At 66.9% G+C, this 49894-nt stretch carries 50 protein-coding genes and 1 pseudogene; 17 read left to right on the top strand and 34 right to left on the bottom strand.

What is annotated here, in order from left to right; genetic code table 11:
• Positions 1–353: NAD-dependent epimerase/dehydratase family protein (locus K1Y73_RS08890; RefSeq protein ID WP_404819077.1), on the bottom strand; the 353-nt coding region annotated here is incomplete at its 3' end.
• A gap of 128 nt (positions 354–481) precedes the next feature.
• On the opposite strand from K1Y73_RS08890, the gene K1Y73_RS08885 reads away from it, so the two are divergent.
• Positions 482–1612 carry a polysaccharide biosynthesis/export family protein gene (locus K1Y73_RS08885; RefSeq protein ID WP_225027933.1) on the top strand — a complete coding sequence of 377 codons (1131 nt, stop codon included), beginning with the start codon at positions 482–484 and terminating at the stop codon, positions 1610–1612.
• 25 nt (positions 1613–1637) lie between these two features.
• Here the strand turns inward: K1Y73_RS08885 and K1Y73_RS08880 are convergent, their stop codons facing one another.
• The 4 genes from K1Y73_RS08880 to K1Y73_RS08865 are packed head-to-tail and all read right to left on the bottom strand — an operon-like array spanning position 1638 to position 3923.
• Complete coding sequence (locus tag K1Y73_RS08880; protein ID WP_225027932.1) at positions 1638–2084, bottom strand: MarR family winged helix-turn-helix transcriptional regulator; 447 nt, start codon at positions 2082–2084, stop codon at positions 1638–1640.
• A complete protein-coding gene (locus K1Y73_RS08875) occupies positions 2081–2911 on the bottom strand; it encodes a carbon-nitrogen hydrolase family protein (protein ID WP_225027931.1) in 831 nt (276 codons plus the stop codon). Before K1Y73_RS08875 ends, K1Y73_RS08880 begins: the two co-directional genes overlap by 4 nt.
• Entirely contained in the window at positions 2911–3171 is a 261-nt protein-coding gene (grxC, locus tag K1Y73_RS08870; protein WP_225027930.1) for a glutaredoxin 3, read from the bottom strand. Before grxC ends, K1Y73_RS08875 begins: the two co-directional genes overlap by 1 nt.
• A 35-nt stretch (positions 3172–3206) precedes the next feature.
• On the bottom strand, positions 3207–3923 hold the full coding sequence (locus tag K1Y73_RS08865; RefSeq protein WP_225027929.1) for a double zinc ribbon domain-containing protein: 717 nt from the start codon (positions 3921–3923) through the stop codon (positions 3207–3209).
• Between the two features lie 30 nt (positions 3924–3953).
• On the opposite strand from K1Y73_RS08865, the gene K1Y73_RS08860 reads away from it, so the two are divergent.
• Together K1Y73_RS08860 and hemH are read left to right on the top strand one after the other, a co-directional pair.
• On the top strand, positions 3954–4796 hold the full coding sequence (locus K1Y73_RS08860) for a methyltransferase domain-containing protein (protein ID WP_225027928.1): 843 nt from the start codon (positions 3954–3956) through the stop codon (positions 4794–4796).
• A 52-nt stretch (positions 4797–4848) separates the two neighbouring features.
• Positions 4849–5919 (top strand): ferrochelatase, encoded by a 1071-nt coding sequence (gene hemH / locus K1Y73_RS08855; RefSeq protein ID WP_225027927.1) that lies wholly within the window; start codon positions 4849–4851, stop codon positions 5917–5919.
• 84 nt (positions 5920–6003) lie between these two features.
• Here the strand turns inward: hemH and K1Y73_RS08850 are convergent, their stop codons facing one another.
• A complete protein-coding gene (locus tag K1Y73_RS08850) occupies positions 6004–6183 on the bottom strand; it encodes a hypothetical protein (protein WP_225027926.1) in 180 nt (59 codons plus the stop codon).
• A gap of 145 nt (positions 6184–6328) precedes the next feature.
• Positions 6329–6898, bottom strand: coding sequence for a L,D-transpeptidase (locus K1Y73_RS08845; protein WP_225027925.1), 570 nt, complete (start codon positions 6896–6898; stop codon positions 6329–6331).
• Between the two features lie 213 nt (positions 6899–7111).
• Between K1Y73_RS08845 and K1Y73_RS08840 the strand changes: the two genes are divergently transcribed.
• A complete protein-coding gene (locus K1Y73_RS08840) occupies positions 7112–7627 on the top strand; it encodes a CAP domain-containing protein (RefSeq protein WP_225027924.1) in 516 nt (171 codons plus the stop codon).
• A 54-nt stretch (positions 7628–7681) separates the two neighbouring features.
• On the opposite strand, the gene K1Y73_RS08835 is transcribed toward K1Y73_RS08840, so the two are convergent.
• The 7 genes from K1Y73_RS08835 to hslO form a co-directional block, all read right to left on the bottom strand.
• Positions 7682–8146, bottom strand: coding sequence for a L,D-transpeptidase family protein (locus K1Y73_RS08835; protein ID WP_225027923.1), 465 nt, complete (start codon positions 8144–8146; stop codon positions 7682–7684).
• Between the two features lie 117 nt (positions 8147–8263).
• Positions 8264–9493, bottom strand: coding sequence for a class I SAM-dependent RNA methyltransferase (locus tag K1Y73_RS08830; RefSeq protein WP_225027922.1), 1230 nt, complete (start codon positions 9491–9493; stop codon positions 8264–8266).
• The gene (locus tag K1Y73_RS08825) at positions 9490–11352 is read right to left on the bottom strand and encodes an ABC transporter ATP-binding protein (protein ID WP_225027921.1); all 1863 of its coding nucleotides are present in this window, start codon (positions 11350–11352) and stop codon (positions 9490–9492) included. Before K1Y73_RS08825 ends, K1Y73_RS08830 begins: the two co-directional genes overlap by 4 nt.
• Entirely contained in the window at positions 11352–13196 is a 1845-nt protein-coding gene (locus K1Y73_RS08820) for an ABC transporter ATP-binding protein (RefSeq protein ID WP_225027920.1), read from the bottom strand. Before K1Y73_RS08820 ends, K1Y73_RS08825 begins: the two co-directional genes overlap by 1 nt.
• A 172-nt stretch (positions 13197–13368) precedes the next feature.
• On the bottom strand, positions 13369–14535 hold the full coding sequence (locus tag K1Y73_RS08815) for a CCA tRNA nucleotidyltransferase (protein WP_225027919.1): 1167 nt from the start codon (positions 14533–14535) through the stop codon (positions 13369–13371).
• Positions 14532–15128 (bottom strand): CoA pyrophosphatase, encoded by a 597-nt coding sequence (locus K1Y73_RS08810; protein WP_225027918.1) that lies wholly within the window; start codon positions 15126–15128, stop codon positions 14532–14534. The genes K1Y73_RS08815 and K1Y73_RS08810 overlap by 4 nt, the downstream gene beginning before the upstream one ends.
• A complete protein-coding gene (gene hslO / locus K1Y73_RS08805; RefSeq protein WP_225027917.1) occupies positions 15121–16146 on the bottom strand; it encodes an Hsp33 family molecular chaperone HslO in 1026 nt (341 codons plus the stop codon). The genes K1Y73_RS08810 and hslO overlap by 8 nt, the downstream gene beginning before the upstream one ends.
• Before the next feature lie 81 nt (positions 16147–16227).
• On the opposite strand from hslO, the gene K1Y73_RS08800 reads away from it, so the two are divergent.
• A complete protein-coding gene (locus K1Y73_RS08800) occupies positions 16228–16665 on the top strand; it encodes an NUDIX hydrolase (RefSeq protein ID WP_225027916.1) in 438 nt (145 codons plus the stop codon).
• Here K1Y73_RS08800 and K1Y73_RS08795 read toward each other — a convergent pair whose 3' ends face one another.
• Positions 16666–17916 (bottom strand): PP2C family protein-serine/threonine phosphatase, encoded by a 1251-nt coding sequence (locus K1Y73_RS08795; RefSeq protein ID WP_225027915.1) that lies wholly within the window; start codon positions 17914–17916, stop codon positions 16666–16668.
• 177 nt (positions 17917–18093) lie between these two features.
• On the opposite strand from K1Y73_RS08795, the gene K1Y73_RS08790 reads away from it, so the two are divergent.
• Positions 18094–18423, top strand: coding sequence for an Hpt domain-containing protein (locus tag K1Y73_RS08790; protein WP_225027914.1), 330 nt, complete (start codon positions 18094–18096; stop codon positions 18421–18423).
• Positions 18424–18430: 7 nt separating this feature from the next.
• Here K1Y73_RS08790 and ilvA read toward each other — a convergent pair whose 3' ends face one another.
• Positions 18431–19678 (bottom strand): threonine ammonia-lyase IlvA, encoded by a 1248-nt coding sequence (ilvA, locus tag K1Y73_RS08785; protein ID WP_225027913.1) that lies wholly within the window; start codon positions 19676–19678, stop codon positions 18431–18433.
• A 37-nt stretch (positions 19679–19715) separates the two neighbouring features.
• Positions 19716–20483: a hypothetical protein gene (locus K1Y73_RS08780; protein WP_225027912.1), complete on the bottom strand. Its 768-nt coding sequence runs from the start codon at positions 20481–20483 to the stop codon at positions 19716–19718.
• Between the two features lie 145 nt (positions 20484–20628).
• Here K1Y73_RS08780 and K1Y73_RS08775 point away from each other — a divergent pair, with 145 nt between their 5' ends.
• On the top strand, positions 20629–21861 hold the full coding sequence (locus K1Y73_RS08775) for an argininosuccinate synthase (protein ID WP_225027911.1): 1233 nt from the start codon (positions 20629–20631) through the stop codon (positions 21859–21861).
• A gap of 45 nt (positions 21862–21906) precedes the next feature.
• Here K1Y73_RS08775 and K1Y73_RS08770 read toward each other — a convergent pair whose 3' ends face one another.
• The 12 genes from K1Y73_RS08770 to K1Y73_RS08715 form a co-directional block, all read right to left on the bottom strand.
• Positions 21907–22773: a BKACE family enzyme gene (locus K1Y73_RS08770; protein WP_225027910.1), complete on the bottom strand. Its 867-nt coding sequence runs from the start codon at positions 22771–22773 to the stop codon at positions 21907–21909.
• A gap of 11 nt (positions 22774–22784) precedes the next feature.
• Entirely contained in the window at positions 22785–23165 is a 381-nt protein-coding gene (locus tag K1Y73_RS08765; RefSeq protein ID WP_225027909.1) for a RidA family protein, read from the bottom strand.
• A 13-nt stretch (positions 23166–23178) separates the two neighbouring features.
• The gene (locus tag K1Y73_RS08760) at positions 23179–24435 is read right to left on the bottom strand and encodes an aspartate aminotransferase family protein (RefSeq protein ID WP_225027908.1); all 1257 of its coding nucleotides are present in this window, start codon (positions 24433–24435) and stop codon (positions 23179–23181) included.
• A gap of 65 nt (positions 24436–24500) precedes the next feature.
• The gene (locus K1Y73_RS08755; protein WP_225027907.1) at positions 24501–26552 is read right to left on the bottom strand and encodes an oxidoreductase; all 2052 of its coding nucleotides are present in this window, start codon (positions 26550–26552) and stop codon (positions 24501–24503) included.
• A gap of 72 nt (positions 26553–26624) precedes the next feature.
• Positions 26625–28118 carry an aldehyde dehydrogenase gene (locus K1Y73_RS08750; RefSeq protein ID WP_404819076.1) on the bottom strand — a complete coding sequence of 498 codons (1494 nt, stop codon included), beginning with the start codon at positions 28116–28118 and terminating at the stop codon, positions 26625–26627.
• A gap of 172 nt (positions 28119–28290) precedes the next feature.
• Entirely contained in the window at positions 28291–29100 is an 810-nt protein-coding gene (locus tag K1Y73_RS08745) for an IclR family transcriptional regulator (protein ID WP_225027906.1), read from the bottom strand.
• A complete protein-coding gene (locus K1Y73_RS08740; RefSeq protein WP_225027905.1) occupies positions 29097–30407 on the bottom strand; it encodes an NAD(P)/FAD-dependent oxidoreductase in 1311 nt (436 codons plus the stop codon). Before K1Y73_RS08740 ends, K1Y73_RS08745 begins: the two co-directional genes overlap by 4 nt.
• A gap of 67 nt (positions 30408–30474) precedes the next feature.
• On the bottom strand, positions 30475–31275 hold the full coding sequence (locus K1Y73_RS08735) for an ABC transporter permease (protein ID WP_225027904.1): 801 nt from the start codon (positions 31273–31275) through the stop codon (positions 30475–30477).
• Entirely contained in the window at positions 31275–32504 is a 1230-nt protein-coding gene (locus K1Y73_RS08730; RefSeq protein WP_225027903.1) for an ABC transporter permease, read from the bottom strand. The genes K1Y73_RS08735 and K1Y73_RS08730 overlap by 1 nt, the downstream gene beginning before the upstream one ends.
• 101 nt (positions 32505–32605) lie before the next feature.
• Entirely contained in the window at positions 32606–33643 is a 1038-nt protein-coding gene (locus K1Y73_RS08725; RefSeq protein ID WP_225027902.1) for an ABC transporter substrate-binding protein, read from the bottom strand.
• A 23-nt stretch (positions 33644–33666) separates the two neighbouring features.
• On the bottom strand, positions 33667–34761 hold the full coding sequence (locus K1Y73_RS08720; protein WP_225027901.1) for an ABC transporter ATP-binding protein: 1095 nt from the start codon (positions 34759–34761) through the stop codon (positions 33667–33669).
• 269 nt (positions 34762–35030) lie between these two features.
• Positions 35031–35384 carry a type 1 periplasmic-binding domain-containing protein gene (locus K1Y73_RS08715; RefSeq protein ID WP_225027900.1) on the bottom strand — a complete coding sequence of 118 codons (354 nt, stop codon included), beginning with the start codon at positions 35382–35384 and terminating at the stop codon, positions 35031–35033.
• A 92-nt stretch (positions 35385–35476) separates the two neighbouring features.
• Here K1Y73_RS08715 and K1Y73_RS08710 point away from each other — a divergent pair, with 92 nt between their 5' ends.
• Complete coding sequence (locus K1Y73_RS08710) at positions 35477–36160, top strand: IS6 family transposase (RefSeq protein ID WP_225027899.1); 684 nt, start codon at positions 35477–35479, stop codon at positions 36158–36160.
• Between the two features lie 59 nt (positions 36161–36219).
• On the opposite strand, the gene K1Y73_RS08705 is transcribed toward K1Y73_RS08710, so the two are convergent.
• Positions 36220–37806, bottom strand: a complete 1587-nt coding sequence (locus K1Y73_RS08705; RefSeq protein WP_225027898.1) for an NAD(P)-binding domain-containing protein — start codon at positions 37804–37806, stop codon at positions 36220–36222.
• A gap of 182 nt (positions 37807–37988) precedes the next feature.
• Here K1Y73_RS08705 and K1Y73_RS08700 point away from each other — a divergent pair, with 182 nt between their 5' ends.
• From K1Y73_RS08700 to K1Y73_RS08660, 9 genes are all read left to right on the top strand, one after another.
• Positions 37989–39158 carry an ABC transporter substrate-binding protein gene (locus tag K1Y73_RS08700; RefSeq protein ID WP_225027897.1) on the top strand — a complete coding sequence of 390 codons (1170 nt, stop codon included), beginning with the start codon at positions 37989–37991 and terminating at the stop codon, positions 39156–39158.
• A gap of 132 nt (positions 39159–39290) precedes the next feature.
• Positions 39291–40166, top strand: coding sequence for a branched-chain amino acid ABC transporter permease (locus tag K1Y73_RS08695; RefSeq protein WP_225027896.1), 876 nt, complete (start codon positions 39291–39293; stop codon positions 40164–40166).
• Positions 40163–41173: a branched-chain amino acid ABC transporter permease gene (locus K1Y73_RS08690; protein ID WP_225027895.1), complete on the top strand. Its 1011-nt coding sequence runs from the start codon at positions 40163–40165 to the stop codon at positions 41171–41173. Before K1Y73_RS08695 ends, K1Y73_RS08690 begins: the two co-directional genes overlap by 4 nt.
• Positions 41170–41937: an ABC transporter ATP-binding protein gene (locus K1Y73_RS08685; protein WP_225027894.1), complete on the top strand. Its 768-nt coding sequence runs from the start codon at positions 41170–41172 to the stop codon at positions 41935–41937. The genes K1Y73_RS08690 and K1Y73_RS08685 overlap by 4 nt, the downstream gene beginning before the upstream one ends.
• Complete coding sequence (locus K1Y73_RS08680) at positions 41934–42641, top strand: ABC transporter ATP-binding protein (protein WP_225027893.1); 708 nt, start codon at positions 41934–41936, stop codon at positions 42639–42641. Before K1Y73_RS08685 ends, K1Y73_RS08680 begins: the two co-directional genes overlap by 4 nt.
• A 106-nt stretch (positions 42642–42747) precedes the next feature.
• Positions 42748–43407: an aspartate/glutamate racemase family protein gene (locus K1Y73_RS08675; RefSeq protein WP_225027892.1), complete on the top strand. Its 660-nt coding sequence runs from the start codon at positions 42748–42750 to the stop codon at positions 43405–43407.
• Positions 43408–43409: 2 nt separating this feature from the next.
• Positions 43410–44771, top strand: coding sequence for a dihydroorotase (locus K1Y73_RS08670; RefSeq protein ID WP_225027891.1), 1362 nt, complete (start codon positions 43410–43412; stop codon positions 44769–44771).
• 1 nt (position 44772) lies between these two features.
• Positions 44773–45699 carry a dihydrodipicolinate synthase family protein gene (locus tag K1Y73_RS08665; RefSeq protein WP_225027890.1) on the top strand — a complete coding sequence of 309 codons (927 nt, stop codon included), beginning with the start codon at positions 44773–44775 and terminating at the stop codon, positions 45697–45699.
• Positions 45699–46460, top strand: a complete 762-nt coding sequence (locus K1Y73_RS08660; RefSeq protein WP_225027889.1) for an SDR family oxidoreductase — start codon at positions 45699–45701, stop codon at positions 46458–46460. Before K1Y73_RS08665 ends, K1Y73_RS08660 begins: the two co-directional genes overlap by 1 nt.
• A gap of 70 nt (positions 46461–46530) precedes the next feature.
• Here the strand turns inward: K1Y73_RS08660 and K1Y73_RS08655 are convergent, their stop codons facing one another.
• The 4 genes and pseudogenes from K1Y73_RS08655 to K1Y73_RS08640 form a co-directional block, all read right to left on the bottom strand.
• Complete coding sequence (locus K1Y73_RS08655) at positions 46531–47415, bottom strand: creatininase family protein (RefSeq protein ID WP_225027888.1); 885 nt, start codon at positions 47413–47415, stop codon at positions 46531–46533.
• A 54-nt stretch (positions 47416–47469) separates the two neighbouring features.
• Positions 47470–47862, bottom strand: a complete 393-nt coding sequence (locus K1Y73_RS08650) for a hypothetical protein (RefSeq protein ID WP_225027887.1) — start codon at positions 47860–47862, stop codon at positions 47470–47472.
• Positions 47863–47884: 22 nt separating this feature from the next.
• Positions 47885–49180: an NAD(P)/FAD-dependent oxidoreductase gene (locus K1Y73_RS08645; protein ID WP_225027886.1), complete on the bottom strand. Its 1296-nt coding sequence runs from the start codon at positions 49178–49180 to the stop codon at positions 47885–47887.
• A 7-nt stretch (positions 49181–49187) separates the two neighbouring features.
• Positions 49188–49894, bottom strand: a pseudogene (locus K1Y73_RS08640) (NAD(P)/FAD-dependent oxidoreductase); the annotation flags it as partial.

The following is a 49894-nucleotide window of genomic DNA, read 5'->3' as shown; positions in this document are numbered from 1 at the left end:
GGGTGCCGGTCCTCGTCCGACGGCGCGATGCCGGGCGCATAGACGGCGGCGGTCGAGGTGAAGATCAGCCCGGCGGCGGCATTCCGCCGACAGGCCGCGGCCAGGGGCGCGATCATCGCCGCATTGGCCGCAAGCGCCGCCTCATCGCCGCCGACCACCCCGGCCAGATGCAGCACGACCGCCCCCCGCGGCCAGTCGGGCGCCGGACCCGACAGGATATCCCACTGAATTTCCGCACTTTCGTCGCGCCCGCTGAACCAGATCCGCAGATCCGGCGCCGGACGCGCCGCGAAAGCCCGGCGCAACAGCCGCCCCAGCCGCCCGCCGGAACCCGTCACCACAAGGTCGATCACGCTGAAAGTTACCCCCAGAAATCTGCATGTCGGTGCACGGCGGCGATTGACCACGACCTGTTGGTGATTATGGTCGCGGGACCTGTCTTGTCCACAGGTGTTGGGGCTGCTGCCGCCCGGAGACTCGAATGACCAAGCGACCTTTGATCGGCCTGGGCCTTGCCCTGTCGCTATGTTTTGTTGCGACCGGCTGTGCCGTGCCGAAGGGCGCCGGTCAGGCCAAGCAGATCCTGAAGGGCGCCGAGGAGGAGACCGCCGATTTCGCGGTTTACCCGATCACCCGCGACTCGGTCGCCCGGGTGTCGAAATGGCCCGGCAGCAAAAGCGGACCCGCCATCGCCGGCTGGATCACCCGCAGCCGCGGCCCCGCCGGCAATCTGATCGAGCCGGGCGACAAGCTGGATCTGACGATCTGGGAAACCGGCGACAGCTCGCTTCTGGCGCCGCCCGGCCAGAAGGTTGTGCCGCTGCCCGGCGTGACGGTGCAGCCCGATGGCACGATCTTCCTGCCCTATGCCGACAAGGTCTATGTCGCGAACATGACCCCCGACGAGGCGCGGATCGCCGTTCAGGGCAAGCTGGAGCCGATCGCCCCCGCCGCGCAGGTTCTGGTTGCCCATACGCCGGGCCGCAAATCGACCGTCGATCTGGTCAGCGGCGTGCCGCAGCCCGGCACCTTCCCGCTGCCCGACCGCGACTTCACCATTCTGGCCCTGCTGGCCCAGGGCGGCGGCATTCCGCAGAACATGGAAAACCCGCAGGTGCGGCTGCAGCGCGGCGGCAAGCTGTATGGGATCTCGGCCGAAAAGCTGCTGAAGGACCCCTCGCTCGACACCACGCTGCGCGGCGGTGACAAGGTCTATGTCGAATCCGACAAGCGGTATTTCCTGGCCCTTGGCGCCTCAAGCCGCGAGGCGCCGGTGCCTTTCCCGCGCGACAAAGTCAGCGCGATCGAGGCCGTGTCGCTGATCGGCGGGCTGAACGACATGCGGGCCGACCCGAAGGGCATCCTGGTGCTGCGCGACTATCCGTCCAAGGCGGTGCGCGCCGATGGCAGCGGCCCCTCGAAACAGCGGATGGTCTTTGTCATCGACCTGACCAGCGCCGACGGGCTGTTCAGCGCGGGCGAGTTCTACATCCAGGACAAGGATCTGGTCATCGTGGCCGAAAGCCCGCTGAACGCGACTGCCTCGATCCTGGGCATGATCGCCCCGGTGGTCAGCATCACCCGCAACGCGCAGGTGATCTCCACCAACTAAGCCCGCGGCGCGACGGCGAGGCCGATCAGGCCTCGCTTTCAAAGCGTGCCCGCATCTCGCGCAGCACCGGCAGCACCGCCCGCACCCGGTCGGCGCCCAGCGATTCCACCACATCGGCGATCAAGGGCGCCACCGCCTGCACCGCGGCATCGCGCGCCGCCCGGCCGGCGGGGCTGATTGCCACGAATTTCTGCCGCGCATCGTCCCAATCGGGGCGGATATGCACATGGCCCGCCCATTCCAGCCGCGCCAGCGTATTGGTCATCGCCCCGCGCGTGACATGGAAGGCGCGCGCCAGCTGCGCCGGGGTGCGTTCCTCGGCCACCCGGGCCAGATGGTTCAGCACCGAGAATTGCGACAGTTCCATCCCCTTGGGCAGAACCTTCGAAATCCGGTTGCGGGCCAGCTGGTCGGCCATGAACAATTCGCCGAACAGGGCGACGGCCAGCTCGTCATGACGATCCTGGCTCATGGCCCCTCGATCGCGCGGTCATGGTCGATCGAGGGCACGCGGCCCCGCGCGCGGTCCACTTGCGACAGGTCCAGATCGACGAAGGTCACCCCCGGCTCGGTGCCGGCGTCGGCCAGAACCTCGCCCCAGGGCGCGACAGCCAGGGCATGGCCATGGGTGCGGCGGCCCTTGCCATGCGCTTCGGCGTGAAAGCCGGTCTGCGCAGGGGCCAGCACGAAACAGCCGGTCTCGATCGCACGGGCGCGCAGCAGCACTTCCCAATGCGCGGCGCCGGTGATGTGGTTGAAGGCCGCCGGCACGGTCAGGATCTGCGCGCCTGCCTTGGCCAGCCGGCGGTAGAGATGCGGAAAACGCAGGTCGTAGCAGACGCTCATCCCGATCTTGGCGAAGGGCGTCTCGGCCAGAACCGCCTGCCCGCCGGGCCGGTAGCCCGCGCTTTCGCGGTAGATCTCGGTATCCGACACATTCACGTCGAACATGTGGATCTTGTCATAGCGCGCCGCGATCGTGCCATCCGGGGCGATCAGGAAGGACCGGTTGGCAAAGCGCCCGTCGGCATCGGCGGTGGTCAGGCCCAGGGACCCGATCAAGAGCCAGATCCCCGCCTTTGCCGCCGCCGCGCGCAGGGCGGCCAGGGTTTCATCCTGATCCTCGGGCCGATACACCGCGCGCTGGTGATCGCGCGAGGAAGACAGGCCATTGGTCATCTCGGGCGTCAGCACGAAACCCGCGCCCCCCGCCACCGCCCGGTCGACCAGCGCCAGCGTCGCGGCCAGGTTGGCGGCCGGATCGTCAGAGACATTCAGCTGCAGAAGGGCCGCGCGCATCAGCCTTCCGCCAGCATCGGGTCAAGCTTGCCCCGCGCCTCAAGCGCATGCAGGTCGTCGCTGCCGCCGACATGCACGCCGCCGATGAAGATCTGCGGCACGGTATGGCGCCCGCCGGCGCGCTGCATCATCGCCTGGCGCAGCCCGGCATCGGCGCTGACATCGGTTTCCTCGAAGGGCACGCCCTTCTTCTGCAGCAGCCGCTTCGCGGCCAGGCAATAGGGGCACCAGGGGGTGGTGTAGATTTCGACCTTGGGCATGTCCGACCTCGCATTCGGCAAGACCCTACAGGGTTTCACGACCCTTTCGCAACGCGGGTCAGCGCCAGCACGAAAACCGCGCGCGCGCCGGCCGCGTGCAGCGCCTCGGTCGCGGCGGCGAAGGTGGCGCCCGAGGTCATCACGTCATCGACCAGCAGAAGGTCGCGCCCAGCAATCCGGGCGCGCCGGCCGGGATGGGCGCGGAAGGCCTGCTGAACATTGGCGAATCGGTCATCGCGCAGCCGGCCTTCCTGACTGCCGGTGTTGCGGGCGCGGATCAGCGCATCGGGGCAATGTTCCAGCCCCGCCAGCCTGGCCAGCGCGCCAGACAGCAGCGCCGCCTGATTGTAGCGCCGCCGCCAAAGCCGCCACCGATGCAAAGGCACCGGCACCACCAGCAGGCCCGGCCGCAGCAAGGGCTGGGCCGCGCGCAACAGCCATTGCCCGCCCGGCCGCGCCAGCTCCATCCGGTCGCCATGCTTCAGCGCCAGCACCATCTTGCGGGCATTGCCGTCATACAGCATCGCGGCCCGCCCCGCCGCCCAGGGCCGCGCGATGCGCAGGCAATCGTCGCACAGCACCCCGGCTTCGGCCGGATCGCCGGGCAGGGGCAGGCCGCATTTGCTGCAGCACAGGCCGGTGATGAACGGCGTCTCGCGCCAGCAGGCGGGGCACAGGCCGAATTCGCTGGCGGTCAGCGCATCGCAACTGACGCATTGCGGCGGATAGATCGCCCGGATCAGCGCTTGCATCCCGCCCCCGCCTGCCTATCGTCCGCCGCCATGAATGACGCCCCGCCCCTGACCGACCGTTCCGCCCTGGCCCGCAACCGCGCCCGCGCCCTGGCCCTGCCCGACCCCGCCCTGTTCCTGCAGCATGAAGCGGTGGACGAGGTGCAGGAGAGACTCGCTTCGGTTAACAGAACCTTTACGGCGCCGGCCGTGGTCAGCGGATTTCCGGCGCTTTGGCAGGCGGCCCTGCCCGGGGCGCGGATCGTGGCCGATACGCCGGTGCTGGACCTGCAGGAAGGCGCGCATGATCTGGTGGTGCATGCGATGGCGCTGCATTGGGCCGACGATCCGGTGGGCCAGCTGGTGCAATGCCGCCGCGCGCTGCGGCCCGACGGGCTGTTCCTGGCGCTGTTCTTCGGCGGCCAGACCCTGCACGAATTGCGCGCCGCCCTGGCCGAGGCCGAGGCCGAGGTGACCGGCGGCCTGTCGCCCCGGGTGCTGCCGATGGCCGAGATCCGCGAGGCCGGGGCGCTTTTGCACCGCGCGGGCTTTGCCCTGCCGGTGGCCGACAGTTTCACTCGGCGCGTTAGCTATGGCGATGCGTTCCGGCTGATGGCCGACCTGCGCGCGATGGGCGAAGGCAATGCCCTGGCCGCCCGGCTGCGCCGGCCCAGCCGCCGTGCCGTCTTTTTGCGCATGGCGCAGATCTATGCCGCCAGCTTCCCTGAGCCGGGCGACCGAATCGCCGCCAGCTTCGAGGTGATCTGCCTGACCGGCTGGGCCCCGCATGACAGCCAGCAAAAGCCGCTGCGTCCCGGCTCGGCCGCGCAGCGCCTGTCTGAGGCGCTGAAGGTTCCCGAACATCGCCTGCCGGATTTGCCGCAGGGCAGTTGACCCCCGGCTCTGGCAGGTTATCTGAAACCCGGAACATGCGCAGGAGAGCAAGATGGCATCAGGCATCGACAAGGCGGGCGAGGGCCGGCTGACCCATGCGCCCGCAGACCACCCCCCGGTGGCACGGCCGAAGATCGGCGTTCTTCTGGCCAATCTGGGCACGCCCGACGGCTATGATTACTGGTCGATGCGGCGCTATCTGTCAGAGTTCCTGTCCGACAAGCGGGTGATCGACTACCCGGCCTGGAAGTGGCAGCCGCTGCTGCAGACGGTGATCCTGGCCAAGCGGCCCTTCACCTCGGGCGCGAATTACAAGCTGATCTGGAACACCGAGGCGAATGAAAGCCCGTTGATGACCATCACCAAGGCGCAGACCGCGGCGGTGGCGGCGGCGCTGAAGGACCGGCATGGCGATGCGCTGATGGTCGATTTCTGCATGCGCTACGGCAACCCCTCGACCCAGTCGAAGGTGCGCGCCATGGTGCAGGCGGGCTGCGAGAAGATCGTCTTCTTCCCGCTTTATCCGCATTATGCCGGGGCCACCTCGGCCACGGCGAATGACCAGTTCTTCCGCGCGCTGATGGCCGAAACCCGCCAGCCCGCAGCGCGGGTCGTGCCCGAGTATTTCGAAAATCCGCTGTATATCGAAGCACTTGCGCAATCGGTGGAACGGGCCTGGGCCGCGGCCGAGGTGAAGCCCGATCTTCTGGTGGCCAGCTATCACGGCATGCCGCAGCGCTATCTGCGCCAGGGCGACCCCTATCATTGCCAATGCCAGAAGACGACGCGGCTGCTGCGCGAAAGGCTGGGCTGGGGCAAGGAGATGATCCATACCAGCTTCCAGTCGGTCTTCGGCCCGGAAGAATGGCTGCGGCCCTATACGGTGGAACATGTGGCCGAGCTGGCAAAGGCCGGCAAGAAGCGCATCGCGGTGATCGCCCCGGCCTTTTCGGCCGATTGCATCGAGACGCTGGAAGAGATCAACGGCGAGATCCGCGAGGCCTTCCTGCATGCCGGGGGCGAAGACTTTACCTATATCCCCTGCCTGAACGACGATTCCGCGCATGTGGCGGCACTGGTCTCGGTGATCGAGGACAATCTGGCCGGCTGGATCGGCCGCTGAAGCCGCCGCTGAAGCCGAAGGCAAGCGCGCAAAAGAAAAGGACGGCAGCCGAAACTGCCGTCCTTTCCCAAATTCTGGTCGAACTTAGTTCGAAGCCACGGCGGCGACGATCACCAGCAGCAGCAGCGGGACCAGGATGCCAGCCGACGACGACGAGGTCGCGGCCTTGACGACTTCCGGTTCCATCACCGGCTCGGCCATGCCACCAGCGAAAGCGGTGGAAGCGGCGACCGAGAGCGCGGCGGCGAGCGCGAGTTTCTTCATGATAACCTCCAGTAATTGCGCACCGTCTGGGTTGCAGAGGCGACGGCACGCATCCAAGCTGTTCCTCGTGACTTCCGGTTAAGCAGCACCGCGGCGGAAATGCAATTGGCTGTCGCTGAGGCGCCTCAGCTTGGCCTTCGTGTCGTCAAATTAGCAACACCTGCGTGCCAACTTTGGCCAGTTCGAACAGTTCTTCGATGTGTTCATTATACAACCCGATGCAACCGTTCGAAGATTTCCGGCCGATCTTGCGCGTGTCATGGGTGCCGTGGATCCGGTAATAGGTCCAGCTCAGATACAGCGCGCGCGTGCCCAGCGGGTTGTCCGGCGCCCCGCCCTGCACCACATCGGGCCATTCGGGGTTGCGTTCCTTCATCGACGGCGTCGGCCGCCACGGCGGGTTGACCACCTTCTGCACCACTTCGGTCCGGCCGCGGCGGGTCAGTTCCTCGGACAGCGGCACCGAGGTCGGGTAAAGCCGGTAGATCGACTTGTCCTCGGACCAGTAATGCAGCGCGCGCGACACGGTATCCACCAGGATCGCGCCATTGCGCGTGTCGGTGAAATAACCCTGCCAGTCGAGCATGCGGAAGCTGGAAATGTTGTTGCGGATCGGCGAGGTAGCATCCTGCGCGCGAAGCGGCAGGCTGCTGGCGGCAAAGGCGGCAGCAGCTGTGCCCAGAAGGGCACGGCGGTTGAACCGATCGACGGTCATGACGGTCTCCTGCGGGAAGTCCTGCGTGATTTTTCCCGCAAACTATACGTTTTTGTGAAGATGCGCAAATCACTGGCCCGTGTCACGGCGCTGTCGCGGCGGCCGGCCGCCCGGATCGGCGACTTCCCGCAGAGTTGGGTTTGCCTGTCTTCGCGCCTTCCGGTATTGGAAGGCGAAACGGCCCGCGCGCGGGCCCGGATTGCGGTGGATTGAATGAACAGACGCGCCTTCCTTCTTGTCGCCCCGACCCTTGCGCTGGCAGCCTGTGTCTCGGGCGGGAACGAGGTTCTCTATGGCCCCGATGGCAAGCCGCTGCCGCGCGTCTACAAGATCACCCCCGCTGTGGCCCAGCAGATCCCGTTCCGCTTCCTGGATGCGGTCAACAGCCTGCGCGGCGCCAAGGGGCTGACGCCGGTGGCCTACAATGCCCAGTTGAACGCCGCCGCCGAAACGCATTCGCGCGACATGTCGGTGCAGAACCGGCCCTGGCATTTCGGATCGGATGGCTCCTCGCCGCTGACCCGGGTGCAGCGCGTGGGCTATACCGGGCGGCTCTTGGGCGAGCTGATTTCGGAAACCTACCAGACCGAGCTGGAAACCCTGTCGGCCTGGATGGAGGAAGACGATACCCGCGGCGTGGTCATGGACCCGGCCGCGCGGGAAATCGGTCTGGCCTGGTATCAGGAAGAAAGCGGCAAGATCTGGTGGACGGCGGTCACCGGCGGCTGATCGGCCGCGCGCCCGAATGCTTGCAAGGCCCGGCATGCCGGGCCTGCGCTTCGGTCAGGGCAGGATGTAGATCGGCGTACCCGGCTTGACCATCGAATAGACCACTTCCATCTGCTTGTCGGTGATCGAGATGCAGCCGGCGGTCCAGTCCTTCTGGTAGATCTTCTTCGTCGGCCCGCCATGGATCATGATGTCGCCGCCCGGGCTTTTGCCCATGGACGAGGCATAGGCGCGGTCCGTCTCGTTCGGGTAGCTGACCTTCAGCGACAGGTGATAGGACGAGTTCGGGTTCTTGTAATTGATGTAGTAGACGCCTTCCGGCGTCTTGCCATCGCCTTCAAACTGCTTGTGGCCGACAGGCGCAAAGCCCAGCGCGATGTCGAAATCCTTCAGCACCTTGTCATTGTGCAGCAGATACATCTTGCGATCGGCCTTGTGGACCTGAATCTGGGTCACTTCCGGCCCGTGATAGCTGCGAAACTTGGAATTGCAGGCCGAAAGCCCCACAACCAAGGTCATGACCAGAAGAAGCCTGAACGCCCACATGTCCCGAATGCCCGCTTTTGCCTGTATCTTTTTGCGCGATCTATAGCGGATTCGCGGCTTTCGTGCCAGCGCCGCGGCGGCGCGGCCGTCTCACGGCTTCGTGAAACGCGCCACCAGTTCCACATGCACCGACCAGCGGAACTGGTCGACCACCTGCACCCAGTCCAGCCGGTAGCCGCCGGCGATCAGGATCCGCGCGTCGCGGGCGAAGGTCACCGGGTTGCAGCTGACCATGGCAATCACCGGCACCGAGGACGCCGCCAGAAGCTGCGCCTGCGCCTCGGCCCCGGCGCGCGGCGGGTCGATCACCACGCCGGTCAGACCTTTCAGCTCGTCCGCCTCAAGCGGGCGGCGGAACAGGTCGCGCGTCTCGGCGCTGATCTTCTTCAGGCCCGAGGCCTGCCGCGCCGCCCGGTCCAGCGCCGCGGTCAGCGCCGCATCGCCTTCATAGGCCGCGACTTCGGCCTCTTCCGCCAGCGGCAGGGCGAAGGTCCCCAGGCCGCAGAACAGATCGGCGATCTTCTTCTGCGCGCCCAGCGCTTCGCGCACCAGCGCGACCAGCGCCGCCTCGCCCGGTTCGGTCGCCTGCAGGAAGGCGCCCGGCGGCAGGCCCACCCGGGCCCGGCCCAGCGCCACTTGCGGCTCGGCCGCCTGGGCGATCACCTCGCCCTCCCAGGACAGCCGCGCCAGACCGAAGCGGTCGGCCAGCCGCGCCGCCTCCATGCGCTGCGCCCCGTCCAGGGGCTTGCCGCCCGTCACCGCCACATCGGGGCCGGTCAGGCTGCGGGTCACGGTCAGCGATTGTTCGGTGGTGCGCGAGCCGCCAAAGCCGACCAGCGCCTCAAGCGCCGGCAGCGTGGCCAGCAGATCGGGATGCAGAAGCCGGCAACCCGGCACCGCCACGATCAGATCGCGGCCGCGGGCATGAAAGCCCAGCAAAGCCCCGCCCTTCGTCTTGCGCCCCGACAGCGTCGCCCGCCGCCGCGACAGCGGGGGCGAGGTCACGACCGGGCCGCGAAAGCCCGATTGCAGCCCCTGCTGGCTCAGGGCCTGGGCCACGACACCCTGTTTCCAACCCGCGACAAACCCGTCCGAGACATGCTGCAACTGACAGCCGCCGCAGGTTTTCGCATGCGCGCAAGGTGGCTTCACCCGGTCGGCACTGGGGGTGAGGATGCGGATATTCTCCAGCCGGTCGCCCGCAAGGTCGCCCTCGGCCTGCTCCCCGGGCAGAAGCCCGGCGGCAAAGATCACCCCCTGCGCGGGATCATGGGCGATCCCGTCGCCCAGATGGCCCAGCCTGTCGATCGTCACTTTCACTCGGCAGCCTCTTCGGCATCATCTTCATCCGTGCCCAGGAAGCCGCCCGACTGCCGCTGCCAATAGCGTGCGTAAAGCCCGCCTTTGGCCAAAAGCGTGGCATGGCTGCCTTCCTCGACGATCCGGCCCTGATCCATGACCACGATCCGGTCCATCGCCGCAATGGTCGACAGCCGATGCGCGATGGCCAGCACGGTCTTGCCCACCATCACCCGCTCCAGCGCTTCCTGGATCGAGGCCTCGACTTCGGAATCCAGCGCCGAGGTGGCTTCGTCCAGCACCAGGATCGGCGCGTCCTTCAGGAAGGCGCGCGCCAGCGCGACGCGTTGCCGCTGCCCGCCCGACAGTTTCACCCCCCGCTCGCCCAGGAAGGCATCGAAGCCGCGATTGCCGCGATGGTCGACCAGGTCGCGCACGAAGCCCAGCGCCTCGGCCGCCTCGGTCGCCGCCTCGATCTGGGCCTGGGTGGCATCGGGCCGGCCATAGGCGATGTTGTCACGGGCCGAGCGGTTGAACATCGCGGTTTCCTGCGTGACCATGCCGATCTGCCGGCGCAGGGATTCCTGCGTGACCCGGCGCAGATCCTTGCCATCGACCAGAACCGCGCCCTCTTCGGGGTCGTAAAGCCGCAGCAGCAGCGCCACCAGCGTGGATTTCCCCGCGCCCGAAGCCCCGACAATGCCGATCTTCTCGCCCGGGGCGATCGACAGGTCGATCCGCTGCACCCCGCCGCGCTGGCGGCCATAGGCAAAGCTGACCCCGCGGAACTCGACCGCGCCCTGCACCCGCGGCAGATCCACCGCATCGGGCGCATCGGCCAGCGTATGGGGCGCCGACAGCGTGCGCATGCCATCCTCGACCTCGCCAACCGAGGTATAGATCCCCATCAGGGTAAAGCTGACCCAGCCCGACATCTGCGCGATCCGCAGGGCCACCGCGCCCGCAGCCGCGATATCGCCCGCCGTCGCCGCGCCCTGCTGCCACATCATCAGCGTGCCGCCGATCAGCAGCACCGGCAGAACCCCGGCCAACGCCATCAGGCTGAAGCGGAACCAGGTGGAAATCACCCCGAATTCCAGCGACTTGTCGCGGAAAACCTCCATCGCCTGCAGGGCGACGCGGTCTTCGAAGGCGGCATGGGCGAACAGCTTCACCGTCTTGATATTGGTGATCGTATCGACCACCTGCCCCGAAACCATCGCCCGGCTGGACGCGCGGGCCGCCGAGTTTTCGCGAATCTTCGGCAGGAAGATGCGGATCAGCAGCACATAGGCCACCAGCCAGACCATCAGCGCCAGCGCGATCCAGGGGTCGACCGCCAGCAGGAAGATCGCCGAGCCGATCACCGAGGCCAGGGCGAAGAACACCGTGTTGATCACTTCGGTCGCGGTATCGGTCACAGCCCGCGCCGCCTGCATCTGCTTTTGCGCGATGCGGCCGGCGAAATCATTGTCAAAGAAGGTCACCGCCTGACCCAGGGTCCAGCGATGCAGCCGCGACAGAACCAGCGGCAGGACATTCGGCCCGACCACGATGCTGTTCGAGGCCGAGGACAGGCCGAAGGCCAGCGGCCGGGCCAGCAGGTAGAAGGCCAGGAACCACAGGATCAGATGCCATTGCGCGGCAAAGAAGCCCTGCGCCGGGCTTTCGACCGCCGCATCGACCACCCAACCCAGGATCACCGCCGAGACCACTTCGGTGGCCCCCGCCAGGGCCGAAATCGCCGCCGCCACCGTCAGGGCCGGCCAGGACCCGCGCAGGCACCAGCGCATGAAGGCGCCCAGCTGCTGCGGCGGGGCGCCTTCGGCCGGGCGGAAGGCATCAATCGCGCCGCCCAGGCGCTGGACGAGGCCGTGCATCACTCTGCCTCCTCCTCAAGCCCGATGAAGCCGCCCGACTGACGCGCCCAGAACCGGGCATACAGCCCGTTGCGCGCCAGAAGATCGGCATGGCTGCCCTCTTCCGCGACGCGGCCATCTTCCAGAACGACGATCCGGTCCATGGCGGCAATCGTAGACAGACGGTGCGCGATGGCAATGACCGTCTTGCCCTCCATCACGCCATACAGCGCCTGCTGAATCGCCGCCTCGGCTTCGGAATCCAGGGCCGAGGTCGCCTCGTCCAGGATCAGGATCGGCGCATCCTTCAGGATCACCCGGGTCAACGCCACCCGCTGCCGCTGCCCGCCCGACAGTTTCACCCCCCGCTCGCCGACATGGGCATCATAGCCCTTGCGACCCTGCGGATCTTCCAGCGTCAGGATGAAATCATGCGCCTCGGCGCGTTTCGCGGCGGCGATCATCTCGTCTTCGCTGGCATCGGGGCGGCCATACAGAATGTTGTCGCGGACCGAGCGGTGCAGCAGGCTGCTGTCTTGCTGAACCATGCCGATCTGGCGGCGCAGACTGTCCTGGGTGACCTGCGAAATATCCTGCCCGTCGATCAGGATCCGCCCGCCCTCGCAGTCGTAGAACCGCAAGAGCAGCTTCACCAGCGTCGACTTGCCGGCGCCCGACCGGCCCACGATGCCGATCTTCTCGCCCGGGCGCAGCGACAGGGTCACATCCTGCAACCCGCCATAGCCGCGGCCATAGTGATGGCTGACATGGTCGATCTCGACCTGCCCCCTGGTCAGCGCCAGCGGCTTGGCCGCCTTGGCATCGACCAGACCGACCGGCTGGGCGATGGTCTCCATCCCCTCGGCCACCACGCCCAGCGCCTGCACCAGCGAGGTCGAGGTCCACATGATCCAATAGGTCATGTTGTTCAGCCGCAACACCAGGGCCGAGGCCGCCGCCACCACCCCGATCGTCGCCGTGCCGTGATACCACAGCCAGATCGCCAGACCCGTGACCGACACGATCAGCGCGCCGTTCAGCGTGGTCAGCATCAGATCCATCGCCGTGACGATGCGCATTTCCTTCTGGAAGGCTGTGCGCCCGGTCTCCATCGCCTCGCGGGCATAGGTCAGTTCATTGTCGTGATGGGCGAACAGCTTGACCGAATGGATGTTGGAATAGGCATCGACGATCCGGCCCGTCACCGCCGAACGCGCCTCGGACGAGGCTTTGGCGGCCGGACCGGCGCGGCGGATCGTCCAGCGCACCAGCAGGATATACAGCAGGAACCAGGTCAGAAGCGGCAGGGCCAGCCGCAGATCGGCCTCGCCCAGCATGTAGATCGACCCGATCACCGTGACCAGCGCGAAGGCAAAGGCATCGAAGACCTGAAACACCGCTTCGCCCGCCGAGGTGGGCGTCTGCATCAGCCGGTTGGCGATGCGTCCGGCGAAATCGCTTTCAAAAAAGCCGACCGGTTGGCGCAGCACATGTTTATGCGCGCGCCAACGCACCATCGTGCCGAAATTCGGCAGGATGGTGTTGTGCAGCAAGGCCACATCCACCGCGATCAGCAGCGGCCGCAAGATCAGCACCAGCGCCGCGACGGTCAGGAATTCAGTGCCATGGCTGGCCCAGACCTGCGCCGGCGCGCCTTGGGCCAACAGGTCGACCACCCGTCCGACATACCAGATCAGCGCCACATCGGCCACGCCGGCCAAGACCGACAGCAGGCCGGTCACGATGAACACGCCGCGGAAGGGCGGGAAATGGCCTTTCAGAAAGTCCCAAAGCCGGCGCGGCGGCGCATCGACCTGCGGATGCGGCTGGAACGGATCGACAAGGTTTTCGAAGAAGCGGAACATGGAAGGAGGCCCTTGGTGGAGCGCTAAAGCGGCAGTGTATCTGGAAAAGGCGGCCTTGACGGGACCGCCAACTCAGGATCGGTCCGGTCACGAATGACGGAGTGGGATCCTAAGTTCCATGCTGCGCTTCTCCTTCTGGGTGGATCGGTCCTAGCCGATCTTTCCCGGCTTGTCACGCCTCAAAACCGCCATGGCCGGGGCCAAGAAGGTCGTTTTTGGTCGCATGCAGCCCGGATTGCAGCCAGATCCGCTGCAATTCCGCCAGACGCGCGCCCAGGGCCGCGCCCTGCAGGGCGGGCATCAGATCGGCCGCCGCCACCGGAAACTGCGCCGCGGCGCCGCGCGCGACTTCGGCCTGCCAGGCCCGGGGCAAGGGCTGTTCCAAGGCCGCCGCCCGCAGCAGAACCGCATCGGCGCCGCGATTTTCGCCCAGGCGCCAGCCCAGCGCCGCGGGACTTTCGACCCCGCCCATCGCCGCGCGCAGGTCAGACAGGGCCTTCTCTTCGGTCTTGGACAGCCGCAGCCGATCCGCCGCCGCTTCGCCGCCCAAAGCCGCCAGCCGCCGCAGCGGATCGGGCGCGGCACCCGCTTCCAGATGCACCAGCGGCGCCAGCAGGCGCGGATCGGCCCCGGGCAGAACCCGCGCCAGACAGCCGGTCATGGCCAGGGACGCAACCGCCGGCGCCGGATCGGGCGCGGCCAGCAGCTTCTTCATCTCGGCGCCGACCCTTTCGCGCGAAAGCGTCTCTAACCCGGCCGAAAGCGCTGCACAGGCGGCCAGACCCTCGGCATCCGGCCCCTCGGCCGGATCGCCATACCAGGCATAGAAGCGGAAAAAGCGCAGGATGCGCAGATAGTCTTCGGCAATCCGCGCCGCCGGGTCGCCGACAAAGCGCACCCGCCGCGCCAGCGCATCGGGCAGGCCACCCAAAGGATCGACCAGCGTGCCATCGGCCCGGGCATAAAGCGCGTTCATCGTCAGATCGCGCCGCGCCGCGTCCTCGGCAAGGTCGGTCGTAAAGGCCACGACCGCGCGCCGCCCGTCGGTTTCGACATCGCGGCGGAAGGTGGTGATCTCATAAGGAATGCCGCCCACGACCAGCGTCACCGTGCCATGGTCGATGCCGGTCGGCACCGCCTTGATCCCGGCCTCGCGCGCCAGCGCCAGCACCGCCTGGGGCAGCGCATCGGTGGCGATATCCACATCGGCGACCGGCTGGCCCAAAAGCGCATTGCGCACACAGCCGCCCACCGGCAGCGCCTGATGCCCCGCCGCCTGCAGCAGGGCCAGAACCCGCTGCGTGCTGTCGCGGGTCAGCCAGTCTCCGGTGATCTTCATCGCCCCATCCGCACGGCCAACCCGTGCAGGATACGCGCAGTCGCGCCCCAGATGTAATAGGGCCCCCAGGGCACCGTGTAATAGCGCCGCCATTGCCCCCGCCAGCGCCGCCGCTCGATCACGTAATGCGCCGTCTGCGCCAGATGCGCCAGCGGCACCGAGAACACCTCGTCCACCTCGCCCGCCTCGGGCAAGGGGCTGAAATCGCCGTGCAGCAGACCCAGAACCGGAGTGATCGAAAAGCCGGTCACCGTCTCATGCGGCTCTAACCTGCCCAGAACCGTTACCCGATCCTCGGGCAGGCCCACCTCTTCGCGGGTCTCGCGCAGGGCGGCGGCTTCGGCATCGGCATCGGTCGGGTCGATCTTGCCGCCGGGCAGCGCGACCTGGCCGGGATGGTGCTGCAGCTGCGACGAGCGCTTGGTCAGGATCACCCGCGCGCCGTCGGGCCGCAGCCAGACCGGCACCAGAACGGCCGCCGGACGCAGCTTGCGCCCTTCGGGCAGGCGGATCTCGGGGTTCAGGTCGTAATCCGACGAAGGCCCTGCGGGCCGCGTCATCGCCGCCCGCAGCCTGGCCTCGTCGTCATTCATCCCGGGCGGCCGCCTCTTGCGCCGCGGCATCCTTGGCCAGCGTGCCCTCAAAGCCCAGGGTCTTGGGGTCCAGCTCGTAATGCGCGCCGCAGAACTGGCAATCCGCCGTGACCATGCCTTCCGCCGTCGTCATCTTGGCGATGTCCGACTGGCTGTAGATCGACATGGTGCTGATCACCTTATCGGCCGAGCAGGAACAGCCGAAGCGCACCGGCTGGGCTTCGAACACCCGCGGCTGGTCTTCGTGATACAGCCGCACCAGCAGGTCGGTCGGCGCGACCGAGGGCCCGATCAGCTCCAGCGTCTCGACCGTGTCCAGGATCATGTTCGCCCGGTTCCAGTCGTCGCCCGCATCGCCCGACAGGATATCGGCATGCGTCAGCAGCCCGCCCTCGCCCGTGCCGCCTTCGGCCGCGACGCCGCCATGCTGCGGCATGTGCTGGATCATCAGCCCACCGGCGCGCCAACGCTCGGCCCGGCCCGGCTCGGTCGAGCGGCCATAGGCCAGCGAGAAGCGGGTCGGCAGCTGCTCGGACTGGGCGAAATACGTCTCGGCACAGGCGGAAAGGCTGCCGCCGGCGATCGGCGTGAAGCCCTGATAGGGCAGCATGCCCTCGCCCTGGTCCAGCATCACCGCGAAATAGCCCTGCCCGATCTGGCTGAACGGATCGACGCTGTCGGCCTCAAGCCGTTCGGCATCGAAACTGGCATAGGCGCGGATGCGCGCGGGTTCGCCCTCGGCCTGCGGGCCGTAGTAATCGGTGGCGATCAGCCGTGCCGGCCCGTTGCCGCGCACCTGCAGCGACAGTTTCCAGCGCAGCTTGATCGTCTGGCCGATCAGCGCGGTCAGCAAAGCGGTTTCCGCCACCAGCGCTTCGATCGCCGGCGGGTAGGCGTGCTGCTTCAGAACCTGGTCCAGCACGCCGTCCAGCCGCGCCACGCGGCCGCGGATGCCCGACAGATCAAGCTGGAACGGCAGGACGGTATCGTCCCATGCAAGTTGGGTGCCAATGGCCATGAGGGGGTTTCCTTGGGTTGCCTTGTCTGGCATTCGGGGCCCCATATAGGTGCAATATCCGCCCTGACCAAGAGGCCAGAGATGATCCGCCGCTTCGGAGAGCCGGTTCGCCCCGGCCAGACCTATCGCCGGCGCCCCGGCATCTATGCCGTGATCCTCGACGGCGACCAGCTGCTGGCCACCCATCAAAGCGACCCGATCCCCGAATTTCAGCTGCCCGGCGGCGGCATCGACCGCGGCGAACAGCCGATCGCCGCCCTGCATCGCGAAGTGTTCGAGGAAACCGGCTGGCGCGTCGCGATCCGCGAAAGGCTGGGCGCCTATCGCCGTTTCACCTATATGCCGGAATATGACCTTTGGGCCGAGAAGGTCTGCACGATCTACCTGTGCCGGCCGGTCCGCCGGCTGGGTCCGCCCAGCGAGGCCGGGCATAGCGCGGTCTGGATGCCGGCGGAAACCGGGCTGCGGCTGTTGGCGAATGATGGCGACCGGGCCATGCTGCAGCAGGCGCTGGGCTGATCAACCGCGATAATCCAGCACCAGCGCCGACACATCGTCGGGCAGCCGGTCGGTGCCGGCGAATCCGGCCAGATCCCAGATCAGCGCCTCCAGCAGGGCGCCGCTGTCCAGATCGCCCAGCCGGATCAGCATCCGCGCCAGGCCTTCCTCGCCCAGATCGAAGCCGCCTTCGCCCGGGCATTCGGTGATTCCATCCGACATCAGGAACAGCCGGTCGCCGCGCTGCAGCTGCACTTCGGCATCTTCATAGCGCGCATCCGGGATCAGCCCGACCGGCATCCCACCGCTTCCCACCCGCTCGACCCGCCCATCGCGGCGCATGACCAAAGGATGCGGATGGCCAGCCTGGGCCAAGACCACCGCGCCGCTGCGCAGATCGACCTCGGCATAGGCCATGGTAAAATACTGCTCGACCTGCAACTCCTCCAGCATCAGGCGGTTGAAGGCGGCCATCAGCTCGGCCGGAGCGCGCACCGCCCGGCTGCCATCGGGCAGCAGCTTGAACGCCATGTTCTGATCGGGCGAACTGCCCGACAGATAACCCGCCAGCCGCGCCGTCATCATCGCCGATGCGACGCCGTGGCCCGAGACATCCACCGCATAAAGCGCCACGCGATGCGCATCGATCGGGAAACTGCCGACCAGATCGCCGCCGACATGGCCGGCCGAGCGAATCATCAGCGTCACCGCCGCCCGCCCGTAATCGCGCCGCCGGTCGCGCACCAGCGTCTGCTGCAGTTTGCGCGCCTCGACCAGATCACGGTCGAGCGAATCATACAGCCGCTGCAATTCGTCCAGCGTCTGGGCGACGACGCGGTTCTTTTCCACCAGCTCGGCCTGCATCGAGATGATCCGCATCCCCGCCCGCAGCCGGGCGCGCAATTCTTCGCTGCTGACGGGCTTCGGCACGAAGTCATCGGCCCCGGCTTCCAGCCCATCGGCGATTTCCGCCTTTTCCGATTTCGAGGTGAGAAGGATGAAATAGCCGTAGACCGCGCGCGGCAAGGCGCGGAACTGCTTGCAGAATTCGACGCCGGTCATGCCGGTCATCATCCAGTCGCTGATCACGATATCGACCGGCTCGGTCGCGCACAGCAGCAGCGCCTCTTCGGCAGATCCGCTTTGCAGCACCTCATACCCCCAGCGGCGCAGGAAAACCGCCAGCAGCTGGCGCTGCGCCCGGCTGTCATCCACCACCAGCACCCGGGCTGGCGCCCGCGCCCCCGGGGGATCAAGTTCGCTGTCCTTCAAGATCGCAGAGCCCTGCACACCTGTCACCCGGTCCAGATTTGCCCTGTCCTGCACCCTGGCGCGTTAAGGTGAAGTGAAGCGTAAAATTGGCGCGGACTGCTGCGGCGCGGATTACCGAATGTTAACGCGGGGATGGAACCTTTGGCCCGGGTGAAAGCCGCCATGGCAGGGGGTGCGATGATCGACTGGGACCGTCTGAACGAATTGCGCGCCGAAATCGGCGACGAGGATCTGGCCGATGTGGTCGGCGTCTTTCTGGACGAAACCGACGAGGTGATGGCGCGGATCCGTCTGGTCCCCGCCTGCGAGATGGAGGGGAGGCTGCATTTCCTGAAGGGCTCGGCGCTGAATCTGGGCCTGCGCGATTTCGCCGACCTGTGCCAGGACGGCGAAAAGCGCGCCGCCGCGGGCCAAGCGGCGCCCGTCGATCTGGACCAGCTGGCCGCGGTCTACCAGGCCTCGAAAACCGCCTTTCTGGGCGCGCTGGCCCAGGGCACCGCCGCCTGAGCCGCGGTCAGATCAGGAATTCGGACAGGGCGTCGTCGGTGGTGATGTCGCGATAGGCAAAGCCCGCCGCATCCATCCGCCCGGTGAAGACGGCAAAGTTTTCGGCCCGGCGCGTCTCGATCCCGATCAGCACCGACCCGAAATTGCGCGCCGATTTCTTCAGATATTCGAAGCGCGAGATATCGTCGTCCGGACCGAGCATCGACAGGAATTCCCGCAGCGCGCCCGGCCGCTGCGGCATGCGCAGGATGAAATACTTCTTCAGCCCGGCATAGCGCTGGGCGCGTTCCTTGACTTCGGGCAGGCGCTCGAAATCGAAATTCCCGCCCGAGGTCACGCAGACCACGGTTTTCCCACGAATTTCGCCGGCCAGTTCGGGAAGAACATCCACCGACAGCGCGCCCGCCGGTTCCAGCACGATGCCTTCGACATTTAGCATCTCCAGCATGGTGATGCAGATCCGGTCCTCGGGCGCCAGATGCACCTGGGCGGGCTTGGCCCAATCCAGATGCCGCCAGGTCAGATCGCCCAGCTTCGCCACCGCCGCCCCGTCGACGAAGGAATTCACCTTGTTCAGCTTGACCGGCCCGCCATGCTCCAGCGCGGCCTTCAGACTGGCGCCGCCCAGGGGTTCGACAAAGCGGAACTCCACCCCGGGCGCCGCCGCCCGCAGATAGCGCGTCACGCCCGAGGCCAGCCCGCCGCCGCCGACCGGCAGCACCACCAGATCGGGCGCGCGGCCCAGCTGGTCAAGGATCTCGACCCCCACGCTGGCCTGGCCCTCGATCACGTCGGCATCGTCGAACGGCGCCAGGAACTGCGCGCCTTCGCGGCGGCAGAATTCCTGCGCGGCGGCAAGCGTCTGGTCGAAGTAATCGCCCAGAAGCTCAATCTGCACGAAGGGCCCGCCGAAGGTGCGGGTCTTGTCGATCTTCTGCTGCGGCGTCGTCACCGGCATGAAGATCGTGCCCTTCACCGCGAAATGCCGGCAGGCAAAGGCCATGCCCTGGGCATGATTGCCGGCCGAGGCGCAGACGAAATGACCCTGATCGGGCGCGCGGGCCCGCATCTTGCGCATGGCGTTGAAGGCACCGCGCAGCTTGTAGCTGCGCACCGGCGTCAGATCCTCGCGCTTCAGCCAGATCTCGGCGCCGAAGCGGTTCGACAGGTGGTCATTGCGCTGCAGCGGCGTCTCGGGGAAGAGATCGCGGATCGCCAGCGTGGCGGCACGGGCAGAGGCGGCAAAATCTGTCATGCCCCCGGCATGGCGCAAGCCGCCCCGCCCTGCAAGATCAGACAAGCGCCCGGCGTTCAACGAAATGGCCGTAAAGCGTGGTCAGGATCGAGGCGCCGACCATCAGATAGGCCCATTGCAGCACCACCATCACCACGAAACCGGCCGGGCCGGTCATCGGCAGCGCCTGCAGGATCACCCATTCCAGCCCGATGACGATGGCGATGCAGATCAGCACCAGCCCGGCGATGGTGCCGGTCTGGCCTTGCGTCGCGTTCCAGCCGGTCATCAGCGGCACCCCGCCCTCCAGCGCGGCGCCGGGCAGCGTGACCGACAGGCGCATCGCGATGACCGCGGTCGGCAGATAGACGACCAGCACCGTCGCGGTCAGCAGAAGCGGCATATTGCCGGCCGCCCCGCCGAAAAACGTGCCCAGCACCAGGCTCATCACCAGGCCCAGGCCCAGCGCCACCGGGATCAGCATCAGCCCGATCAGGAAGGAGAAGCCGAAATAGCCCAGCATCCGGTCGGGCCGCAGCACCGGCACGATGCCCGGCTGTTCGTTCAGCAGCACATAGCGATGCCAGCCCACCACCAGCCACAGCCACAGCACCAGCTGCAGCACCATGGCCAGCAGAAGCCGCGCCACCGGCAATTGGCCCGTGCGGATCGCCTCTTCCAGCGCCAGCCGGTCGGTCATCGGTTCGGCGCCCAGGAAATGGCCCACCAGCACCTGCGCCAGCATCAGCACCGCCGAAACCCGCAGCGCGCCGCCCAGATTGCCGAACACCTGCCGCACCGAATGAAGGAAAATCCGCCAGCTCACCGCTTTGCCCCCTGCCTTTTGCGCGGCCATCATCGGGCGCATCCCGGCAACGTCAAGCCACAGCTTTCCGGTCAGGCCCCGGCAATCCTTGTGCTGGCCCTGGTTTCTGCGCTAAGCGCCTGCGAAACCGGGACGGAGCCTTTCCATGTTCAAGCCGAAGAAAGTGGTGCTGGCCTATTCGGGCGGCCTCGATACCTCGATCATCCTGAAATGGCTGCAGACCGAATACGGCTGCGAGGTGGTGACCTTCACCGCCGATCTGGGCCAGGGTGAAGAGCTGGAGCCCGCGCGCCAGAAAGCGGTGCTTCTGGGCATCCAGCCCGAGAACATCCATATCCTCGACCTGCGCGAGGAATTCGTGCGCGACTTCGTCTTCCCGATGTTCCGCGCCAATGCGGTCTATGAGGGCCAATATCTGCTGGGCACCTCGATCGCGCGGCCGCTGATCGCCAAGCATCTGGTCGAGATCGCCCAGGCCTCGGGCGCCGATGCGGTGGCGCATGGGGCGACCGGCAAGGGCAATGACCAGGTTCGCTTCGAACTGGGCGTCGCCGCGCTGGACCCGTCGATCCGGGTGATCGCGCCCTGGCGGGAATGGGATCTGACCAGCCGCACCAAGCTGATCGAATTCGCCGAACAGAACCAGATCCCGATCGCCAAGAACAAGCGCGGCGAAGCGCCCTTCTCGGTCGATGCGAACCTTCTGCACACCTCGTCGGAAGGCACCGTGCTGGAAAACCCGGCCGAAGAGGCCCCGGATTACGTGGCCAGCCGCATCGTCGCGGTGGAAGATGCGCCGAACACGCCGGAATTCATCGAAGTCAGCTTCGAGAAGGGCGATGCCGTGGCGATCAACGGCGAGGCGATGTCGCCCGCCACGATCCTGACCCGGTTGAACGAGCTGGGCGGCAAGCATGGCATCGGCCTGCTGGACTTCGTGGAAAATCGCTTCGTCGGCATGAAGTCGCGCGGGCTGTACGAAACCCCCGGCGGCACGATCCTGCTTGAGGCGCATCGCGGCATCGAGCAGATCACGCTCGACAGCGGCGCGGGCCATCTGAAGGATTCGATCATGCCGCGCTATGCCGAGCTGATCTACAATGGCTTCTGGTTCTCGCCCGAGCGCGAGGCGCTGCAGGCGCTGATCGACAAGACCCAGGAACATGTGACCGGCACGGTCAAGCTGAAGCTGTACAAGGGCATGGCGCGCACCGTGGCCCGCTGGTCGGACCATTCGCTGTACAGCGAAAAGCACGTGACCTTTGAAGAAGACGCCGGCGCCTATGATCAGAAGGACGCCGCGGGCTTCATCCGCCTGAATGCGCTGCGTCTGCGGCTGATCGCCACGCGCAATGCGCGGGTGGCGAAGAAGGGCTAAGGCCAAAGCCGGGGCAGACAGGCCCGCCTGCCTGCCCCCACCTGTTCAGCCAAGCTGGGCCCGCACTTGTTGCGCATCCATCAGATCGACGCCCAGCTCGTCCAGGATCCGCCGCGCCTTTTCCACCATCGCCGCATTTGACGGCGCCTTGACGCCGCGCGACAGCCACACCGCATCTTCCAGCCCGATCCGCACATTGCCGCCCGCCAGAACCGACTGGGCCAGCATGCGAAACGCCATCGCCCCGGTGGCAAAGCCTGTCCACAGCGCATTGGCCGGCAGCAGGCTGCGGGCATAGAACAGCGTCTCGGGCGTGGCGACGAAACCGTGCTTCACCCCCATCACGATCGAACAGAGCGGCGGCTTTTCCAGCGCGCCTTCGGCCACCAGCGTGTTCAGGATCGAGATATCGCCACTGTCGAAAAGTTCGATCTCGGGGCGCACTCCGGCCCCTTGGATCAGCTCGGCCATCCGGCGGATCGACCACAGCGTGTTGATCACCACCTCTTCGCCGAACAGCATCGTGTTCAGATCCAGCGTGGCGATATCGGGCCTCAGCTCAAGAATATGGCGGACCCGATCCTCGGGCAGCCGCAGATTGGTGCGCGGCCCCGCCACGGCCGGATTGTCGCGCGACGGATCGTAGCGGCCGCCATTGCCGGTGGTCAGGTTGATCACCAGCTGGTCGTTCTTGTCGCGGATGCGGTCGACCACCTCGCGGTACAGCGCCACCTCCATCGACGGAAGCTGCGTCACCGGATCGCGCACATGGATATGCACGATCGCCGCCCCCGCCCTGGCCGCATCCAGACAGTCGCGGGCGATTTCCGCCGGGGTGATCGGCAGATTGGCATTCTGGGCGCGGGTGGTGAAATTGCCCAGGACGGCGCAGGTCAGAAACACGGACGACATCTCTGCGGCCCCTATTCCACGACCGCGGTTGCCGCGATCTCGACCAGAAGATCCTCGGCGATCAGCGCGCCAGCCTGCAGCAGCGTGGTTGCCGGGCGGATGTCGCCGAACACCGCCCCATGCGCGCGCCCGACCGCCTGCCAATCCTCCATCCGCTTCAGGAAGACCCGCGTCTCGACCACATCGCCCAGCGCGGCGCCCAGCTCTTCCAGCGCAGCACCAATCCGCGCCAGCACCTCGCGCGTCTGCGCCTCGGCATCGCCGGGATGCAGGGCGCCGTCAGGGCCCGAGGCCGAAGTGCCCGAGACGACGATGAAATTTCCCACCCGCACCGCACGGGAATAACCGATGGCCGCGCCCCAGGCGTTGGTGACCTCGACGGTCTGCCGCATGTCCGTTCTCCTGTTATGCAAAGGCGCGGGGAAGCGCGCGGTCGAATGTGTCGACGATTTCCTGAATGTCTTCGGCCGTCATCGCGGTGGAAAAGGCCATCAGCCCGTTGGCGGCGATCAGCACCCCCGCCTCGAACAGCGCCCGCGCCAGGGCGGCCACCCGTTTGGCGCCATCGCCGGCGGCAAAGGTCGAGCGGAAGTCGCTGAGCGGCGCATCGCTCAGATGCACCCGCCGAAGCGAGCCAAGGCCGGTGACCTGCCCGGGGATGCCGTGGCGGGCAAAGCAGGCGGCGATGCCCTGGTCGAACAGCGCGCCCAGCCGGTCAAGATGCTGGAAGGCCTCGGGCGTCAGATCCTCAAGCGCGGCGATCCCGGCCATCATCGTCATCGGATTGGCGCTGAAGGTTCCGCCATGCGGCACGGCCGGGGCGCCCGCCGTCGGGTCGAAGACCGCCATCACGTCGCGGCGCCCGCCGACCGCCCCCACCGGAAAGCCGCCGCCGATCACCTTGCCCAGCGTGGTCAGATCGGGATCGACGCCGAACCGGCCCTGCGCGCCGTGATAGCCCAGACGGAAGGTGATCACCTCGTCCAGGATCAGCAGCGCCCCGATCTCACGCGTGACGCGGCGCAGCATGGCCAGAAACTCGGGCCGGGCCGGCACCAGCCCGGCGCGATTGGGCATCACATCCACCAGCACCGCCGCCAGCGAATTGCCCTTGGCGCGCAGGATCGCCTCGGCGACCGGCGTGTTGTTGAAGGGAATCACCACCACATCGTCCAGCACGCCCTGCGGCGTTCCGCGCGCCGTAGGCACCGAGACCGGATTGTCGACCTCGCCCCAGGTGTCGGGCCGGGCCTCCTGGCTGGTTTCGGCCGGGTCATAGGTGCCGTGATAGGCGCCTTCGCATTTCGCGAATTTCGGCCGGCCGGTGAAGGCGCGCGCGACCTTGATCGCGTTCATCACCGCTTCGGTGCCCGAGTTGCAGTAGCGCAGCATCTCGACCGAGGGCAGCCGGTCGCACAGCATCTCGGACAGGATCACCTCGCCCTCGGTCGGCATGCCGAAGCACAGGCCCGCCTCCAGCTGGCGCCGCGCGGCCTCGCGGATCCGCTCGGATCCATAGCCATGGATCAACGCGGTGAAATTGCCGACCGCGTCGATGCGCATATTGCCGTCGATGTCGATGATCCGGCAGCCCTCGCCCCGCGCGGCATAAACCTGATGCGGCTGGCGATAGACGGTGTGGCGGGTGTTTCCGCCGGGCATGACCGCCTTGGCGCGATCATAAAGAGCCGCAGATTTCGGAGTGTCCAACATGTCCGGTCAGCCTTTCAGGGCAGAAGGTCGAAGCGAGAGACAGGCGCAAGGTCGATGCGTTCGCGCCGGAATTCTATGCCGGTCTCGAACTCTTCGGCAAAGCGGTGGCCGGTATAGACAGCCTGAAAAATCGCCGCCGGCGCCTCGCAATCGCCGATCCGGGCGATAGGCGGCGCGTCGGCGCGCGCGGCAAGCTCGGTGTACAGGCCCGATTGCGGCAGGCGGGCCGTCACCAGAACCAGCGCCTCGGCGGGCAGGCTGCTTTCGGCGCCGGTGCGCGCGTCGCGCAGGTGAACCCGGTCCGGTTCGGTCATCGCCAGGGCGCTATGGGTGATCATGCGGATGCCCAACCCGTGCAGGCGCTTGGCGGTGCGGATGTTTTCCAGCGTATTGACCGTAAAGGCCGAGACATCGGCGGCCGGCGTCACCAGCGTGACATGCGCGCCCTGCCGGGCCAGCTGCTCGGCGATCACGGCGCCCATGTAATAGTGGTCGTCATCGTAAAGCACGATCTGGCCCGGCGGCGGGCAGCGGCCGCGCAGCACGTCATCGGGCGTATAGGTCGGCAGCAGGGGCGACAGGGGCAGCGGCCGATGCGCGGCGCGCCCGACCCCGTCGCTGCGCCAAAGCGCGCCGGTGGCCAGCACCACCTGATCGGCGCCGAAATCCACAATGTCCTGCGCCGACAGATCGCTGTTCAGATAGATCTGCACATGCGCCATCTTGCCGATCTGCGTCACCCGCCAGTCGCGCACCCGCAGCCATTCGCCCAGGCCCGGCAATGCGCCTTCCAGCGTCACCCGCCCGCCCAGCCGGGTTTCGCGCTCGGCCAGGGTGACCTGATAGCCGCGCTGGCCCAGGGCGCGCGCGCATTCCAGCCCGGCCGGGCCCCCGCCCACCACCAGAACCGACTTTTCCGACCGTGCCGCCGCAATCCGTTCGGGGTGCCAGCCGCGCCGCCATTCATCGCCGATGGTCGGGTTCTGGGTGCAGCGCAGGTTGACCATGGCGAAATGGCTGGACACGCAGATGTTGCAGCCGATGCATTCGCGAATGTCCTCGTAGCGGCCCTCTTCGATCTTCTTCGGCAGGAACGGGTCGGCGATCGAGGGCCGGGCGGCGCCGATCATGTCCAGCACGCCGCGGCGGATCAGGCTGGCCATCGTATCGGGCGAGGTGAAGCGGCCGACGCCGATCACCGGCCGGGTGGTGACCGATTTCACCCCCCGCACGAAGGGCTCGTGGTCGTTTTCCGGCGCAAAGCGCGACGTGGGGGAATCGTCGGCCCAGGTGCCCACCACCAGATCCCAGAGATCGGGCAATTCCGCCAGCATAGAGATGGTTTCGATGCCTTCCTCATGCGCGCGCAGCCCCTCGGCGCCGAACATCTCATCAACGATCAGCCGCACCGAAATCGCCATGCCCGGCCCGCCGCCCTCACGCGAGACCTCGATCAGTTCCTTCAGCAGCCGGGCGCGGTTCTTCAGGCTGCCGCCATATTCGTCCGACCGCTGGTTCCGGGGCGACAGGAACTGGAAGGCGATGGTCGAGAAATTGGCATCGACATTCAGGATGTCGAACCCCGCCTTGCGCGCCCGCACCGCCGCCGCCTTCCACCAGCCCAGAAGGTTGCGGATATCGGCCTTGTCCATGGCGCGGACCTGCACCGGATGCGGCCCGCTGACCGGGCGGTCCATCGGGCCCAGCGGCACCTCGCGGGTCAGGCGGTTGCCGTTGTAATAGGCCGGATAGGCCAGCTGCACCCCGGCCAGCGATCCGTGTTCATGCACCGCCTCGCACATCAGCGCCAGCGGCGGGATATCGCCATCGTCCCACAGCATCTGCAGCACTTCCGGCATCAGATCGCCGGTCGGATGGACCGAGCAATGTTCGGTGTTCACCACCGCCCAGCCGCCTTCGGCCTTGATCCCCCGCATCCGGGCATGGGCCTGCGGGCGCAGGTTGCCCATGCCGTTGCAATGCGGCGTCTGGTAGAACCGGTTGCGCGCGACATGCGGCCCGATCTGCACAGGTTCAAACAGGATGTCGAAGCGGGGATCGCGCATGGCTGCTCCATGGCCCCCGCCAGACCGTGGCGGGGACGCGGGACGAAGGGGGGTTGGGTCAGGACGGCCGGATCAGCGCAGCTTGATCCAGGTCGCCTTCAGTTCGGTGTATTTGTCGATCGCGTGCAAGGATTTGTCGCGGCCGATGCCCGATTGCTTGTACCCGCCGAAGGGCATGGTGATGTTCGACTCGTCGAAATTGTTCACCCAGACCGATCCGGCGCGCAGCCGGCGGGCGGTGTTGATCGCGGTGTTGATGTTGTCGGACCAGACCGCCGCGGCCAGGCCGTAGATCGAGTCATTGGCGATGGCCACCGCCTCGTCGGCATCCTTGAAGGTAAGCGTCGACAGGACCGGACCGAAGATTTCCTCTTGCGCGATGCGCATGCCGTTCTTCACCCCGTCAAACACCGTCGGTTCGACGAAATAGCCGCCCGTCTCGCTGCGCACGCGCTTGCCGCCGGCGATCAGCGCCGCCCCTTCCTTCTGGCCGATGTCGATATAGTCCAGCACCCGCTGCATCTGCTCTTCGGTGACGATGGCGCCCAGCTTGGTTGCGGGGTCCAGCGGATCGCCCGGCTCCAGCGTCTTGCCGACCGCGATGACCTTCTGGATGAATTCGTCCTTGATGCTTTCCTGGACCAGCAGGCGCGACCCGGCATTGCAGACCTCGCCCTGGTTGAAGAAGATGCCGAAGGCGGCGGCGGTGGCGGCCTCGTCCAGGTTGCCGCAATCTTCCATCACGATATGCGGGGTCTTGCCGCCGCATTCCAGCGCGATGCGCTTCATGTTCGACTGGGCGGAATAGCCCAGGAAATACTTGCCCACCTCGGTCGAGCCGGTGAAGGTCACCGCGTCCACATCCATATGCAGGCCCAGCGCGCGGCCGGCGGTTTCCCCCAGGCCGGTGACCACGTTGAACACGCCTTCGGGCAGCCCGGCTTCCAGCGCCAGTTCCCCCAGACGGATCGCCGACAGCGGCGATTGCTCGGCCGGTTTCAGGATCACCGAATTGCCGGCCGCCAGCGCCGGGCCCAGCTTCCACGACGCCATCAACAGCGGGAAGTTCCACGGCACCACGGCGGCCACGACGCCCAGCGGTTCGCGGGTGATCATTGCCAGAACCGTGTCGGCGGTGGGGGCGATTTCGTCATAGATCTTGTCGATCGCCTCGGCATACCAGGCGATGGTATTGGCCGAGCCGGGCACGTCGACGGCAAGCGAATCCGAGATCGGCTTGCCCATGTCCAGCGTTTCCAGCAGCGCCAGTTCCTCGGCATGGCTGCGCATCAGCTCGGCAAAGCGCAGCATCACCTTCTTGCGTTCGGCCGGCGCCCGGCGCGACCAGTCCCCCGATTCGAACGCCGCCCGGGCCGAGCGGACCGCCGCATCCACATCGGCCACATCCAGCGCGGCCACCTCGGTCAGCACCTTGCCGGTGGCCGGGTTGATGGTGCGGAAGGTCTGGCCCGACTGGGCATCGACCAGCTTGCCGCCGATCAGCGACTTGCCGGTAAAGCGGTGGGCGGCGGCGGCGTCATGCCATTTCGAAGGAGCGACGGTCACGGATATCTCACTTTTCGATAACGAAGATCATTAAGCGATAATACTGCGCGAAGGCGCCCGCCTGTCAAGCGCATTTTTCGCCATAAGTAATTGATATAGTTTGATAAAATGCAAAATCGGCCGCCGCGGCGCGCGCGGCTGCCCTGAACGGGATCGCAGGGATATCGGGCGGTCAGCTTGCCGAGGGAAGCCTTGCCCGGTGTTCCAGAAGGGCGGCAAACCGCTGGGCAGCCGCGGCAAGTTCCGTCTCGATCACGGCCTTTTTCTGCTGGATCAGGGCGTGGATCGTGCCGGTCACGCAAAGGCTGAGCTGCACGTCCTGGCCCGGCACCAGGATCGGCACGGCGATCCCGGCGAAACCGTCGACATCCTCGCCCACGCAATAGGCAATGCCGCTGCGGCGCGCCTCGGCCAGTTCCGTCAGCAGCGCGTCGGGGCCGGGTTTCGTGGCCTCGGTGAAACGGTGAAAGCTGGGCCCGACCACCGCGCGCACCGTCTCGGGCGGCATATGCGCCAGAATGGCCTTGGCCGAGGCGCCGGTATAGGGCGTGATCTCGCGGCCGGGCAGGATATAGGGGCGCAGATGGTTGTCGGGCGCCACCATCTCGACGCTGCGGACCGCGCCGCCGCCGAACCTGGCCAGGAAGCAGGCCTCGCCGGTGCGTTCGGCCAGTTCGGCCAGCACCGGGCGCACCACCATGCGCAGCCAGCCATCGCTGGCCCCGGCGAACAGCAGCCGCTCCAGCCTTTCGCCCAGCCTGCAGGCCGCCGAGGGCGGCGCCGTCATCTCGACCAGCCCCACTTCGGCCAGGCTTCGGATCAGCCGATAGGCCGTGGCCTTGGGCAGGCCCAGCATCTCGGCAATGGTCGTCGGCGAGATCCCGTCGGGAAAGCCCGAGATCGCCTCAAGCAGCCGGACATAGCGCTCCAGCGGTTTTTCTGCGGCCTTGCCGGCGGCTGCGGGTTGGTCTTGCACCGTCATTTTCCCCTGGCCATGCGTCTGTCCTGCAGGTCGAAATACTTCATCGCCAGGGGCGCCACCAACCCCGTTCCATTGAAGAAAGGCAATGTCGGGAAGTTTTCGACGTCGAAAGCCGAGTTTCCATCGCCACTACCCAGGATCCGCGCCGCCAGCTTGCGCCCGAACAGCGTGCCGATCGGAACCCCGGCGAAATTGTAGCCCAGCGCGTAGTGAACCCCGTCATGCGCGCCGATATGCGGCATGAAATCGAAGGTGCCGGCGCAATAGCCGGTCCAGGTCCGGCTGATCCTGACGCCGGCCAGATCGGGCATGATCTCGACCATGCGCCGATGCAGCGCGGGGGCGATTTCCGCGCAGGTGCCGTTCAGCCGCCCGGTCATGCCGCCGAACAGGATCCGCTCGGAATCGGGCGCCGGACGGATGAAGTCGATGCTCATCTTGGTGTCCAGGTAGGTGCGCCGCTTCGGCAGAACCTTGTCGATCAGCGCCGAAGGCAGGATCTCGGTCGCCATCACATAGCCGTGGAACGGCACCAGCCGGCGCGCGAACCATTTCAGGCCGCGCGGCGTGTAGCCATTGGTGGCGACGATCACCTGCCGGGCGGAAATCCGGCCACGCGCGCTGTGCAGGATCTTGCCGCGGATGTCCGGCTCGATCCCGGTCACCGCCGTCATCGGAAACAGCCGCACCCCGGCCGCCTTCGCCCGCGCCACCAGCCCGGCATGGTACAGGCCCGGATGGATCGAGCCCAGATCGGGAATGACCGCCCCGCCGACATAGCGGTCCGAGGCCAGTTCGCTGGACATGTCGGCCTTCGAGACCACCTCGTAATCCAGCCCCAGCCGGCGCTTCATATGCTCCAGATCCTTGAGCAGATAGCGCAGATGCGGCAGGGAATTGGCCGAGATCAGCCGCCCGCAGGTCTGGCGATGGCAGGCGATGCCTTCGGCCTCGACAAAGGTCGCCACGCCCTGCAGCGCCTCGTCCAGCTCGCGATAGACCCCGATGGCCTGGTCGGCGCCGACATTCTTTTCAAGCCAGGCGACCGATCGTTTTAGCGTGCGCCCCAGGAAGCCCGCATTCATCCGCGCCGCCCCGCCGCCGATCAGCCCGGCATCGGCGACGATCACATCGGCGCCGCCGCGCGCCAGATGGATCGCGGCAACCATGCCGGTGATCCCGCCGCCGATGATCGCCACATCCGCCGTCGCGACCGGCGGAACCGGCGCGGCCTCGGCTTCCGGCATCGGGGGGGCCGCCATCCACCAATAGGGTTCCTCGCGGTGGTCGGGTGCAAGAACTGTCATGATATCCTGGCCTTGAGGGATGCGGCCCGGCCGAAGCGGGGCAGGAAACGGGGGAAAATGACGGCGGTCATCGCTTTTTCGCGATGACAAGGGCGGCGATCATCAGGGCGCTGGTGATCAGCACCATGGTGACGGCCGCCGCGATGATGGTGGGGTCCAGCTGCTCGCGCAGCCCGGTGAACATCTGTTTCGGCAGGGTGCGCTGGCCGGGTCCGGCGATGAACAGCACCATCACCACCTCATCGAACGATGTTGCGAAGGAAAACACCGCGCCCGCCCCAACCCCGGGGGCGATCAGCGGCAGCATCACGTCGAAGAAGGCGCGGGTCTTGCTGGCGCCCAGATTGGCCGCGGCCTGCATCAGGGTGAAGTCGAACCGGGTCAGCGTGGCGGTGACGGTGATGATCACGAAGGGCATGGCCAGCAGGCTATGGGCGACCACCACCCCGGCGAAGGTATAGTTCAGCCCCAGCGGGCCGAAGAAGATGAACAGGCCCAGCCCCAGCACCACCACCGGCATCAGCATCGGCGCAATCGCCAGCGCCATGACCAGCCGCCGCAGCGGAAACCGCGCATTCACCAGCCCGATCGCGGCCAGCGTGCCCAGCGTGGTGGCCAGGACCGTGGTCGCCAGCGCGATGCTCAGGCTGTTCAGAAGCGCGCCGGTCCAGGTGTCGGACAGGAAGAAGGCCTTGAACCAGCGGCCCGAGACGCCCGGGAATGGATAGGTGAACCAGGGCGCGGAATTGACCGAGATCGGCAGCGCGGCCAGAAGCGGCAGGATCAGCAGCGCCAGTGTCAGCCCGACGAACAGGTACAGCGGCAGGCGCAGATGCAGCGGCAGGTCGGCATAGCGTCTGGGGGTCATCAGAACCTCCCCGAGGAATGGCGGAAGACATAGCGCGACAGGGGCAGCGCGATCACCGTCGCGCCGGCGATCAGCACCAGGCTTAGCGCCGAGGCGAGGCCCCAGTTCAGCTGTTCATTGGTGAAGCGGGCGATGAAGAAGCTGACCATCTGGTCGCCCGGCCCGCCCACCAGTGCCGGCGTCAGGTAGAAGCCCAGGCACAAGACGAAGGTCAGCAGCGCGCCGGCCGCGATGCCCGGCACCGCCTGTGGCATGAAGACCGAGACATGGGCGCTGACCGGCCCCGCCCCCATGCTGCGCGCCGCCCGCACATGGCTGGGCGGAATGGCCCGCATGACCGAGATCATCGGCAACACGGTGAAGGGCAGCTGGATCTGCACCATGGCCAGGATCGTGGCGAAACGGGTGTACAGAAGCGGCAGTGGCTCGGCCGTCAATCCGCCCGCCAACAGCAGGTCGTTCATCACCCCGTTCTTCTGCAGGACCACGATCCACGACATGGTCCGCACCAGAAGCGAGGTCCAGAAGGGCAGCAGAACCAGAAAGATCAGCACCTTGCCGATCATCCCCGACGAGGTTGCGACGACATAGGCCAGCGGATAGCCGATCACCACCGTCAGGCCCGTGACCAGCAGGCTGATCACGATGGTGCGCAGATAGATCGTGCCAAAATCATGGATGCCGTCGCTGGCCGGCTGGCCATCGGGCGTGGCCTTGACCGGCACGCCCAGCGCCCATTTCAGGTAGAACAGCGACCAGGGTGCCGCGCCCTGGTCGATCGCCTGCCAGATCCCGGGCTGGCTCCAGATCGGGTTGCTGCCGGTCACCGCAAGGCGGATCGCGGCCGGATCCTGCGCCGCCAGTTCAGCATCGGCGATCCGGGCAAGGTCGGTCACCGCGGCCGATCCGCCGGCGACGCCATATTCCAGCCGCCGGGCCAGCGGCCGCATCAGCCCGGCCTTCTTCGCCTCGACAAGATCGGCCACCAGCGCCGCAAACCCCGCATCGTCGGGCACACCGTCCGCGGCATAGGCCAAGGCCTGCGGCAGCGCCGCCGACACTTCGGGATCGCTGAGCGCGGTCTTCCCGATGATCGCCAGCGGCACGACCAGAAACAGCGCCAGAAAGGCCAGCATCGGCAGCGCGGGCAGAACCGGCCCCAGCCGGTGGCGCAGCGGCGCCTTTTGCCGGCGCGCGGTCTGGGAAGTGGCGGAGGGGGAAAGGTTCATCGGGCGGCTCGGGATCGGGCGAAGGGAAAACGGGGTGAAACGGCGGGCCGCTTGCGCGGCAGGATCCCGGCACCAGGCCGGGCCCCTGCCGCAGGGATCGGCTATTGCGCGACCCAGGCCGAGAACTTGGCGTTCAGCGCATCGCCATTCTTGGCCCAGAACGCCCCGTCCTGCGCCAGCGCGCCCTCGCTGTTGGCAGGCGCCGAGGGCAGGTTTGCCAGCTGATCGGGCGCGACCAGTTCGGCCGCCGCGGCGACGCTGGGGCCATAGGCGATGTATTTCGCCAGGTCCGCATTGGTCGCCGGCGTCACGGTCGAGGCGATGAAGGCCCGCGCCGCATCGGCGTTCTTGGCGCCCATCGGAATGGTCCACATGTCGAAGCCGCGGACCTGCTGCGACCAGGCAATGCCAAGATCGGCGCCTTCATTGCTGTTGGCATCGGCGATCCGGCCGTTCCAGGCCAGCGACATCGCCACCTCCCCCGACATCAGCAGCTGCGCCGGCTGGGCACCGGCCTCCCACCAGACGATATCGCCCTTGATCGTGTCGAGCTTGGCAAAGGCGCGGTCCACGCCCTCGGGGGTGGAAAGCAGGCTGTAGATATCGGCCGGCGCCACGCCATCGGCCATCAGCGCCACTTCCAGCGTATCGACCGGGCTTTTGCGGAAGGCGCGCTTTCCGGGGAAGGTGGCGGTATCGAAAATGTCGGAAACGCTGGTCGGGGCGGTGGCGAAAGCGTCCTTCTTATAGGCCAGGATCGTGGCATAGACGCTGGTGCCCACGGCGCAATCCAGCAACCCGCCCTCGACCAGACCGGCCGCCTTGAACATCTCTTCCGCGCCGATCGGCTCCAGCAGGCCCTGGTCGCAGGCCGAGGCCGCGCTTTGCGGATCCATGTCGACCACATCCCAGACGACATTGCCGCTGTCGACCATGGCGCGCAGCTTGGCCAGTTCACCGCTCCAGCTGTCCTGGACGATCTTCGTCCCCGTCGCTGCGGCATAGGGATCCATGAAGGCCTTGGTCTGCGCCTCTTGCAGCGCGCCACCCCAGGACACGACCGTCAGCTCCTGCGCCGAGGCCATGCCCGCCAGCAGACACAGCGCCGGAACGGCGGCGGTAACAGATTTCATTGTCATTGTTTTCTCCCAGTTGGTTTTGTTCAGGCGTCCAGCGCCCAGGCATCTTCCCAGGCCCAGCCGACATGGACGCACTGTCCCTTTTCCGGGTGGATCGCCGCCGAATGCGCGGCGCTTTTCACCACCAGGCTTTCCGTTCCGGCCAGATCCACCACGGTGCGGATCTGGTCGCCGCAGAAGATCGAATCGCGCACCGTCGCGGCCAGCGACCCGGCGAAGGGCGCGGCATCCATCCTCAGCGCCTCGGGGCGGATGGCGGCCGTCGACAGGGCGCCCAGTTGCACATGCCCCGTCGCGCGGGCCCGGATCACGGTGCCGTCCTGCAGCCGGAGATGGGCGATCTCGCCCTCGATCGCGGTGACGCGGCCCTTCAGGCAGTTGTTGTCGCCGACAAACTCGGCCACGAAGCGGTTGACCGGACGGGCATAGATCTCTTCGGCGCTGCCCAGCTGCTGCACCCGGCCATCGTTGAAGATGGCGATGCGATCCGACATGGTCAGCGCCTCGTACTGATCATGGGTCACATAGACCACGGTCAGATTGTAGCGCTGGGCGATCTGGCGGATTTCGAATTGCAGATGTTCGCGCAGCTTCTTGTCCAGCGCGCCCAGAGGTTCATCCATCAGCACGATCGACGGCTCGAACACCAGCGCCCGGGCCAGGGCCACGCGCTGCTGCTGGCCGCCCGACAGCTGCCCCGGACGCCGGTCGGCCAGGGCCGAAAGATGCACCGTCTCCAGCACGGCCCCGACCCTGCGGTCAATCTCGGCCCGCGGCACCCGGCGCACCTTCAGCCCGTAGCCGACATTTTCGGCCACGGTCATATGCGGAAACAGCGCGTAGTTCTGGAACACCATGCCGATATTGCGCTTTTCCGGCGGCATGGTGTGGACCGGCGCGCCGTCGATGGTGATCTGGCCGGTCGAGGGATATTCGAACCCCGCCAGCATCATCAGCGTCGTCGTCTTGCCCGAGCCCGAGGGGCCCAGCAGCGTCAGGAACTCGCCCTTGCGGATCGACAGGTTCAGATCCCGCACCACAAGCGTACTGCCGTCATAGCTTTTGGTGATCGAGGACAGCACGACATGGCCGTCGTCTGGCGGAGTCCTGTCAAGCATGTCGGCCTTCCCGTTGTTCTCGATTTTCGAGATTCAATATTATATTTCGATAATACTGCCGGACCGATCCGCCGCTCGTCAAGCGTTTCGTGCCGGGCGAGGGGTGCTGTGCGGCAAGCGGCTGATCCGGCTGGGTTTCCGCGGATCTGCGAAAGGCGACGCAGGGTCAAGCGCCGGTCAGGCCGCGCGCCGGCGCCCCTGCGGCCGCGCGCAAGGGGATGATTCGAGACCGGATCGTGGGGGGCCGGCCGGGGTGGCGGCAGGCGGGCCTAGTCCTGGCGGGGCCGTTCCGAGGACCAGGGAAAGTTCACGAACTGGGCGCGCTGATCGGCACAGGTATTGCCGTAGAACCGCAGATACTGGTCGCGGCGCGCGAGATCCCGGAAGACCGCGGCCGGATCGGCCATGTCCGCCGCATAGCCCGCCAATGACTGGGGCGTCAGCAGCGCGGGCAGAACGTCGATGGCTTTCGGAATGCTCTTTCCCTCGATCCAGTCGGCCGCCTGCTGGCCCATCGCATAGCCGAAGGCCGACGAGGCCAGGCTGACACTGGCCTTGTAGGGGCTGCCGGGCGCCTGCAATTCGGCGACCGCGGCCTGGCCGGCATCGACCGGCGTGATCACCGGCGCGCCCAGGGATACTGTCGCACATTTTCGACTTTCTGAGTGCGCGTGATGTGTCAGCGTTGTCAGGGAGTTGGCAAGAGACGGTTGTCGTGATCGAGTTCAAGGGCGTGCATTGTCCGAAGTTCGTGATCCTGCACGCGGTTTTCTTCTACCTCCGCTACGCCGTCTCCTACCGTGACCTGGAGGAGATCATGGCAGAGCGCGGGGTGAAGGTCGATCATGCCACGCTGAACCGTCGGGTGGTAAAGCTTGCGCCTCTGATCGCGGCCCGGGCGCAAGCGAGGAAACGGTCGACTGCCACATCTTGGCGGATGGACGAGACCTACATCAAGGTGAAGCGCAAATGGACCTATCTTTACCGAGCCGTGGATCGCGACGGCCAAACCCTTGATTTCCTGCTTTCCGAACGCCGAGATCTGTCCGCTGCCCGGCACTTCTTCAAGCGCGCGATTGGCACCACCGGCGTGCCGGACCGGATTGTGATCGACAAAAGCAGTGCCATCCCAGCCGGCCTGCAGGCGGTGAACGTGATCCTGAAGTTCACCGGCAACGGGCGCATCATCGGGGCGCGGCAGGTCAAATACCTCAACAACATACTGGAACAAGACCACCGCTTCATCAAGTGCATCACCGGCCCGATGATGGGCTTCAAGGCTTTCCATTCGGCGGCCGCCAGCATCGCAGGCATCGAGGCCGCTCACATGATCCGCAAAGGTCAAATCGCGGCCAACGGCGCAACCGCATTCCAGACCTTCGCGGGGCTCGCAGCATAACTCTGTCCGCAGATCAGGCCATGGCCACACTCGGCAATGTTTGCGGCGGAACCGGGCGTTCAGCCCGCCGGGGGTTTCCACATGTGACCGGCCAGCGGCGTGGGATCGGTGTCGATCTGGTCCCAGTTGCGGGTGATGCGGAAATGCTCTGCCTCATCCTCCATCCACAGGGCATGGGTCAGCCCGTGGATCAGCGGCGGCAGCCCGTAACGGATGCCTGACAGCGACGCGCCGGAATGCGCATTGGTCACCGTGGCGCCGTAGTTGAAACACCAGATATTGGCCAGAACCGGGGTCTTGCCCGGCACCCGTTCGACAAAGCGCAGGTCGCGCGTCAGATAGGGATAGGTGATCAGCCAATTGTCTGGCTGCCCCTCGGGCGGGGTGAACACATCCTGCCACAGCGCGATATTGTCGGCGAAGGGGGCCAGTTCCCGCCGGTTGGCCGCGTCGATGGAAAAGCCGGTGCCGATGAAGACATGGTCGAATTCCTCGACCGAGCCGTCCGAGGCGGTGATGCGGATCCGGCCTTCCGGGGTCATGGCGGCATCGGTCCAGGTGGCCCCGGCATGGACGGTGAAATTCGGGAACATGGCGCAGCGGTCCACGCCGTCCTGCGTGGGCGGTTGGCCATAGGTGAAGATGGCCTGAATCCAGCGCCATTTGTCATTGTCCGACATTGAGGCGAAATGGCGCAGATAGCCCGCCTTTTCCAGATAGCGGAAGGCATTGGATGTCAGGATCTGCTTGCGTCGCATGAACAGGGTGACATGGCCCGCCCCCAGTTCCAGCAGATCCGCCCCGCGGTCCCAGGCGGTGGCCCCGGCACCCAGGATGGCCACCTTGCGGCCCTTCCAGTCCAGACTGTCCACGTCATCGGTGCAGAGCGTATAGGCCGAGGGGGAGAGCTTGTCGCGGACGAAGGCGGGCACGTTCCAGTTGCCCATGCCCTCGATCCCGGTGGCCAGCACGACCTTGCGGGCGATGACATGGCGGCCATCGGCGGTTTCCACCCGGACAAAGGCGCCATCCTGCACAAAGCCCGTCACATCGGCATCGTTGCGCACCGGCAGGGCCAGCACCTCGCGGAACCATTCCAGATAGGCGTGCCAGGTCTGGCGCGGCCATTTGTCCAGCTGGTGCCAGCCCTCCTCGCCATAGATCGCCTCGAACCAGCTGCGCGGCGCAAGCGAGGGCATGCCCAGTTCCGGCCCCGACACATGCTTGGGCGAACGCAGGGTCCACATCCGGGAATAGGTGATCCACGGCCCCTCTTGCCCTGCGGGCATCCGGTCGAGGATCAGGAAGTTGTTCACCCGTTCCTGCCGCAGCGCATGGCCGAGGGTCAGGCCGCACTGGCCGCCGCCCACGATGACCACATCATAGACATGCTGGCCCGAGGGATGCTGCCGCGGGATCACCCATTCGTCGCGGGGGTAAAGCAGGATCTCGATATCGTGTCGGACCCGGTCGGACAGCGCGGCGATCCGCGCTTCTGCATCCGGCAGCGGAAGCTGGCGGAAGACAGGTTTCAGGCCGGTGCGGATCTCTTCATGGGCAAGCGCCGTCAGTCGAATCAGCCAGTCGCGGTAACCGGGGCGCTGCGAGGAATGTCCGTCTGAGGGCAGGAATTCGGAGTGCTGCATATTTTGTGTGCTTCCCTGTAACGATTCTAGCTGTGAGTCATTGTTCTCACACGCATATTCCGGTTTCTTCTGATATATCACTATTGATACTTGTCAAATATCCATGACCGTAGCACTTGAGGCCGCACAGAGAGGCGGCCCTGGACCCAGCCCACAGGCCAACCCAAAGGAAGGTATGCGACATGACGAGATTCGGACGGCGGACCCTGCTGAAATCCGGTGCAGCCGCGGCATTGCTGGCGGCCTTGCCCGCCCGCGTTCTGGCGCAGGACGGCGATATCCATATCGCGATCGCCGGCCCGATGACCGGCGACAGCGCCTCGATGGGCCTGAACGCGCAGCGCGGCGCGGCGGCGGCGATGGAGCTGATCAATGCCGCGGGCGGGGTGAACGGCCGCAAGATCGTGGTCGAATTCTTCGATGACATGGGCCAGCCGCGCGAAGCGGCCTCGGTCGCGCGCCGGATCGTGGATGCGGGCATCTATGCCGCTGTCATCGGCCATGTGAATTCCTCCTGCACGCTGGCGGCCATGCCGATCTATGCCGAAACCGGCCTGCCGGTGCTGTGCGGGTCATCCTCGAATTCGCAGGTCACGGAATCGGGCTGGACCAATATCATCCGCTGCACCATCCGCGACGATTATGGCGCGCAGCAATATTCGGCCTATGCGGTCAACAACCTTGGCAAGAAGAAGCTCGGCATCCTGTTCGCCAATGACGATTTCGGCCGCGGCCTGCGCGACAAGATGATGACCGCGGCCGATGCCCTGGGCGCCGAAGTGGTGGCCGATGCGGGCTTTACCCCGAATGTGGACAAGGATTTCTCGGCCATCGTCACCGATTTCGTGGCGAAGGGCGTCGAGGTCTTCATGCTGAACTGCAACTACACCGAGGGCGGGCTGTTCCTGGGTCAGGCGCAGTCTCTGGGCGTCAGCGGCATTCCGACGGTGGGGCCGGATTCGCTGCTTTACAACGAATTCATCGAACTGGCGCAGGGGGCGGCCGAAGGCGCGAATGTGCTGGCGGCCTATGACCCCTATTCGGCCAATGAAAAGACCGTGGCCTTCATGACCAAATTCGCGGCCGATTACGATGCGCTGCCCAGCCAGGTGGCGGTGTTCACTTGCGATCTGCTGATGCTGGTGCAGACGCTGATGGCGGGCGGGACTGAGGCGCCGGATCTGATCGCGGCGGCCAAGGCCGCGACCTTCGAAGGTGTGGGCGGCACCTACAACTGGAACGAAAAGGGCGATGTCGAAAGCCGCACCTTTGCCGTTGTCACCGTCAAGGACGGCGCTTTCGCCTCGACCGGGATCACTGTCGATGAGACCGGGCTTGAAGTCCTGCGCTGATCCCGGCTGCCCCGTGCCCTGCTGAGATCCCCGGTGGCGGCCCCGCGTGAGGGGGCGGCCGCTCACTTGCCCGCATCTCCGGTTCCGGCCGGCGATGCGGGTCTTCCCGTTCCGCCGGCCCAAAGGTGACCGATGGTCTATTATCTTGAGCAACTGTCCAACGGACTGGCGATCGGCAGCATCTATGCGCTGATCGCATTGGGATATTCCCTGGTCTATTCCATCCTGAACCTGATCAATTTCGCCCATGGCTATGTGATCATGGTCGGCGCTTTCGTCGCGCTGCAGCTTCTGGCCCTGGGCGTGCATCCCGCGCTGGCGGTGCTGCTGGCCTGCTGTTCCGGCGCGCTGATCGCCATGCTGGTCGAGCGGATCGCCTATCGCCCGGTGCGCCATGCCAACCGGGTGATCCCGATGATCTCGGCACTTGGCGCCGGGCTGGTGCTGTCTGCCGCGGCGCAGCTGATCTGGGGGCCCGAGGTGCGGTCCTTTCCGCAGCTGATTCCGCGGTTTCCGGTGGAAATCGGCGGGATCAACCTGTCGTCCCAGTCGCTGGTGATCCTGGCGATATCGGTCGTGCTGGTGGTCGCCTCGTCCTGGTTCCTGCACCGCACACGCTTTGGCCTTGCGGCGCAATGCGTGCGGCAGGACATGGTGGCGGCACAGCTGATGGGCATTCCGGTCAATACGGTGATCGTGGCGATCTATGCGCTTGGCGGTTTCCTTGGCGTGGCGGGGTCGATCCTCTTTGCCATGTATTTCAACGCGGTCTTCATCCAGATGGGCCTTCTCGCCACCACCAAGGCCTGGGCGGCGGCGATGCTGGGCGGGATCGGCAGCTTTCAGGGCGCGTTCTGGGGCGGCATCCTTCTGGGTCTGGCCGAGACGCTGGCCGTGATCACCGTGGGGTCGGCCTATCGGGACGGGGTCAGCATGGCGATCATCGTGGGCGTCCTGCTGCTGCGGCCCGCGGGCCTGTTCGGCACCACCATCAAGGAGCGGTCATGACACAGACCCTTGCCTCTCTGGCACCCGCCCCGCGCCTGCGCGGCCTTGCTGTGCTCTTGTTCGTGCTGGCGCTGGCGGTGCTGCCTCTGGTGCTGCCCGGCCGGTTCTGGCTGCATATTGTCAGCCTGACGATGATCTACACCATCTTTGTTCTGGGCCAGAACATCGTGACGGGTTGGGCCGGGATGCTGACCTTGGGTCAGGCGGCCTTTGTCGGCATGGGGGCCTATACCTCGGTCATCCTGACCATGCAGTATGGCGTGCCATGGCCCCTGGCCGCACTGGCGGCGGGGGCGGTGGCGGGGATCACCGGCGCGCTGCTGTCTATCCCCTGCCTCAGGGTGAAGGCGGATTTCCTGTCGCTGGTCACCATTGCCTTCAACCAGATCTTCTTTGTCGTCGCCAACAACTGGATGGATCTGACCCGCGGGCCGATGGGCATTCCGGGCGTGCCGGCCATGGGCGCCTTCGGCTGGCAGGCCACCACCGCGACCCAGCAGTTCTGGCTGATCCTGGCTGTGGTGATCCTGCTGTTCGTGATCGTCGGGCGGCTGACCCGCGGCCCCATCGGACGGGCGTGGAAGATGATCCGCGATGATGAGATCGCCGCCGGCACCATCGGGGTGAATGTCACCGGCTACAAGGTGCTGGCCTTCGGCGTCGGCTGCTTTCTTTGCGGTCTGGGGGGCAGCATCTATGGCCATTACATGCGCTTCATCTCGCCCGATATGTTTAAGCTGGAAGAGTCGCTTCTGCTGATGCAGATGGCCATTCTGGGCGGGCTTGCCTCGATGCCGGGCACCGCGCTTGGCGTCTTCCTGATGATCGCCATCCCCGAGGCGCTGCGCTCGCAGGAGCCGTGGCTCATCACCGCGCGTCCCGGGATCGCGGGGGCGATGCTGGTCCTGCTGATGATCTTCCGGCCGAACGGTCTTCTGGGTCTGGGCGAGACGCCGCCCGTCCTGCGCAAGCTGCGGGCGGCCCTGCCGTGGGGAGGTGCGAAATGACGCTTCTGTCCTGTGAAGGCATCAGCAAAAGCTTTCTGGGCGTGAAGGCGCTGGTCGATGTGTCGATCAGCGTGGTCGAGGGCGAGACCCTGGGGATCATCGGCCCCAACGGCTCGGGCAAGACCACCTTCTTCAACATCCTGTCGGGGCTGGAACGGGCCGATGCGGGCCGGATCCTGCTGAAGGGGCGGGACATCACCCGCACCCCGCCACACCGGATTTCCGCGCAGGGCATCGTGCGGACCTTCCAGAACCTGCGGCTGTTCGGCGGGATGACCGCTTTGGACAATGTGATCTGTGGCGGCCACAAGGAGGCGCCCACTGGGTTTCTGGGACAGATCGCCCAGACCGCGCGCGTCCGCCGGGCCGAGGCCGAGGGGCGCGAGCATGCACGCGCCTGTCTGGCCGATGTGGGGCTGGGTGCCTATGAGAACGCCTTCACCACGCAGCTGTCCTATGGCCAGACCAAGCGGCTGGAACTGGCGCGGGCGCTGAACGGCCGGCCGCGCATCCTGCTTCTGGACGAGCCGACTGCCGGCATGAACGACGTGCAGGCGGGTGAGATCCTTGAACTGGTGGCCGCCATGCGCCAGCGCCACGCGCTGACGCTGATCGTGATCGAACACAATGTGCCGGTTCTGGCGCGCTTTGCCGACCGGATTGTCGTCATGGATGCGGGGCAGAAGCTGGTCGAGGGGCTTCCCGGCGATGTCGTGCGCGATGCCCGGGTGATCGAGGCCTATCTGGGAACGGGGGCGGCATGACGCTGGAAATCGAAAATCTGCGCGCAGGCTATGGCGACCGCGTCATTCTGGACGGGCTGAGCATGCGCATCGACACGGGCGACCGCATCTCGCTGATCGGGCATAACGGGGCGGGCAAAAGCACGATCATCAAGGCCATCACCGGCCAGATCCGGCCGCGCTCCGGGGCGATCCGGTTCGACGGCCAGCCGATCACGCGCATGGACACGGCCGACCTTGTGCCTTTGGGCATCGTGCAGGTGCCGCCGGGCCGCCGGGTGTTTCCGCGGCTGTCGGTCGAGCAGAACCTGCGGATGGGGGCCTATACCCGCAAGGACCGCACCGGGATCGCCGCGGATATCGCAGCGACCTATGATCGCTTTCCGGTCCTGGCGCGCAAGCGGGCGCATGCGGCAGGCACCATGTCAGGCGGGGAACAGCAGATGCTGGCCATCGCCCGCGCGCTGATGTCGCGTCCGCGGCTTCTGCTGGTGGACGAACCCTCGCTCGGCCTGTCGCCGCTGATGGTGGAACAGGTGTTCGAATTTCTGGGCGGGCTGAAGGACAGCGGCGTCTCCATCGTCCTGGCCGAACAGAATGTGCGGATGGCACTGAAGGTGACTGACCGCGCGGTGGTTCTGTCGCAGGGGGCGGTGCGGTCGGATATGTCGGCGGCGGCGCTTTTGCAGGATGCCGAGTTCCGGCGCACCTATCTGGGCGGCTAGGGCGCGCAGACGGGTTGCAAAGCTGCATATGTTCGTAATATATCACTATGAATATCGTGGATCATCTTAAGCTTCGGCCCAGGATCCGCAGAGGAAAGGTCGGAAGATGAAGATCCTTGTTCTCAACCCCAACGGTTCGTCCGAGGTGACCGAGACCATTGCCCGCAGCATTGCGCCGCTGCGCGGGCGGACGGGGCATGAGATCGTCTGCGACTATATCCCCTCGGCCCCGCAAGGCATTGAATCCGATGCCGATGTGGCCTTCGTGGCGCCCTTGGTGGTGGAGATCGTCGCGAAAGGCAATGCCGATGCCTATGTCATCGCCTGCTTCTCGGACCCCGGGGTCGAGGCGGCGCGCAAGGTGACGACGAAACCGGTGATCGGCATTGCCGAGGCGGCCTATTATGCGGCCCTGCAGCAGGCGCCCCGCTTCGGGGTGGTCTCGCTCGGTCCGGCCTCCATCGCGCGCCACGCCGCCCATATCGGTCGGCTGGGGCTGGCGGGGCGTCTGGCGGGGGACCGGGCGGTGCAGATGTCGGTGGCCGAAGCGGCGGATGCCCATGGCGCCCGCGCCTCGGTGGAACGTGTCGCCTCGACCCTGCGGGATGAGGATGGGGCAAGGGTGGTGATCCTGGGTTGCGCGGGGATGGGCGGCCACCGGCCCGCGCTGCAGGAAAGCCTTGGCATGACGGTGATCGACCCGGTGCAGGCCGCCGTGGCCGCCGCGATCACTGCGCTGGACCTTGGCTATACGGGGGCGGTGTGACCATGGATCTGTTGATCAGGGGCGCCATCGTCACCCCGGGCGCCGTGCTGGACGGCGGCTGGGTCGCGGTGAAGGACGGACGGATCGCCGCGGTGGGGCAGGGCCAGGCGCCTGCGGCCGCCCGCGTGCAGGACTACGGCGCGGCGCTGGTGGTGCCCGGTGTGGTGGATGGCCAGACCCATGCCACCAGCTACAAGGGTCTGCCCGGAATCGCGGACACGACCCGTTCGGCGGTGGCCGGGGGGGTCACCACGCTGGTGGACATGCCCTATGACAATCCGCTGCCGCTGGACCGGCCCGAACGGCTGGCCGACAAGGTGGCCGCCATCCGTGCGCATTCCCATGCCGATATGGCGCTTTACGGCACGGCCACCCGCGAAACCGGGGTGGAAAACATTTCCGCGCTGATCGGCGGCGGCGTCTGTGCCTTCAAGATCTCTTCCTTCGAAAGCAGCCCGACCCGGTTCCCCCGCATCGCCAGCGATCTGACGCTGGATCTGTTCGAGGCGCTGGCGGGCACAGATCTGCCGCTTGGCCTGCACAATGAAAATCAGGAAATCGTCATGACCCGCATGGCGCGGGCCCGCGCCGCGGGGCAGGACGGGATCAGGGCCCATGCCACGGCGCGGCCGGTGGCGGCGGAACTGGCGGCCACGGCAGAGTTTATGGCGCTTGGGCTGGCGGCGGCAGCACATGCCCATCCGGTGCATCTGACCACGGGTGAGGGGTTCGGCATCACCGATGCCTTTGCCTGCATGGGTGCGCGCGCCACGGGGGAACTCTGCGTGCATTACCTGTGGTTCGACGCGGCCCGCGACGGCGAACGGCTGGGCGCACGGATGAAGGTGAACCCGCCGATCCGGGTGGGCGCGATCGGCGGTCTCTGGCAGGCCATGGCCGCGGATCAGGTGGCCTTCGTATCCTCTGACCATTCCAGCTGGCCCATCGACAACAAGCTGACCGCCTCGATCTTCGATGCGGGGGCCGGGGTGCCGGGGCTGGAGACGCTGTTGCCCGCCTTTTTCACCCTGATGGAGGGGCAGGGGCCGGGGGCGGCTTTGCGCACGGCGGATTATCTTTGCGCCCGGCCCGCGCGGTTCTTCGGGATTGATGACCGCAAGGGCGCCATCGTTCCGGGCCGCGATGCCGATTTTGCCGTGCTGGAACAGGGCCGCTTCGTCTGGGATGAGGCGCAGGCCCATGATGGCCTGAACTGGAGCCCGTTCCATGGCGAGACCTTCACCGCCCGCGTCGCCGCCACCTGGCTGCGCGGCGCACTGGCCTGGGACGGGGCCGAAATCGTAAACCGGGCGGGCACCGGCCAATATGTGCCGCGCACCACTTCGGGCTGGTATGGACGCTGACATGGCATCGCTGACGGCAGAGGCGCGCGGCGTCTTCGTGATTTCGGTCACCCCCTTCCGCGAGGACGGGTCGCTGGATCTGGACAGCCTTGACCGGGTGACCGATTTCTATCTGGAGGCCGGGGCCGACGGGCTGACCATCCTTGGCATGATGGGAGAGGCGCCCAAGCTGACGCAGGCGGAATCGCTTTTGGTCATCGACCGGGTGATCGCGCGGGCGCAGGGCAAGCCGGTGGTGGTGGGTGTCTCAGCCCCCGGGCTGGCGGCGCTGGCCGAACTGGGGCAGGAGGCAATGGCCCGCGGTGCGGCGGGGGTCATGGTCGCCCCGCCCATGTCCTTGCGCACCGATGCGCAGATCCTGACCTATTACCGGCAGGCCTGCGGCTTTCTGGGCGCCGATGTACCGGTGGTTTTGCAGGATTTCCCGCTGGCCACCACGGTGCAGATCAGTGATGACCTGCTGGGCCGCCTAATCGACGATCTGCCGCAGATCGTGATGCTGAAGCATGAAGACTGGCCCGGTCTGGCCAAGATCTCCCGGCTGCGGGCGGCCGAGGCGAAGGGGCGCCGCCGGATCTCGGTCCTGTGCGGCAATGGCGGGGTGTTCCTGCCCGAAGAGGTGGCCCGCGGGGCCGACGGGGCAATGACCGGCTTCGGTTTCCCCGAAATGCTGGTGCAGGTGACAGAGCTTGCGTCGAAGGGCGAGATGGACCGCGCGCAGGATCTGTTCGATGCCTATCTGCCGCTGGTGCGCTATGAACAGCAGCCCGGCGTCGGGCTGGCGGTGCGCAAGCATGTGCTGGCCAAGCGCGGCGCCATTGCCTGCGATGCGCAGCGCCAGCCCGGCGCGGTGCTGGACCCGCTGGCCCGGGCCGAGGTGGACCGGCTGTTGGACCGCCAGACGAAACGCCTGAAGGAGCTGGGCTGATGGATTACGGATTTTCGGGCCGCAAGGCGCTGGTTCTGGGGGCAAGCCGCGGCCTTGGGGCCGCATCCGCACGGCTTTTGGCCGAAGAGGGCGCGCAGGTCTTTGCCGCCTCGCGCAAAGGCGCGCTGCCGGACTGGGCGGGCGGGCTGGATGTCATCCCGGTGGCGGTGGATCTGACCGATCCTGCGGCGGTTGCGGCCATTGGGGCGCAGATGGCCGCGGAAGGGATCGACATTCTGGTCAACAACTGCGGCGGTCCGGCGGCAGGTCCTGCCGCGGGGCAGGGCACCGCCGGCTGGCAGGCGGCCTTTGCGGCCATGGCCACCCCGGTCTTTGCGCTGACCGATGCGGTTCTGCCGGGGATGGTGGCGCGGGGCTGGGGCCGGATCATCACCATCGGCTCTTCGGGCGTGATCGCGCCGATCCCGAACCTTGCGCTGTCGAACGGCGTGCGCGGCGCCGTGGCGGGCTGGTCCAAGACGCTGGCGGCCGAGGTTGCGGCCAAGGGCGTGACCGTCAACATGGTCCTGCCGGGCCGCATCGCCACCGATCGGGTGCGCGAACTGGATCAGGGCAAGGCCGGCAAGTCCGGTCAGACGCTGGAACAGGTAGAGGCGGAAAGCCGCGCCGCCATTCCCGCGGGCCGCTATGGCAAGCCCGAGGAATTCGCCGCCGTCGTGGCCTTTCTGGCCAGCGCGCAGGCCAGCTATGTCACCGGGTCGATGATCCGGGCGGATGGCGGGCTGTTGCGCAACCTCTGACAGGCCCCGGTATCTTTCGAAGACCACCACTCCTGAAACCGGCAAGGGCGGCCCCAAGGCCGCCCTTTTCTTATTCCGCCGCCCGGCGTGGCTTCAATGCAGGGCTGATCCCCGGCCGGGACGGGTCGCGCGCGATGCCAAGGCGCAGCGGCGTACGGGCAAAGGCGTTCAGGAAATCCGCCAGACCGGCCACCGTCGCCTCCAGCACGGCGGCGCCGATCTCGGGCGTGGCGGCGCCCGGATCGCCGTAATAGCCGCAATCGTCGGCCTGAAACACCGGCGGCCAGCCGCCGCCGAAGGCGGTCAGCGGATCTTCGGGATGGCCGGGCGGAATCCAGGGCTGGATCACCCGCGGCGGCAGGCCCGCGGCGCCTTGGACGATGCGGGCGCGATCCTCGCCTGCATGCAGGGTCATCATCAGCGCGGTTTCCTGCTCGCAGGCATGGCCCGACCGCAGAAGCCCGCCGGTCAGCGCCGCCAGCCACTGCTTTTCGCCCGGCGCGGAATAATCGACCATCCCCACGGCCAGCCCATCCGTCACCAGCTGGCCGCAGAGCGCGCGCAGCGGCGCGCTGTTGCCGCCATGGCCGTTCACGAACAGCACCCGCGGAAAGCCGGAGGCCAGGATCGACCGCGCCGTGTCGCCCAGCACGGCCAGATAGGTTTCCAGCCGCAGGCTGATGGTGCCGGTCAGGCTTTGGTGATGGGGCGAGAAGCCGGTGGCCACGACGGGGGCCACCACCACCTGGGCGGCCGTCACCCGCATCGCGGCCAGTTCGCAGACGGCGGCGGCCAGCAGGGCATCGGTTTCCACGGGCAGATGGTCGCTGTGCTGTTCGATCGCGCCGGTCGGCACGATGACCAGGGCCCCCGCCTCGCGCTTCGCGGCAAGTTCGGTGCGGCTGAGTTCGGCCCAGATCAGATCCCGCGGGGCGAAATGGCGCTGTGTTGTCATGGTCTTTGTCCCGGTTGCAGGGGCGGTCCGCCGGTCGGGCGGGCCACGCCGTCCTTACATGTCGCCCGCTTCCTTTGACGGGTTGGCGGCCACGGCGATGACCAGCCCCGCCTCGCCGATGATATGGCGGTAACGGTAGTTGACCGGCAGATACATGGCATCGCCCGGCTTGAAGATATGCTCTTCGCCATCGGTGCCGTCGGGGTTCTGGATGATCTGCCGCGACCAGCCGTGCAGGCAATACAGGATCACCTCATGCACGCCGTCGCCTTCGACCATCACGTCGAAATGCGGCATGTAGGTCGTGATGTGAAACGAGATCGAGGAGCCGTGCAGCTTCTTGGTGATCAGGCGGTGGCTGAATTCCTGCCCCTTGTGCACCCATGTCAGGGCCACATCTTCCTGCCGCGACCATTTGATCTTGCCGCCGGGGGTGTCTTCGCTCATGTCGGTTCTCCTTTGGATGGGGTTAGCGGAAGCGCGCTTCAAAGGCGTCGCGTGCGCTCCAGACCGGCAGGATCAGATCGGGGCCAAGCCCGGTGATCCTGCGGAACGGAACGGGCCGGGCCGCCGTGACAGGCAGCACGAAATCATCGTCCGGGATGCGCCCGGCCAGCCAGGGCCCCAGCTTGCGCCCAAGGGCGGTGGTCAGGGCCACACCGCGGCCGTTGCAGCCGATGGCCGCCTCCAGCCCCGGGGCAAGGCGCATCATCCGCGGCAGGAAATCCAGCGTACCGGCGATCACCCCGGTCCAGGCATAATCGGCCCGGATCGGGGGCAGACCGGGAACCAGCCGCATCAGCCGCCGGGCGAACTGCTGCCGGGCCAGCGCCATCCGCCCGGGCAGCGGCGGCACCATGCCGCCGGTCACCAGCCGCCCGTCGGGTGACCAGCGGAGGGCAAAGGTGTGCCGGCGGGTATCGGCCACCGGGGCCATGTCAGGCAGCAGGCTGCGGCGCAGGCTTTCGGGCATCACCTGTGTGGCGATCTGGAACACCCGCGCCGGGATGACCGAGGCGCGCAGGTCGGGCAGCAGGTCACCGATCAGCGCATTCGTGGTCATCAGCACCCGGCGGGCCCGGACCTGTCCGCCGGGTGTGCTAAGCCGCCAGCCCGCACCATCGGGGATCAGCGCCGTCACCGGGCTGTCGCCGCGCAGCCGGACGCCGGCGGCCACGGCGGCCCGCGCCAGCCCGCGCGCATAGGCCAAGGGCGTGATCTGCCCGCCCGAGGCAATGCGGATGCCGCCGTGCAGACCCGCAATGCCGGTGCGGGCGGCCAGGGCATCGCGGTCCAGCCAGTCGGCATCCACCCCCGCCTGCAAGAGGCGCGGCAGGCGGCCCTGCAGCGCCGCCTCGGCCTGCCGGGAATGGGCGGGCTGCAGCCAGCCGTTCTGCACGGCCCCGCAGTCGATGCCGTGGCGGGCGATCAGGCCGAAAACCTCTGCCCCGGACCCGGCGACCAGCCGCAGCAGGCGGTCGGCATGGGTCTCTCCCATGGCGCGGACCACGTCGGCCGGCCCGATCGAGGCCTTGAGGCTGGGCACCACAAAGCCGGTATTGCGGCCCGAGGCGCCAAAGCCGGGCTGGTGGCTTTCCAGCAGGACCACATCCAGCCCGGCCATGGCCGCATGCAGCGCGGCGGACAGGCCCAGAAACCCCGCCCCCACGATCACCACATCCGCGGTGACGGCGCCATCCAGCGGCGCAAAGGGCGGGGCAGGCGGGATGATGGCTTCCCAAAGAGAGCCGGTGGCTTCGGTCATCATCGCCTCACAGGCTCATGGCGGTTTCGAACCCGTCCAGAATGGCGGCTTCGATATCGCGCGGGGCATAGGCATCGCCGATCACGCGGACGGGCAGGTCCATGCCGCGGATCACCGGCAAGAGGCTGTCCTCGGCCAGCCCGGGCAGCACGGCGACGATGGTGTCATACCGGCCATGGCCGGTGACGGTGCGGGTGAAGATGTTGTAGAACTCCACCGTGCCGCCGTCGAAGCGATGCGGCGTGACGGTAGGCCGGAAGGTCACCCCTGCCAGCAGGCATTCGCGCTGGAAATAGCTGAGGTTCTGGATCTCCAGCTTTTCGCCAGCGTGAAAGGCCATGGTGGCCAGCTCGACACTGCGGCCCGCGCGGGCGAACATCAGCGCGGCGGCCATGCCCGGGGCGCGGTTCAGGTGATCGACGATCAGAACGCGCGGACCGATGCCCGCACCCCCCGCGGCCATGTCCAGCACGGCGGCATCCAGATCCATCAGCGGCGCCGTTCCCGCCCCCGGCACCGTCAGTGGCCGCGGCCGCGCGCCGGTGGCCAGCACCACATCATCGGGCGCCAGTTCGGCGATCAATGCGGCATCGGCGCGGGTGTTCAGCCGCAGGGTGACCCCCGCCCGCAGCAGCCGGTCGGCCTTGCTGTCGCGCAGGCGCAGCCATTCGCCGCGGCCGTCCGGCAGGGCCGCGGTGACCATCCGCCCGCCCA

The sequence above is a fragment of the Xinfangfangia pollutisoli genome (assembly GCF_020179405.1).
GTDB classification, from domain to species: Bacteria; Pseudomonadota; Alphaproteobacteria; order Rhodobacterales; family Rhodobacteraceae; genus Pseudogemmobacter; species Pseudogemmobacter pollutisoli.
Note: the sequence above shows the minus strand (reverse complement) of the source record. Positions and strands in the feature narration are given on the sequence as shown.

Excerpts from the sequence above, each read along its gene's own strand:
- K1Y73_RS08690 (WP_225027895.1), top strand. The coding sequence starts at position 40,163 with ATGACACAGACCCTTGCCTCTCTGGCACCCGCCCCGCGCCTGCGCGGC.
- K1Y73_RS08800 (WP_225027916.1), top strand. The coding sequence starts at position 16,228 with ATGATCCGCCGCTTCGGAGAGCCGGTTCGCCCCGGCCAGACCTATCGC.
- K1Y73_RS08845 (WP_225027925.1), bottom strand. The coding sequence starts at position 6,898 with ATGACCGTCGATCGGTTCAACCGCCGTGCCCTTCTGGGCACAGCTGCT.
- K1Y73_RS08820 (WP_225027920.1), bottom strand. The coding sequence starts at position 13,196 with ATGTTCCGCTTCTTCGAAAACCTTGTCGATCCGTTCCAGCCGCATCCG.
- K1Y73_RS08790 (WP_225027914.1), top strand. The coding sequence starts at position 18,094 with ATGATCGACTGGGACCGTCTGAACGAATTGCGCGCCGAAATCGGCGAC.
- K1Y73_RS08670 (WP_225027891.1), top strand. The coding sequence starts at position 43,410 with ATGGATCTGTTGATCAGGGGCGCCATCGTCACCCCGGGCGCCGTGCTG.
- K1Y73_RS08880 (WP_225027932.1), bottom strand. The coding sequence starts at position 2,084 with ATGAGCCAGGATCGTCATGACGAGCTGGCCGTCGCCCTGTTCGGCGAA.
- K1Y73_RS08660 (WP_225027889.1), top strand. The coding sequence starts at position 45,699 with ATGGATTACGGATTTTCGGGCCGCAAGGCGCTGGTTCTGGGGGCAAGC.
- K1Y73_RS08815 (WP_225027919.1), bottom strand. The coding sequence starts at position 14,535 with ATGAAGATCACCGGAGACTGGCTGACCCGCGACAGCACGCAGCGGGTT.
- K1Y73_RS08835 (WP_225027923.1), bottom strand. The coding sequence starts at position 8,146 with ATGACCTTGGTTGTGGGGCTTTCGGCCTGCAATTCCAAGTTTCGCAGC.
- K1Y73_RS08705 (WP_225027898.1), bottom strand. The coding sequence starts at position 37,806 with ATGCAGCACTCCGAATTCCTGCCCTCAGACGGACATTCCTCGCAGCGC.
- K1Y73_RS08810 (WP_225027918.1), bottom strand. The coding sequence starts at position 15,128 with ATGAATGACGACGAGGCCAGGCTGCGGGCGGCGATGACGCGGCCCGCA.
- K1Y73_RS08875 (WP_225027931.1), bottom strand. The coding sequence starts at position 2,911 with ATGCGCGCGGCCCTTCTGCAGCTGAATGTCTCTGACGATCCGGCCGCC.
- K1Y73_RS08680 (WP_225027893.1), top strand. The coding sequence starts at position 41,934 with ATGACGCTGGAAATCGAAAATCTGCGCGCAGGCTATGGCGACCGCGTC.
- K1Y73_RS08650 (WP_225027887.1), bottom strand. The coding sequence starts at position 47,862 with ATGAGCGAAGACACCCCCGGCGGCAAGATCAAATGGTCGCGGCAGGAA.
- K1Y73_RS08840 (WP_225027924.1), top strand. The coding sequence starts at position 7,112 with ATGAACAGACGCGCCTTCCTTCTTGTCGCCCCGACCCTTGCGCTGGCA.
- grxC (WP_225027930.1), bottom strand. The coding sequence starts at position 3,171 with ATGCCCAAGGTCGAAATCTACACCACCCCCTGGTGCCCCTATTGCCTG.
- K1Y73_RS08730 (WP_225027903.1), bottom strand. The coding sequence starts at position 32,504 with ATGAACCTTTCCCCCTCCGCCACTTCCCAGACCGCGCGCCGGCAAAAG.
- K1Y73_RS08665 (WP_225027890.1), top strand. The coding sequence starts at position 44,773 with ATGGCATCGCTGACGGCAGAGGCGCGCGGCGTCTTCGTGATTTCGGTC.
- K1Y73_RS08745 (WP_225027906.1), bottom strand. The coding sequence starts at position 29,100 with ATGACGGTGCAAGACCAACCCGCAGCCGCCGGCAAGGCCGCAGAAAAA.
- K1Y73_RS08860 (WP_225027928.1), top strand. The coding sequence starts at position 3,954 with ATGAATGACGCCCCGCCCCTGACCGACCGTTCCGCCCTGGCCCGCAAC.
- K1Y73_RS08655 (WP_225027888.1), bottom strand. The coding sequence starts at position 47,415 with ATGACAACACAGCGCCATTTCGCCCCGCGGGATCTGATCTGGGCCGAA.
- K1Y73_RS08850 (WP_225027926.1), bottom strand. The coding sequence starts at position 6,183 with ATGAAGAAACTCGCGCTCGCCGCCGCGCTCTCGGTCGCCGCTTCCACC.
- K1Y73_RS08765 (WP_225027909.1), bottom strand. The coding sequence starts at position 23,165 with ATGCGGCAGACCGTCGAGGTCACCAACGCCTGGGGCGCGGCCATCGGT.
- K1Y73_RS08825 (WP_225027921.1), bottom strand. The coding sequence starts at position 11,352 with ATGCACGGCCTCGTCCAGCGCCTGGGCGGCGCGATTGATGCCTTCCGC.
- K1Y73_RS08865 (WP_225027929.1), bottom strand. The coding sequence starts at position 3,923 with ATGCAAGCGCTGATCCGGGCGATCTATCCGCCGCAATGCGTCAGTTGC.
- K1Y73_RS08685 (WP_225027894.1), top strand. The coding sequence starts at position 41,170 with ATGACGCTTCTGTCCTGTGAAGGCATCAGCAAAAGCTTTCTGGGCGTG.
- K1Y73_RS08720 (WP_225027901.1), bottom strand. The coding sequence starts at position 34,761 with ATGCTTGACAGGACTCCGCCAGACGACGGCCATGTCGTGCTGTCCTCG.
- K1Y73_RS08735 (WP_225027904.1), bottom strand. The coding sequence starts at position 31,275 with ATGACCCCCAGACGCTATGCCGACCTGCCGCTGCATCTGCGCCTGCCG.
- K1Y73_RS08755 (WP_225027907.1), bottom strand. The coding sequence starts at position 26,552 with ATGCGCGATCCCCGCTTCGACATCCTGTTTGAACCTGTGCAGATCGGG.
- K1Y73_RS08700 (WP_225027897.1), top strand. The coding sequence starts at position 37,989 with ATGACGAGATTCGGACGGCGGACCCTGCTGAAATCCGGTGCAGCCGCG.
- K1Y73_RS08695 (WP_225027896.1), top strand. The coding sequence starts at position 39,291 with ATGGTCTATTATCTTGAGCAACTGTCCAACGGACTGGCGATCGGCAGC.
- K1Y73_RS08770 (WP_225027910.1), bottom strand. The coding sequence starts at position 22,773 with ATGTCGTCCGTGTTTCTGACCTGCGCCGTCCTGGGCAATTTCACCACC.
- K1Y73_RS08725 (WP_225027902.1), bottom strand. The coding sequence starts at position 33,643 with ATGACAATGAAATCTGTTACCGCCGCCGTTCCGGCGCTGTGTCTGCTG.
- K1Y73_RS08885 (WP_225027933.1), top strand. The coding sequence starts at position 482 with ATGACCAAGCGACCTTTGATCGGCCTGGGCCTTGCCCTGTCGCTATGT.
- K1Y73_RS08760 (WP_225027908.1), bottom strand. The coding sequence starts at position 24,435 with ATGCCCGGCGGAAACACCCGCCACACCGTCTATCGCCAGCCGCATCAG.
- hemH (WP_225027927.1), top strand. The coding sequence starts at position 4,849 with ATGGCATCAGGCATCGACAAGGCGGGCGAGGGCCGGCTGACCCATGCG.
- ilvA (WP_225027913.1), bottom strand. The coding sequence starts at position 19,678 with ATGACAGATTTTGCCGCCTCTGCCCGTGCCGCCACGCTGGCGATCCGC.
- K1Y73_RS08675 (WP_225027892.1), top strand. The coding sequence starts at position 42,748 with ATGAAGATCCTTGTTCTCAACCCCAACGGTTCGTCCGAGGTGACCGAG.
- hslO (WP_225027917.1), bottom strand. The coding sequence starts at position 16,146 with ATGGCCATTGGCACCCAACTTGCATGGGACGATACCGTCCTGCCGTTC.
- K1Y73_RS08645 (WP_225027886.1), bottom strand. The coding sequence starts at position 49,180 with ATGACCGAAGCCACCGGCTCTCTTTGGGAAGCCATCATCCCGCCTGCC.
- K1Y73_RS08740 (WP_225027905.1), bottom strand. The coding sequence starts at position 30,407 with ATGACAGTTCTTGCACCCGACCACCGCGAGGAACCCTATTGGTGGATG.
- K1Y73_RS08775 (WP_225027911.1), top strand. The coding sequence starts at position 20,629 with ATGTTCAAGCCGAAGAAAGTGGTGCTGGCCTATTCGGGCGGCCTCGAT.